Below are 56010 nucleotides of genomic sequence, written 5' to 3'. Positions count from 1 at the left end.
CTTTGCGAACCGGAAATCCTGGTCGAGCTGTCGGTTGTAGCCGCTCTGCCATAAGCTTTCAGACAGATCCCTCTCCCGGTGCTGTTGGCGGTTCACGCTGTCAGCCAGCGCCGGTTTTTCTTCCCGATAACCCGACCAGAAGTGTGCCGCCATGCGTCCTGCCCGTGCCCTGATCGACCTTCAAGCCCTGCGTCACAACTACCGAATCGCCCGTGAACTGACGGGGGCCAAAGCCCTCGCGGTGATCAAGGCCGATGCCTATGGCCATGGCGCGGTGCGTTGCGCCCAGGCGCTGGAAGCCGAGGCGGACGGTTTTGCCGTGGCCTGCATCGAAGAGGCGCTGGAACTGCGGGCGGCGGGCATTCGTGCACCTGTCCTGCTGCTGGAAGGTTTTTTCGAAGCCGATGAACTGGCGCTGATCGTCGAGCATGATTTCTGGTGCGTGGTGCATTCGCTGTGGCAACTCGAAGCCATCGAGAAAGCCGCGTTGAGCAGGCCGATCACCGTGTGGCTGAAGCTCGATTCGGGCATGCACCGTGTGGGGCTGCATCCGGCGGATTATCAGGCGGCCTATCAACGGCTGCTGGCCAGCGGCAAGGTCGCGAAGGTCGTGCTGATGAGCCACTTTGCGCGTGCCGATGAACTGCACGAACAGGCCAGTGCCGATCAGGTGGCGGTATTTGAAGCGGCGCGCAAGGGCTTGTCCGCCGAGGTCAGCCTGCGCAACTCGCCGGCGGTGCTCGGTTGGCCACAGATTCCGAGCGATTGGGTACGTCCCGGCATCATGCTCTATGGCGCCACGCCGTTCGAAGAGGCCAATGAAGTTGCCTCACGCCTGCAACCCGTGATGACCCTGGAATCGAAAGTCATCAGTGTCCGCGAACTGCCGGCTGGCGAGCCAGTCGGTTACGGCGCCAAATTCATCACGCCTAAACCGATGCGCATTGGTGTGGTGGCCATGGGTTACGCCGATGGCTACCCGCGTCTGGCACCGACCGGCACCCCCGTGCTGGTTGCCGGGCAGCGCAGCCAGTTGATCGGCCGGGTGTCGATGGACATGCTCTGCATCGACCTGACCGATGTGCCGCAGGCCGGTCTCGGTTCGACCGTCGAGTTGTGGGGCAAAAACATCCTCGCCAGCGACGTGGCCATGGCTGCTGGTACGATTCCGTACCAGATTTTCTGCAACCTGCGCCGGGTGCCACTGCTCTATTCCGGGGCTTAGTGCGCAAGGCTCCAGACCGGAAGTCGCCTCGCTGAGCAGGATTCAGGTCAAGGTGTTGTAAATACTGAACGCTGTCGCCATGATAACGTCCACTATTCCAACAATTTTGAATCCTGGAGGCGCAAGCTTTGGACGTCGGTGAACGACTGCAATCCATCCGTAGGCTCAAAGGCCTTTCCCAGCGTGAGCTCGCCAAACGGGCGGGTGTCACCAACAGCACCATTTCGATGATCGAAAAGAACAGCGTGAGCCCTTCGATCAGTTCGTTGCGCAAGGTGTTGGGCGGGATTCCCATGTCCATGGTCGAGTTCTTTTCCGAAGAAATCCTGCAGGAAAAGCCGACCCAGATCGTCTACAAGGCCAACGAGCTGATCGATATTTCCGATGGCGCCGTGACCATGAAACTGGTCGGTCGGGCCCACCCGAGCCGGGCTATCGCATTTCTCAATGAAATCTATCCGCCAGGTGCCGACACCGGTGACGAGATGCTCACCCATGAGGGCGAGGAAACCGGCATCCTGGTCGAAGGAAAACTGGAACTGGTGGTCGGTCTCGAAACTTTTGTCCTCGAAGCCGGTGATAGCTACTACTTTGAAAGTACCAAGCCACACCGTTTCCGGAATCCGTTCGATGCGCCTGCGCGACTAATCAGCGCAGCCACGCCGGCGAATTTCTAAGAAAAGAGGCGTCCTGCCAGCATTGCAGAGGCGCCCGGGCCGTTTTTCCGCCGCCGCCTAAGACCCTTGCGACTTTGGGGTTGTTTCAGTGCGACGGGCTTACCGCTATACTTGCGCCCGCCTGCGAACCGTGGCCGTAGGCGTGACTAGCCACCATTGAGGGTGAACGCGTGAACCTAATTATGAAAATGCTGGCTGCACCAGCAACCGTATTGGCCCTATGGGCTGTCAGTGTCAGCGCTCAGGCTGCGACCAACGACGATATCGCCAAACGCCTTGAGCCAGTCGGCCAGGTCTGTGTTCAGGGTAAAGAGTGCAAGGGCATGGAAGTGGCCGCTTCCGCCGGCGGCGGTGGTGGTGCAAAAACCCCGGATGAAGTGATTGCAAAACATTGCAACGCTTGCCACGGTTCAGGCCTGTTGGGCGCACCGAAAGTCGGTGATGCTGCCGCTTGGGGCGAGCGCGCCAAGAAAGAAGGTGGTATTGACGGCCTGCTTGCCAAAGCGATCTCCGGTATCAACGCGATGCCGCCAAAAGGCACCTGCGCCGATTGTGCAGACGCCGAACTCAAAGGCGCCATCCAGAAGATGTCCGGCTTGAAGTAAGCGCCAGATCTTCCGCAAAAAACCGTCTTCGGACGGTTTTTTTGTGCCCTCAATCCCTGTAGGAGCGAGCGTGCTCGCGATGAATTCGAAGGCGCCGTGGGGCGTCAGGCTCGCCGCATTATCGTTGACGACCATCGCGAGCGAGCTCGCTCCTACAAGGTATTTGTGTCGGGCGGTTGGCCGATACAGGTTGTTCATTGCAGCAAAGACCCGGCAATCTCGGTCCAAACTCAAGTCATGGAACGTGAGGGAGGATCCGATGGTTCAGCTGTGCTCTATCGAACAGGCAGTCGATGACGTCCTGGCAAGGTTGCCGGCGCATATCCACATGGGCTTGCCTCTGGGGTTGGGCAAACCCAATCACTTCGTCAACGCGTTGTATCGACGAATCGCACAGTTGCCCGAGCGGCGGCTGACGATCTACACCGCGTTGTGTCTGGGCCGCCCGCCCTTGGGCGACGGCTTGCAAAAGCGCTTCCTCGAGCCCTTTATCGAACGGGTTTTCGGCGATTATCCGGAGCTGGATTTCCTCGCCGACCTGCGTCGCGATCAACTCCCGGGCAACATCCACATCCAGCAGTTTTTCATGCAGCCCGGCAGCCTGCTCAACAGTGCCACGGCACAGCAGGATTACGTCAGCAGCAACTACAGCCATGCGGCGCGGGACATCAATGCCACCGGGTTGAACCTGGTGGCGCAACTGGTGGCCAGCCATGCCGAGCATCCCGACCGCTTGAGCCTGAGCTGCAACCCCGACATCACCCTCGACCTGTTGCCGATGATCGCCAAGCGCCGCACCGCCGGAGAAACCATCCTGATGGTCGGCCAGGTGCACGACGATCTGCCTTACATGCCCGGCGATGCGGAACTGGGCATCGACACCTTTGACTTGCTGATCGATGAGAAAGACCACACCACGCTGTTTTCCACGCCGAACATGCCGGTGGGGTGTCAGGACCATTTCATCGGCCTGCACGCCAGTACCCTGGTGCGTGACGGCGGTACGTTGCAGATCGGCATCGGCTCCATGGGCGATGCGCTGACGGCGGCGCTGCTGGCGCGGCAAGCGGACAACGACGCTTACAAGGCGTTGCTGGCCGACGTAAACCTCAGCCACTGGGCGCAACTGATCGAGCGCGAGGGCGGCGCCGATCCCTTCGCCAAAGGCCTGTATGGCTGTAGCGAAATGTTCGTCAATGGCTTGTTGGTACTGGCTGATGCCGGAATCGTGCGGCGCAAGGTTTACCCGGACGTGGCGACCCAGCAGCAGGCGAATGCCGGCACCCTCGACGAGGCAGCGCAAACCGATGGCATCTCGGTGCACGGCGGTTTCTTCCTCGGTCCGCGCAGCTACTACGAACGCTTGCGCGAATTGCCACAAAACAAGCGGCTCGAATTCAACATGACCCGCATCAGCTACATCAACGAGCTTTACGGGCAGGAAGAACTCAAGCGCTTGCAGCGCCTGGATGCGCGGTTCATCAACACCGCGTTCACCGTGACCTTGCTTGGTGCCGCGGTGGCGGATCAATTGGAAGATGGGCGCGTACTCAGCGGTGTAGGCGGGCAATACAACTTCGTGGTTCAAGGGCATGCGCTGCAAGGCGCGCGCTCGGTGTTGCTGCTGCGCAGCTGGCGTGAGTCTGGCGGCGACGTCAGCTCGAACATCGTTTGGGAGTATGGCCACTGCACGATTCCCCGGCACTTGCGGGACATGGTGGTCACCGAATATGGCATCGCCGATCTTCGTGGCAAAACCGATGCGGCAGTGATCGAGGCTTTGCTCAATATCAGCGACTCGCGTTTTCAGTCGGGATTGATTGAACAGGCGCAGAAGGTCGGCAAACTGCCCAAGGACTTCCGACTCGAGCCGCGCTTTACCGATAACACTCCGCAGCGGTTGCAGGAGATCCAGGCGCGGCATCCGCGGCTTTTTCCGGAGTATCCGCTGGGCTGTGATTTCACCGAGGTCGAGCGAGATGTGTTGCGGGCGCTGAACTGGCTCAAGAGCAAGTTCAAGCTGAGCGAGGTGCTGGAACTGGGCAAGGCAGCGCTGGATGCGCCGGAGGCAGCAGCGTTCCCTGAGCATCTGGAGCGCATGCAGCTGGCCAATCCTGAAGGACTGAAGGAGGATTTGTATCAGCGGTTGCTGCTAACCGGCCTCAAGGCCACCACGCAATAACAGCCAACATACATCAAATGTGGGAGCGGGCTTGCTCGCGAAGGCGGTGTGTCAGTCAAAAATCAGTCGACTGACACACCGCCTTCGCGAGCAAGCCCGCTCCCACAGGGAGAATTGCGGTGTGGCGGCTTACTCGATGAAGGTCACGACACCATCTGCCAGCGACTTCACGCGGGCCAACGACTCTACGCGATAACCCTGTGAATCCAGCTCCGCACGACCGCCCTGAAACGACTTCTCGATCACGATGCCCAGGCCCGCCACGGTAGCGCCGGCCTGTTTGATGATCGAAATCAGCGCCTGGGACGCCTTACCGTTGGCCAAAAAGTCATCGATGATCAGCACGCGGTCGCTGCTGGTCAGGTGGCGCGGGGAGATCGCCACGGTGCTTTCGGTCTGCTTGGTGAACGAGTACACGGTCGCCGACAGCAGGTTTTCGGTCAGGGTCAGGGACTGGTGCTTGCGGGCGAAAATCACCGGCACACCGAGGTTCAGGCCGGTCATGATCGCCGGGGCGATGCCCGAGGCTTCGATGGTGACGATCTTGGTGATGCCCGAGTCCTTGAACAGCGTGGCGAATTCGTCGCCGATCAGCTTCATCAGGGCCGGGTCGATCTGGTGGTTCAGAAAGGCGTCGACCTTCAGGACCTGGTCGGAAAGCACAATGCCTTGTTCGCGAATTTTCTGGTGCAGGGCTTCCATGAAGCTGTCCTCTTTTGGCGCCTGTGCGCCGAAGGTCATATAAAAGTGGTCAATTCTAGCGCTTTAACATCGCGCGTATATCTGCCAATGCATTGTTGCCCCGCACGGCTTTGACTTCGGTCGGTGTGTCGTCGTTGCCTTCCCAGGCCAGATCGTCCGGTGGTAACTCATCGAGGAAGCGGCTCGGCGCGCAATCGATGATCTCGCCGTACTGCTTGCGCTTGGCGGCGAAGGTGAAGGCCAGGGTCTGGCGCGCGCGGGTAATGCCCACGTAGGCCAGGCGACGTTCTTCTTCGATGGTGTCGGCTTCGATGCTGGAACGGTGCGGGAGGATTTCCTCCTCCATGCCCATGATGAACACGTAGGGGAATTCCAGGCCCTTGGACGCATGCAGGGTCATCATCTGCACGCCTTCGGCGCCGTCTTCCTCTTCCTGCTGACGCTCGAGCATGTCACGCAGGACGAGTTTGCCGATGGCGTCCTCGACGGTCATTTCGCCTTCTTCGTCTTTTTCCAGGGTGTTCTTCAGCGCCTCGATCAGGAACCAGACGTTACCCATGCGGTAATCGGCGGCCTTGTCGCTGGAGCTGTTGGTGCGCAGCCAGTTCTCGTAGTCGATGTCCATGACCATGCTGCGCAGGGCCGAGATCGGGTCTTCGCCGGCGCATTGCTCGCGCACCCTGTCCATGAAGCGCTTGAAACGCGACAGGCGATCGGTGAAGCGGCTGTCCAGATGCTCGCCCAGGCCGATTTCGTCGGTGGCGGCGTACATCGAGATCTTGCGCTCGGTGGCGTAGTTACCGAGCTTCTCCAGCGTGGTCGAGCCGATCTCGCGACGCGGCACGTTGATCACCCGCAAGAAGGCGTTGTCGTCGTCCGGGTTCACGATCAGGCGGAAGTAGGCCATCAGGTCTTTCACTTCCTGACGGCCGAAAAAGCTGTTGCCGCCTGAGAGGCGATACGGCACCTGGTGGTGCTGCAATTTCAGCTCGATCAGCTTGGCCTGGTAGTTGCCGCGATACAGGATCGCGAAATCGCTGTACGGACGGTCGGTGCGCAAGTGCAGGCTGAGGATTTCCATGGCCACACGCTCGGCCTCGGCGTCCTCGTTGCGGCAGCGGATCACGCGGATCTCGTCGCCGTGACCCATTTCACTCCACAGCTGCTTTTCGAATTCGTGGGGGTTGTTCGAGATCAGCACGTTGGCGCAGCGCAGGATGCGGCTGGTGGAGCGGTAGTTCTGCTCCAGCATCACCACTTTCAAGGATGGGTAGTCCTCCTTGAGCAGCATCAGGTTTTCCGGGCGGGCACCGCGCCAGGCATAGATCGACTGGTCATCGTCGCCCACCACGGTGAACTGGTTGCGCTTGCCGATGAGCATTTTCACCAGCAAATACTGGCTGGCGTTGGTGTCCTGGTATTCGTCCACCAGCAGGTATCGCACCTTGTTCTGCCACTTTTCCAGGATGTCGGCGTGTTCTTCGAACAGCTTCACCGGCAGCAGGATCAGGTCGTCGAAGTCCACTGCGTTGAACGCCTTGAGCGTGCGCTGGTAGTGGGTGTAGACGATGGCGGCGGTCTGCTCCTTGGGATTGCGCGCGTTTTCCAGGGCCTGGGCCGGCAGGATCAGGTCGTTTTTCCAGGCGCCGATCATGTTCTTGATCTCGTCGACACCGTCGTCGCCCGAGTATTCCTTCTGCATGATGTCGGTCATCAGGGCTTTGACGTCGGTCTCGTCGAAGATCGAGAAGCCCGGTTTGTAGCCCAGCCGCACGTGCTCCTTGCGGATGATGTTCAGGCCCAGGTTGTGGAAGGTGCAGACCGTCAGCCCGCGACCTTCACCGGCACGCAGCAGGGTGCCGACCCGTTCCTTCATCTCGCGGGCAGCCTTGTTGGTAAAGGTCATGGCGACGATGTACTGGGCGCGGATGCCGCAGTTCTGGATCAGGTGCGCGATTTTGCGCGTGATCACACTGGTCTTGCCGGAGCCTGCACCGGCGAGCACCAAAAGAGGGCCGCCGACGTAGCTCACGGCTTCTTGCTGCCGGGGATTGAGTCGGGACATAGGTAATTTCAGGAGTCAGTCACGAAATGGGCCGGCATTTTAACAGGCTCAGCGATTTGTGCTGCTCTGTCCGACTTGTGACGTACCGCGCTATCTGTAATTGCCGGTTTTGTTACTTTCACGCAGGATGCGCAACGAATTTGCGGCTAATGTTCGTAATTCCAGATACAAAGGGCTCGTTTTGATAACTGATGTCATTGTCATTGGTCATCGGGACGGCATAATGCCCGTCGCCTACATCTTTGCAGAGTCTAGGGAGCTAGCTTGTCTACGCCTGTCGAACCCTTGCGTTTGCTGCTACTGGCCGAAGAGCCAGCGTGGGCAGCGTTGTTGCGCGAGTGTCTGGCTCCGGTGGGGAGCTCGGCCGTGCTCATCAGCGCGCCGAGTTGGGAGTCGGTCAGCAGTCTGTTCGATGACAACCGCAGCGCGGTGTTATTGACCATCCCGCAACTTCAACCGGCGCCGGGCCGTTGCAGCCTGCCGACGGTGTTGCTGCTCGACCATGAGCCGCTGACCCCGCCCGACGGTGTAAGTGACTGGCTGGTGCGCGATCATCTCGATCCAGGCATGTTGCGCCGCTGCCTGCGCCATGTGCGCGAACGTGGCGTGCTGGAAAACACCCTGCAACGCCTGGCCGAGCAAGATCCGCTCACCGGCATCGCCAATCGCCAGGGCTTTCAGACCCTGTTGACGGCGCGCCTGGCGGAAAACGACGGTCGCGGCCTGGCCCTCGGTCATCTCGACCTCGACAATTTCCGTTACGCCAACGACGCCCTCGGCCATCAGGCCGGTGACCGCCTGATCCTGCAGGTGGTGGCGCGGCTCAAGAGCCAGCTTGAAGCCGGCGATCAACTCGCGCGCCTGGGCAGTGATGAATTCGCGCTGCTGATCGACACCCGTCGCGCACCCCAGCGTGCCGAGTGGATGGCCGAACGCATCAGCGAAGCGCTGGCCGAACCCTATTGGGTCGACGGCGAAAGCTTGTTGATCGGCTCCAGCCTGGGCATTGCCCATGCCCGGGCCCAGACCGGTGCGGACCCGCTGATGTGGCACGCGCACATTGCCATGCAGCAGGCCAAAAGCACGCAAGGCTGCACTTTCCACATTTTCAACGAACGCATCAATCGCAATGCCCGCAGCATCGCCGACCTCGAAACCGAACTACGCCGGGCACTGCGCCGCGATGAGCTGGAGTTGCACTACCAGCCACGGCTGAACCTTGAAGACGGACAGATCGTCGGTCTCGAAGCGTTGGTGCGCTGGCGGCATGCCGAGCGCGGCCTGCTGCCACCGAGTGAATTCGTGCCGCTGGCCGAGCAAAGCGGTCTGATCGTGCCGCTGGGCTACTGGGTGATTTCCCGGGCCTTGCGCGACATGCAGGCGCTGCTTGAGCTGGGTTTGCCGCCGTTGCACATGGCGATCAACCTGTCATTCCGGCAGTTCCAGGACAGCCAGTTGCTGTCGACCCTCAGTCGCCTGATTGCCGAGCGCGGCGTCGAGGCGCAGTGGCTGGAGTTCGAACTGACCGAAACGGCCGTGATGCGCCGCAGCGACCTGGTCAAGCAGACCATGGACGCCCTCGGGCGCCTCGGTGTGCGCTTCTCTCTCGACGACTTTGGCACCGGCTTCTCGTCGTTCGTGCACCTCAACAGCCTGCCGATCACTTTGCTGAAAATCGACAAGAGCTTTGTCGGCGGCATGGAACAGCGTGAGGAAAACCGCAAGCTGGTCCACGCGATGATCAACCTGGCGCACAACCTCAACCTTGAAGTGGTCGCCGAAGGTGTGGAAACACCGGAGCAGCTGGATCTGCTGCGCGGGTTCGAATGCGATCAGGTGCAGGGGTATTTGATCAGCAGGCCATTGCCGCTGGCCGAGCTGGTGGAATATCTGATGTTTGGCTCCAGCCAGCAGACGCCGCTGGAAGTCGTAAGCTGATCACGAGTAATTGTTTGCCACCGAACCCTGTAGGAGCGAGCTTGCTCGCGATGGTCGTCAACGATAACGCTGGTTGGCAGGTGCCCCGCGGCGTTCTCGGGTTTATCGCGAGCGGGCTCGCTCCTACAAGGGATCTCAGTCAGGCTGAGCGACTTCGAAGCGCTGCTCTGACGTCGTTTCGCGCTTGATCATCCGCTTCATCTTCCACTCAAACCCCAACGTCAGGCTCACCGCCGCACACGCCAGCCCCAGCGCCAGGCCCCACCAGACACCCGTTGGCCCCCAGTCCAGGTGGAACGCCATCCACCACGCGGCCGGAGCGCCAATCAGCCAATAGCAACCCAGGCCCACCAGGAACGTGGTCTTGGCATCCTTGAGCCCGCGAATGCAGCCCATGGCAATGGTTTGCGTGCCGTCGAACAGCTCGAACCAAGCCGCCACCGCCAGCAGGCTCACGGCGAGGTTGATGACATCGCGGAACGCCGGGTCGTTATGGTCGAGAAACAAACCGACCAACTGATTCGGCAACAGCCAGAAGACCATGGCGAAACACAGCATCGCCGCCGCCCCGAACGCAATGCCGACCCGCCCGGCCAGCCGCGCATCCAGCAGTTGCCCGGCGCCGTAGTGCTGACCGATGCGCATGGTGATCGCATAGGAAATCCCCGCCGGCACCATGAACGCCACCGAGACGATTTGCAGGGCGATCTGGTGTGCACCCAGTTGCGTGCTACCCATGGTGCCCATGCACAGCGCGGCGAAGGCAAACAGCCCGACTTCCACCGCGTAGGTGCCGCCAATCGGCAGGCCCAGACGCCACAGCTCCTTCAGGTACTGGCGGTTCAGGCGTGACAGGCCCTGACGCAGCGGATAGGCCTCATAAGCCGGATGCCGCCGAATGTGCCACGCCAGCGCCAGGGCCATCAGGTTGGCGACAATCGCCGTGACCAGCCCGATGCCCATCAGCCCCAGCTTCGGCAGGCCGAACATGCCGGTAATCAGTGCATAGTTGAGCAGGAAGTTGGCCACGGTCCCGCCCAGGCTGATGACCATCACCGGTGTCGCACGGCCAATGGCGCTGGTGAACCCGCGCAGGGCCATGAAGCTCAGGTAGCCGGGCAGGGCGAACGGCAGGAAGATCAAAAACTGCCCGGCCATCTGGACATTGCTTTCGGTCTGGCCGAACAGCAGCAGCACCGGTTTGAGGTTCCACAGCAGCAAACCGGCGACCAGCGCCATCAGCCATGCCAGCCACAACCCGGCCTGGGTCAGCCGGGTCGCCCCGAGAATGTCGCCGGCTCCCTGACGGATCGCGACCAGAGTGCCGACGGCAGCAATCACGCCGATGCAGAAAATCGACACGAACGAATAGGTCGCCGCGCCGAGCCCGCCACCGGCCAGTGCCTCGGGACTCAGGCGCGCCATCATCAGGGTGTCGGTGAGGACCATCAGCATGTGCGCCAACTGCGAGGCAATCAGCGGCCCCGCCAGCCGCAGGATGGCCCAGAGTTCAGTACGTGCTGGATGCTGCATGGTCATCACGCTCGATTCTGGAAGTGGACAGGAAAGCGTCGATTCTCGGCGCTCTGCGGCGTTTGCACAAAGGGATAAAAAGGATGGGTAGCATGACTCAAACTCATGCAGAATAGTTTCTGCCAGGGTATCCAAAAACCGCTGTAGGAGCTTTCCTGATGTCGCGTCGTCTTCCTCCCTTATATGCCCTGCGCGCATTTGAAGCGGCGGCGCGACACACGTCGTTTACCCGGGCCGCGGAAGAGCTGTCGATTACCCAAAGTGCGGTCAGCCGACATATTCGTACGCTCGAAGAACATTTTGCCTGCCGCTTGTTTCATCGCAGTGGTCGCAACCTGCAACTGACCGAGTCGGCCCGCTTGCTGTTGCCGGGTATTCGCGAGGGCTTCACCGCCCTGGAGCGCGCCTGCAATACCTTGCGCGCCGAAGACGACATCCTGCGCATGAAAGCCCCGTCGACCCTGACGATGCGTTGGTTGCTGGCGCGCCTCAGTCGCTTCCGTCATCTGCAACCGGGTAACGAAGTGCAGCTGACCAGTGCGTGGATGGACGTCGATTCCGTGGATTTCAACGACGAGCCGTTCGACTGTGCGGTGCTGTTAAGCAACGGACATTTCCCTCCGGACTGGGAGGCGAGTTACCTGTTCCCCGAGGAGTTGATCCCGGTCGGCGCACCCAACCTGCGGGGCGACCAGCCCTGGGATGTCGAACGCCTGAGCAACACCGAGTTGCTGCACCCGACGCCGGACCGCCGCGACTGGCGCAACTGGCTGGAGCGCATGGGCCTGGCCGAACAGGTATCGCTCAAGGGCGGGCAGGTGTTCGATACCCTGGAACTGGGCATGATCGCCGCTGCGCGAGGTTATGGCGTGTCCATGGGCGATCTGCTGATGGTCGCGGAGGACGTGGCCCAGGGACGCTTGAGCCTGCCGTGGCCGACAGCGGTGGCCAGCGGCTTGTGTTACTACCTCGTGTGGCCGAAAACCCGTCCCGGCGGCGAACGCATGCGCCGGCTCAGCGACTTTCTGCAAAACGAAGTCCGGTCCATGGAGTTGCCGGATGTCGTGCATCTGAGCTGAAACGAGGAAGCCGCAGGAGAGGCTGGCGGCGGTTTAGCGCTCCGGGGTTGACCGCTTTCGTTGAGGTACGGCTGAATTAGTCTTCGCGAGCAAGCCCGCTCCCACAGGATAAACGACGCCGAACCTGTGGGAGCGGGCTTGCTCGCGAATGGAACGACTCGGTTTCGATACTTACTGCGTGGCCGGCCGATACTGCAACGCCTCCGCCAAATGTTCACGGCTGATCGCGTCAACCTGTTCCAGGTCCGCCAGCGTCCGCGCCACCTTGAGCAAACGGTGCGCCGAACGCAGTGACAGGGTCAGTCGTTCACAGGCGGATTCCAGCCAGTGCTCATCGGCTGTGGATAACTCGCAGTGCCGGCGCAGACCCGGCAGATCGAGAAACGCATTGGCACAACCCTGGCGGTTCTGCTGGCGCTCACGAGCCTCGGCGACAAGCACTGCAGCACTGGCGCTGTTCTCGCCTGGCTTCACTTTGGGATTCAACGCCGTGGCTTCCCGGGCGACAGTCAGATGCAGGTCGATGCGATCGAGCAGCGGCCCCGACAGCTTGTTGCGATAACGCTGCACCATGTCCGGCGTGCAGGAGCAGCGCCCGCTTGGCTCGCCAAGATATCCACAGGGGCACGGATTCATTGCCGCCACCAATTGAAAGCGTGCCGGAAAGCGCACGCGATCTTTCGCCCGCGAGATGACGATATGCCCGGATTCCATTGGCTCCCTCAAGACTTCCAATACTCTGCGCTCAAACTCGGGAAGCTCATCAAGAAACAGGACGCCGTGGTGGGCGAGGGTAATTTCACCCGGCTGCGGTTTCGAGCCGCCACCCACTAAGGCGGGGCCAGAGGCGGAGTGATGGGGCTGGCGAAAGGGGCGCTGTGGCCAGTGACGCAACGGCACACAACTGGTGACCGATTGAATCGCCGCCACTTCCAGCGCCTCGCTCTCGGTCAGCGGCGGCAGCAGCCCCGGCAAGCGACTCGCCAGCAAGGTTTTTCCGGTCCCGGGGGGGCCACTGAGTAACAGGTTGTGGGCGCCTGCAGCCGCAATCAGCAGCGCACGCTTGGCCGCCAGTTGCCCTTGCACTTCATTCAGGTCGGGATAGGGTTTGCTGGCGCAGAGCAGTCCATCGGAAGCGTAAGGCTCGATCGGTGTATGCCCGTTGAAGTGCGCGACGGCCTCCAGCAAATGGTCAACAGCAATCACTTTCAGTCCCGACGCCAGGCACGCTTCCTCAGCGTTCGCCCGTGGCACCATCAGCCAGCGCCCGGCCTTGCGCGCCGCCAACGCCGCCGGCAACACCCCTCGAACTGCCCGCACCGCACCGGACAGGGCCAACTCCCCCAAACACTCCACGTCATCCAGTGTCAGCGTCGGCACCTGCACACTGGCCGAGAGAATCCCCAGGGCAATCGCCAGATCGAAGCGACCCGGCACCGGTTTGTAGCTAGCCCATGGACATCTCTACAGGCCCCGAATTACATGACCTGAGCGGAAATAACAAATGTCCATAGAAGACGAAATATTTTTATCGAAGATGTGCCTAGCGCGTCCACGGATGCGTAACTGCACAGACTTGCCCACCCATTTGCATGATTCGTGGATATGACCGGCAGAAGTCGACCCATAGCTGCCGGTCAGCAGTGCTAGAGTTTGCCCAAAAGCAGAACGACTATTAGTGCAGTCTTTTGGTGGTCGTAAGTAATGAATCTGCGAACCGACGGATCGCCCCGTTTCGAGGACCTTGAGGCTCGATTGCAGGAACTATTTCATAATGCGCTGCCTTGTTTGCCGGAGATTGAGCTTGCTCAGCTCGTCGAGGTTTCCAGCGTATCAGCTTCGTTGAAAAGTTCGCGCATCACTACTACGAAGGCTTGAGCCGGACGGGACGGCTTCTGGGTTTGAGACGAGGCGATCACTACTCGTTGCGGTGCAATGCTGGCATCAAAGGGGCGACAGACGATGGGCCGCCCGTCATAGCTCAAATCTCCCGCTGGCCGGGTAACGAGAATCGACACTCCGTGTCCGTGTGCCACTAGTGAGCGCACCATTTCGACCGAGCGTAACTCGATAATCACATTGGGCTCCACGCCGCCCGAGCGAAACAGTGACAGGAAATAGTCGCGGCTATGGGGGAGGTCAAGCAGGATGTAGGGCTCGGCTTCCAAATCCTGGATACACAAGTTAGCTTTTGCTGTCAGACGATGCCCTTCCGGTAGCAACACGTAAGGGAATTGCAGCCCCACTGCATGCAGCTTGACCTTGCGCGCCAGGTTCATGTCATAGATGAGGGCCAAGTCAAGCGTGCCACGCTCCACCCGTTCGACCAACTCCTCCGTATCACCTTCGACAATGGCGACCCGCACTCCAGGAAAGCGTTGGCTGAAGCGCTCGACCATGGTTGGCATATGTCGCGCGCCCAGCGTCGCAAAACAGCCTACCGATAGATCACCCACCACACTGTCGGGTTCTTTTGCAGAAAGCTGCGCGGCGCTTTGCAGTAGCTGCCGAGCCTGCTGATAACGGCGGGTGCCGGCGGTGCTGAGTTCGATCCCTTTGCCCGGAATTCTGACAAACAAGCGTTCATCCCACAAAGCTTCCAGCTCTGCTATCGCGTTGGAAATTGAAGGCTGGGACACATTCATGGATTTCGCCGCGTTTACGGTGCTTCGGCATTGCGCCGCCGCTACAAAGTATTCGATTTGCCGCAGGCTGAAGTGAATCATGATTTTTAATACGCCGTATCAAGACTTCATATTTTTAATTATATATCCCGCCGCTTAACCTCTGTCTATTCCTGGCCTGCCGTCCTTTCCCAAAAACGCGCTGATCTGGCGCAGACGCTTCTCTAATAATATTGAGGATTTGCCCATGGCTCGTTCAAATGTGCCTGTTGCACCGAGGTCGGTCATTGAGACCCGCTCCATCGATTTCATTCCGGAAAGCGAGCGTCATGGCAGCGCATTCGGTCAGTTCACTCTATGGCTGGGTGTGAACCTGAACATCACCGCCATCGTCACGGGTGCCTTGGCAGTGGTGCTGGGGGGCGATGTGTTCTGGTCGCTGATCGGCCTTTTGATCGGCCAGATGCTCGGCAGCATCGTAATGGGACTACAAGCCGCCCAAGGGCCGGCGATCGGCCTACCGCAGATGATCCGCAGCCGTGTGCAGTTCGGCGTTTATGGCGCGGTCATTCCCTTGGTGTTGGTAAGTCTGTTGTACGTGGGTTTTTCGGCGGGGGGCACTCTGCTCGCCGGGCAAGCCGTGGCAAAGGTGTTATCCATCGCTGACTGGCAGGGTATCGTGCTATTCGGTCTGGTGACCTTGCTGTTGGCCACCCTTGGGTATCGCACTATTCACTCCATTGCCAAAGTGGCCAGCGTGGTGGGGGTGATTGCCTTCATCTACATGTTCGGGGCCTTGCTGGCCCAGCACGATATCCATCTGCTGCTGGACAACCGTCACTTCGTTCCCGCCAACTTCGTGTTCTCCATTTCCTTGGCCGCCGCATGGCAGATTTCGTACGGGCCATACGTGGCGGACTATTCCCGATACCTGCCCAGCCACACCTCCAAACTCAAGATTTTCCTCGCTGCATCGCTGGGGACAGTGCTGGGGTCGCAGGCGGCTATGACCTTCGGAGTATTTGCTGCGGCCCTCGCGGGGGCGGCGTTCTCGGGCCGCGAGGTAGAGTTCGTTGTTGGCCTGGGTTCGACTGGCGTGTTGGCTCTGTTCCTGTATGTGGTGGTCGGTTTCGGCAAGATCACCATGATGACCCTCAACGCTTACAGCAGCTATATGTCCAGCGCTACCATTGTCAGCGCGTTCCGCGGCGTCAGCAAAGTGTCGCTGGCCCATCGATTTATCTATGTGCTGGGAATGGTGTCCGTCGCGGTGCTGATCGCGCTGGCCGGTTCTCATAGCTTCATTAGCGCGTTTTCCTCCTTCCTTATCTTCCTGTTGGCGTTCATCACGCCTTGGAGCGCCATCAGCCTGGCCGATGTGTTCTTCGTCAACGGCACGCGCTATGACCTGGCCGCGCTCAACGATCCCGCAGGCCGCTATGGCCGTTGGAACTGGCCCGTGATCGCCACCTACTGCTGTGGCGTTTTGATGGAATTGCCATTCATTTCCACCCGTTTCTACACCGGCCCTATAGCGCATCTGCTGAACGACGCAGATATCTCCTGGGTGATCGGTCTGGTGGGTACGGGAGCGCTCTACTGTTTGGTGAGCCGCCGATTGCGCTTGCCCGCGTCGCTGCCACTGACGCCAGCAGTAGATAGCAAGGCCTAACCCAATGCTGAGCCAATCGCCCCTCGAATCCAATAGGTAACACTTTCATGACATCGGATGAATCTCGCCTCGCTTACGAATCCCTGCCCGACAATCCCTATGCGATGCTGTTGCAATGCGCTAGCCGATGGCCCGACAAGGAAGCACTGGTATTTGACTCCACACCTCAGCGGCTGACCTTCAGCCAATGGTTGCTGGCCTCCCAGACGCTAGCCTGTGCCTTGCGGCGGCGCGGTATTCAGCCCGGTGCCTCAGTAGCACTATGGGCGGAAAACCGCATCGAATGGCCGATTGCGCAGGTGGCCATTGCCGCCATTGGTGCAGTGTTGGTGCCGATTAATACGCATTTTCGCCAGGACGATCTGCTGCATGTGCTGGACCACAGCCAGTCGGTGGCCATCCTGCTTTCCGAGCGTTTTCGCTCCAGCGATTTCTTGGCCATGACACTGGCTTCACGCAGCCGCTTGCCAGCGCTGCGCGAAGTGATCTGCTTCGACGAGCCAGGCTCTCAGGTCGAGGGTTGCTGGAGTTACCCGACACTGATGCTCGACGCGCCTGAGTTGCCTTTCCAGGCTTGGTCCTGGTCGCCTCGTGAGTTGGCCAGCATCCAGTACACCTCCGGCACCACGGGGCGGCCGAAAGGGGCCGAATTGTGCTTTGAAGGAATGCTGATGAATGCACGCGGCACCGTTGCGCGCCTGGGGGCGACAGCCGAGGATCGTTGGACTTCCATCATTCCGTTATTTCACTGTGCGGGCTGCATTATGAATGTGCTGTCCGCGCTGGCAGCGGGGGCCACTTATGTGGGTATCAGTGCCTTCGATGCCGGGCGAATGCTGCGTCTGGTGGAGTCCGAACGTTGTACGCTGCTTACGGGTGTCCCTACCTCTTATCTGGCCATGCTCGACCACCCGGAGCGAGCCAAATATGACCTTGGAACGTTGCGCGCGGGTACTTGCGGCGGCGCCGATTGTGATCCAGCCTTGCTCGAACGTTGTGCCAAAGCTTTCCCGATTCCGGGCCTAGTGCAGGTGTATGGCCAGACCGAAGCCAGCACCCTGATCGCTCTGGATAATTATAAGAGCCCTCAGCGCTTCACTACCGCAGGGATGCCGTTACCAGGCATGCAGGTGCGTATCTGTGACCCGGACAACGGCCAGGAGCTGGCGTCGGGCGAAACCGGGCAAGTCCATGTGCGCGGGCCGATGGTAATGCTTGGCTATCATCGCGATGCGCTGGAAACTGCCCGCTGTATCGACGCCGATGGCTGGATGCAGACGGGCGATCTTGGGCGCCTGGCTGCCGATGGCCGAGTGGAACTGGTAGGAGGGCGGCTGCGCGACATGATCATTCGTGGAGGTGAGAATATCTACCCGGTGGAAGTCGAAAACCTTCTGCGTGCCCACCCCTCCATTACCGAAATCGCCGTGTTCGCCATGCCTGATCCTTTCTATGGTGAAGTGGTGGCCGCTGCGGTCGAGTTTGGCGAAGCGCTCTCGGTTGCGCAGATCAAGCAGGCGTGTGTCGGAAAAATCGCTGGATTCAAGCATCCAGCCAGGGTGTTTGTAGTCAGCCAATGGCCAATGACCTCCAGCGGAAAAATACTCAAACGCGAGCTGAAGGCCCAGGCGATGGCGGCGCAGTTGGAGGAGTTGGCATGAGTGCAACGTTAATTGGCCACAGGCATCACTGTGCATTTGTGCCCGGATTGCAGCAGACAGCTGCCGCCATCGGCAATGCCGGTGTGCAGGTGGTCTCAACACCGGCGTTGATCGCGATGCTCGAGGAAACGGCGGGCAGCGGTGTGCAGGCTTTCAGTGATCCGGGATGGGGCACGGTGGGTACACGAGTTGAAATTGAGCACTCGAGCCCTGCCTGGCCGGGGATCGAGGTACAGTGCGAAGCGATTCTGGAATCGACCAGGGGCCGCACCCTTCGTTTTGCTGTGCGCGCCACCCAGCAGGGACGGCAGGTCATGAGCGGCCATCACGAACGAGCGAAGGTCGACCTCAGCCGCTTCAGTACACCAATAGCTGCCAATGCGGGCGCCCCGTTAGAATTCTTCTTCGACTTCCATAGCCCCTGGTGCTATGTGGCAATGCCGCGCTTGCGGGAAATCGCCGCAGCCCATGGACGGGACATTCAGTGGCGGCCCATGCACCTGGCCAACCTGATCGACCGCATCGGCGGTCGTCGGCCATTGGAAGCATCGCCGGCCTTTGTGCAGTGGTTTCAACAGGACTTGCAGGATTGGGCCCGACTGCGACGCTTGTCGCTGCGCTACCACCCGCAATTTCCGTTGCGTCCTTCCCGGGCCTTGCGTTGCAGCGCTTACGCCATCGAACAGGGTAAAGGGGCGGCATTTATCTTCAATGTGATGCAAGCGTATTGGAGTGAGAACCTGGATATCAGCGAGCTGGGGGTCCTTGGCGATTTGGCGGTTGCTGTAGGGCTGGACAGGCAAGCGATCATCCAGGCAGCATCCGACGAGCGATTCAAGCAGGCCATTGAGGCTAACAACGACGAAGCGGTGCAACGTGGGGTATTCGGAGCGCCTACCATGATCGCGGATTCGAAACTGTTTTGGGGCAATGATCGACTGGAAATGATGGGGGATTATCTGGCCGAGAAACTCGGCCAGAGCGCTTAACCTCCAGCAGCCAAGAGCGCCTGCCCACAGGCCGCTTTTGGCCGTTCTCTGCCGATCATGGCCACGAAGCGTGCTGGTCAAATCCGATGCAATCGGTGCTCAGAACGAATGCAAATGACCGGTCACGTCGAATGCAAACGGGTGGTCAAGTGGAGTGCAATTTCGCACACGGAACCGTAGTTTTAATGCTTGTCGTTAGATCCGCTCAATATTGGGGTAACGTTGGTGTCTGGCAGCATTCGCGCCAGACGTAAATTCTCTTGGGTAAGCTCAAGAATTTTTGAATCAGCTTCAAGTAAAATCGACAGTGCTATGTCTCTTTCAGCCTTTAACGCGATTATTTGTTCCCTCAGCGAGCGATTATTTCTACGCTGAGCAAGCAGCGTTTTCCTGGGCGAAGATGGTGCCTCTTGTAAATTCTCGCTAATCCAGTGCTTAACTTCCGCTATCAATTCAGGATACCGAGACTTTCGAAAAGCTGATGGATCACACCCTGCTTCTTTGGCAATATTATTTTGAGTTACTTGACTGCCAATAGGTATATTTTGAGGGCGATTATTTTTTAGCCTCTCAAAGGCCAGGCGAAAATTACTCTCTGCATTAGTAACCGATCTTTCACTTATTAATGACATGTAGGGTATTCTCTATAGCGCTGAATTGGGCATTTAATGAACGATACAATGGCGACGTGGGTAATGCTTTATTTAGGCGTTCTTTAATCAAGTTTAATAGGTGTCTAATTCTTGATTCCTTGTCACGATCAATCAGGCCATGCACGCAAGCACTTTTTTGTGTTTGGCCACCGCATTGAGAAACGTCGTCCCAGCCTCCATGTGGACATGTCCCTTCCTTGGTACATATTCCAAAAAATGTCTCTCGCCAGTTAAGTTTTCCATTTTTGGCGGCCTGATTAAGGCTTTTGACATCGGTGACATCTACCATTCTTAAAATATCTTGCTTCCTATTGTCACCGTAAGGGCTAACGAAGCGGTCGGTGAAGAGCTTTGACATCTCATTGGCTACGACTTCATACATTGTTCTAATGTATTCGCCACATGCGGACTGATTTAGCCTGATTCGAGAATACCCTCGTCCGTAATAAATTGACATTGTACGGGTGAGATGCTTTAGCTGATATTGCAATGAGGCATCGGACACAATGTCAGAGGCTTGCATATTTACCGCTCCTGTCCTACGTAACTGATGCCAAGCGAATGGCCAAAGGTTTCCGACACGAAACTGGCTTATGTCTAAGCTTGGAGTTATCGCTTGTGCAACATTCAGATCATCATCCGTAATTGTTATTTCATGCTTGTCAAAAAGATTAGGATAAATTTTAACAAGTGAGGCGTAGCTAGGGTAGGATGGTCTTACTGCCATATCCGCATTCGCGTTGTGTGTTCCGCGCCATGGTTCGTAGCTTCTAGTTGTAAGCCAAGGATTATTCTCGAATTCGGAAGCCACCTCTAAGTCTGGATTTGCTACTGCGCAAATAGTCCTGAGCTTAGCGACTATAGCCATTGCATCCACGGCTAACTTGCTAGATGCAGAAGTTATCCAGCGAGCATCATCATCTTCTATTGTTTTTGTTGTCTCTCCGGTCAACATGTAAATTTCACCGAATTCAATGTCAACCTCAGAGCTGAAACAATCGGATCGCAATGACCAGGCCTCATCAACTCTCATTAACGAAAAGTTCATGATATACGCCATGCCCACAAAAGTAGTGAGTGAAAAATATTTAGATAATAAAGAGACGCTTTTGCCGGCCCCATCAAGGTCGCCATCGACAGAAACCCACTTCTTCAACAGTTCGGCAATCCCGAAGTTCTCAGCTGTATCAGAAAATGGACCATGAAACACAGCCCCGGTCGTTCGCCCTTTGAGTGGAGTTCCTATTTGAAATGGCCTACTCCATGTGCTCCTTGGTTTTTCTAAGACCGTGCACACTTCTTCTAATGAACCATAATTTTGAACGTATGCGCTGAGGCAAAAATGATAACACGCTTCTATTTGTTCACGATGGGTATGGAAATCTTCGAGAAATTCGCGTAATCGCTTTACCTGATATTTCCAAATACGTGGGGGAATATAAGGGGTTTGCCGAGTATTATGATCAGGAAGATTGGAAGCAAGACGACGCAAACCTTCCTGGTCTAAAATCATGTATCCAATTTTGTCCCTCTGCTCATATACTGAATGCAGAATATGAAGCATGGCTTCAGCTCGAGAGGAGCTCGTGGTGGCCGATAACTGGTCGGAAATTGCTGGAAATCTAGAAAGTTGGTCAACAGATATTCCGTTTTTTGAGCATAGTAAAAATACCGGTCTTATAACATTAATGCGCTTTATTAAAGAATTCGCTGAAGTTATCGCTCTAGGTCCATATAGCCACCAAGCAGCGATCTGACGTAATAGATCCGCGTTTTTTTTGGAGAGCGTTGGAGAGTTATACCTTTTAGCCGGGCCGTCACAAAAGTTTATAACGGATATGCTGTTCGTCCATGGCCAGATGTTCCATACAGGGTCACCGTACCTGCTGATGATATTGCCTTTAGCATCGATAACGATAGGAAAGTCATCAGGTGGTGGCCAACTCTCAGGACGATAATTTTCTGAGCTTGGATCGACCATGGGCATGTCAATCTGAAGGGCTAAGACGGACGGATTGATACTCATGTGAATTCCTCAGCTAAAGAAATGAAGCCGTCCCAGTATGGGTGGAAGTCTTCTTCATAGATTCTATCTTTCGCTTCCTTTACCCACTTACGATGCTTTTCACTTTGATCTGAAATGTACTCAAGCTTTTCAGTGATTCGTTTAACGACTAATTTAGCGGGGTGTAACTCCGCATCCATCTTTGTGTCTTTGTAAATCACTAATTCGTGTGTTTTATAATGCCTATAGCTCGCTAGAGACCAGACGTGTTCGAAGCTATCGATGTCCCTATGATAGAAGCAAAATAGGCAGCCTGCGGGATTTACGCAGTCTGGTTGGGGCGCCTGTTCAGGGGTACCGCTGATGGCCTTGGGGTCTGCATTCACACATGATCCTGGTCCAGGGGCGGGTGAATCCAAATCTTGAAGGGACAAAAACCTGCTTATCTCAATCGCCGCTTTTTGGTGATTAGGGATCTCGTAAATGTTAAGTAAAACCTCTTGGGTGTGTTGACTCATTTCAGCTATCAGTTGAGGGTCATTAGTGCGGCGAAGGAGCCAGTTGACTCTAGTGTTCCTTAGTAATCGCGGGCCTATGAATTTTACTCCAACGTTTTTACATCTGGTTCTCACTGCATAAAAATTGGGTGCTAAAAGTGGATTTCTTTCACGGGGAGAACTCACCGGGAATAGGAGACCATCTTGATTCGGAAAAACAGCATCAAGCCAGCGTAGATATCGGTCTAAAACTTCTCGATACTCGCTAAATATTTCGAATTCTACTTCGCCCTGCCTTCGATTTTTGTATACTCTTCTGACTTGGTAACCATCGTGATGTGTTTGATAGGAAAACTTGCCCCTCTCAAGCTTGTATGCTTGAGTTAAATTCATGCCTGTTTGAGAAATGAATATAAGTAACTCGGTTTCGATCCTTAGATTAATTAGTGGATAGCGTGTTCGCCAAGTCTTTTCTGCAATATGGAGCTCTCTTGCTTCTGACTTGGATTTTTCCCGTTCAGGACGGGGCTGTATGTTCTGTTTTAATGTCAGAGGGTCTCGAAGGCCTGACCATTCGGTAAGTGTAGATCCAGCGCGAAGCTGTATTTTTACAGGCAACTCACCCCATATTTTATCTGCCGGAAGCTGGCCAGCGATGTCTATCAACATATTGCCGAATTTAAATGTGTGGCTGAGATTTTGTTTGTCGCTTGCTTTTCCTGTGGACTTTCTTCCTTTTCGTCGCAGGCCTGACTGCTTCATGATTCCATATTTAAGTTCTAATGCTTCATCTATCAGTGAGGCGAGTTGTGTAGCTTGACCAAACGCAGAATTAAAACTTATTGTTTTTTCGACTTTAACCTTGTGCTGGAGATGATCTGTCCACTGAATAAAACAGCTTGCAATACTTTCAGTTGTTAGCTCTTTGTTTTTGTCATCGATCCAGGCTACAAAGCGTCGAATAATGTCTACGTTGCCTTTAGCCGTTGCTCGACTACCACCGGCGACTATCCGAGCCTCAACTTCATCATGAAGCTTTTCTATAATCTCTATTCGCTGCGTGATAGGGGTTCCAAGTTTTGAGTCCTCTATCATTATCTTGGCCACGCGTAGTTGGAGGCGTGCTCCACCAACGTACAGTAGCGGCTTAAAGTCCCAGTGAGCTTCGTAACGACCGAAAATTACGGTTGGAAAGGTAAGATTCGGGAGCGGGTGTTTTTTAGACATTGTCTACGCTGCTATGTTTTGTTGCGAGCCCCAAGAAGACTAAAGTGAAGGCGTTTGCAGCAGCTTCTTTACCGGGGGAGCTTTCGACAAACTGGATATATTTTCTAGAAGTGGCTTCGTCTTTATGGAGCATGGCTTCCCGAATTATTGCTAGTGTAAGTGTGGAGCCAATAATCGGGATTAGAAGTTTTGCTAGCTCTGTTGCAAAAGTACATCGGGACTGATGGAAGTGTAAATTTCTCATCCACGTCATTCCAGATAAGAGCGCGCTTTTTCGCAGTCTATGCATTTGCTCATTGATAGCAGAGCTTCTATCTGAACCATCTCTCGCGTAGGAGGCTCCGTTGTTGGTAAGAAACAGTAGGTCCTTGTCTTCACTTTTCGCCTTTGAAACCCGTTTGAGCCTCCGAGTACTGTAGGCATACTCTTTAAGTGCATCAAGATGGGTTTTGGTTATCCAAACTTGGCCGTTAACGCTGAATTTTGTATGAACCGAAGGTGACGCACTGGGGCCAAGCGAGAGTAGGTATAATCCATCTGCCGAAGGGTCAGGTACCGCCCGGGTAATTGTTGCTACTCTTAGGTCGGCAATACTGCCTATTCGCATTCCGGTATAAAAACCCAGCGTCAGAAATAAAAATAGTTCTTTGCTAGCCTCTTTTAAAGCGAAGTTTAGGAGTAGGTCACGGTTGGATGCAGATATTGGGAGTAACCCTCCCTCAAGCTTCGCGCCAACGATTTTGCGATTTGGTATTGCAAGGTCAGTCGTCGAAATTGAAAGAGTGCGCTCGAGGCCATATAAGTTGGTTAGCCTTATACCAATTGTTTTTTCTTCCCAAGTAGGCCAATCATCAGATAATAGTTTTGAGGCTTTTAGCCAGCGATAGAAATGAATTACATCTCTCATTCTTTGAGAAACGGTTGATGACGCTAGACTACCCTTATCCCTAGATTCAATAAGAAAACCTCGATACCTTACCAGGCATCTATCTTTTTTCTTTGTTGGAAACTCCCACCATCCAGTAGCCGTTTCTTCTAGCCAGTTTGCATATGTGTGTAATGCACGCATGTTTGATTGAACTGTTTGGACATCAACTTCGCCGGTTGTGACTCTCTCCATTGCCCAAAGGTTTGCCTCTCGCCAAGGAGCAGAGTTACTCCAAAAAATTTGCGGAAGGCCATCGAAGATTTTTCCTCTGTTGATAGGGTTCCAGCTATGTATTTCTTCCTCTCGGACTAAGCGATGTGGAGTGAAACGAATCGACTCAAGTCTTGCCATGAACACTCTACCTCACTCCAATACTCCTCATCGGGAGCTGGGAATTGACGCACGGTACGGCCAAAGATAAGCCGTTATGTCCATAGTAGTGATGACTAACGGGTGTGATGTCAATACCGTTATCTAACCCGTGCCCGCCATCCTTGGGCAAATCCGCCGGCGCCAGATTCAGCGTGATTCGCCGCGCCGGAAATTGCAGCCCCGAATTGATGATCGCGCTGCGCACCCGATCCTTGCTTTCCTTCACCGCCGCCTCGGGCAGACCGACCATGGTCAGGGATGGCAGGCCGTTGGCCAGATGAACTTCTACGGTGACGGCAGGCGCCTCCACGCCGACTTGGGCGCGGCTGTGGACGATGGAGAGGGACATGGTCGTTCCTTGAGTTGAAGAGCACCGCTTCCTGCGGGTTTGTGAAGGGTAGACGGGGGAGAGGGAATTGGTGGGGTGGTTACGTGGGCAAAATTTCACGAGATATTGCGGTTACGAACCAGGGCATTGGCGAGGTACAAAAAAACCGCCATTTAGACGGTTTCTTTCACGAAAGAAGTTCAGCTTCGTCCACCGGCCAACCAACCACCAGGCTCAAGTTCTTTACCGCGCGCGATGGCGACTTCAATAAAGCGTCGTTGATTGGCCGATAAATTTCCAGCCAAACGACGTGCTTCGGCGTGAAGCTCAACAACTTGTAACAGCTTCGCCTTTCGCTTTTTTGGGCTCATACGCACCTCCTGCGTGCCTTTCCCATTTCTTCTCATTGCTAACGTCTATGGAATATCAAGGCGAAAAGCGTAGGGGGAACGGGGCTGGGGAATAAATCAGGCCGGAGAGCTGCTTTTTGTAGGACCCTGCCGAGACAGATGAAGGACATCGGTGAAAGAGGGTGGATGGTCTTGCCGGATGAAGGCTGCTGCTTATGATCTCGCTGAATGCAGTCGTAGGAGGTGTGAATGAACAGGAATGGGATGCGCCCGATTCATCCTGGCGAAATTCTCTGCGAGGAGTTTTTGAAGCCGCTGGGCGTTACAACCGATGCTCTGGCTCGCTCGTTGAGCGAGCCAGAGGCGGAAATAAGCGATGTTGTGAATCTGCGGAGCGGTGTCAGTGTTGGTCTGGCGCAAAAGCTATCCATCCACCTGAACACCACACCCGATTTCTGGCTGAATCTGCAATCGACCTATGAGTTGCGCTCAGCCCAGATCGAGCGTGGTTGAACGTTAAATATTCAAAGCGACTGCAGGACGCATGAAGCCCGCTTCCACCACGGTTTTGCCGGGCGTCTGGCCAGCTCACGCTCTGTCATCATCTGCGGCACATCCTGCAATCGAATCCACGGCTGGTTATTCCAGTGCAGCAAGCTCAACGACATTTCAGGCCAATTGAGCAGGCTCAGTTGTGGGCGTTCGGTTGTGGTGGGGTGTTGGGCGTCTCGCAGGGCGGGGACGACTTCGTGGGTGAGCCATTCACGCAAGGCTCGGTATTCGGGGCAGTAGTGGTAGACGAGCATGGCGTAAACACCGGATTCGCTGATCAGCAGGGTGTTTTCGATGCGGCCGTAGATGAGGGTTTGGGTGGTTTGGTATTGGTCAGGATCGAGTTTTTGGACTTGGCGGTCGTTGAGGTAGATGCGAAGTAATCGGCCCAGGTCGCGGGCGCTGAACCAGGGTTGGTTTTGTATTAGGAGGGCGTGGAGGTGGAGTTTGTGGCGGGTGAAGATCTGGGGGGTTAGGTAGTTTTCTTCCATCGTGCAGTTCTCGGGGTCGAGTGAAGAGAAACTGCCTCTGATCGTCGCCAAACGAAAAGGGTGGCAGCCATGCGCGGGTTGGCGAACCGGTGACGCCCGAAAAACCGGCAGACCTTAAGGTCTCCCACGCACAGCTGCCATAACTCAAGATGGGGAGAAACTCCCTATTTCGAATGTGGTCGTAGTGCGTCGGGGTTTTTCCAGGTCGCCAAACCCAGTGCTGAACATTCAGCGGGGATGAGCTTAGAGATCGGATACCTGGCGACGCAATCGGACGGCGGTGTGATGTTTGTAGGACGTTGCCGGGATTTTTGCGGGGCTTGGGATCAGAAGATCGCAGCCTTCGGCAGCTCCTACAGGGGGCTGTGTTTCAAAGCGGGTTACTCGGTTGGCGGATTCAGCTTCGCTTCCATCTCCGCGACCTTCGTTTCAAGAGCCTCCAGCCGCGCCCGCGTGCGTGCCAGTACAACCATCTGGCTATCGAACTCTTCCCGGCTCACCAGATCCAGCTTGCTGAAGCCGCTCTGCAGCAACATTTTGAACTGGCTTTCGATTTCGGCTTTCGGCAGAGGCGTGTCACCGCTGAAGAGGCGGGAGGCGGTGCCGGTCAGGGCGTCGAGGAAGTCTTTTGGCGCGAGCATGGGCAATGTCCTGGAAACAATGGCGGGCAGTGTATCACGCAGTGTCTATAGTCATTTGCGCGGGCAAAGGGTGCACGGTTTTCGCGCATCGGGACGGGCGGCGTCGCACCGTTGTTGTGCGTAACGTGCCGGGTGTTGTCGCGAAGTATCCGCCATCCGCCGGTAAAGGCTTGAAAACAGTCGGTTTTGTGGAGATGGCAAGCTTTCTGCTTAGATGCTGGTGACCCATGCACTGATGCAGTCGCTGTGACGAATGCAGTGCGCCAGGCGAATCACGGGGAGTGCTTCGCAAGGAGCGGTTAGCTGGCGTCGGACGGGCAGGTAAGGCCGACGATGCGTTACAAAGCCAGGCACTGCGCTTAGACTTGAGACGGGTTTGTTTTCCTGGGGCAAGTCCACCAATTCGGGAGAGAGTTTTCATGAAGCTAGTCACTGCCATCATCAAGCCGTTCAAGCTGGACGACGTACGCGAGTCGCTGTCCGAGATCGGCGTGCAGGGCATTACCGTCACTGAAGTCAAAGGCTTTGGTCGGCAGAAGGGTCACACCGAGCTGTATCGCGGCGCGGAATACGTGGTCGATTTCCTGCCCAAGGTGAAGATCGATGTCGCCATCGACGACAAGGATCTGGACCGGGTAATCGAGGCCATCACCAAGGCTGCCAACACCGGCAAGATCGGTGACGGCAAGATCTTCGTGGTCAATCTGGAACAGGCGATTCGCATCCGTACCGGCGAAACCGATACCGACGCGATCTAAGCCGCCACAAACCCAACGCCCCAGGAGAAAACAATATGACTCTGCGTAAATTCGCAGGGCTAGGAGCCCTGTTGTCCATCGTAATGCCCAGCCTTGCTTTGGCGGCAGACGAAGTGGCGGCCCCGGTCCTCAACTCTGGCGACACTGCCTGGATGTTGACCTCTACAGCCTTGGTGCTGTTCATGACCATTCCCGGCCTCGCGCTGTTCTACGGCGGCATGGTCCGGTCGAAAAACATTCTTTCCGTGATGATGCAGTGCTTCGCCATTACCGGTCTGATCAGCGTCCTGTGGGTCATTTATGGCTACAGCATCGCGTTCGACACCACCGGCATGGAGCAGGGCGTCGTCAACTTCAACTCGTTCTTCGGTGGCATGGGCAAGGCATTCCTTGCCGGTGTCACGCCATCCAGTCTGACCGGTCCTGCGGCGCTGTTCCCTGAAGCGGTGTTCATCACCTTCCAGATGACCTTCGCCATCATCACGCCGGCGCTGATCGTCGGTGCCTTCGCCGAGCGGATGAAGTTCTCCGCGATGCTTGTGTTCATGGGCATCTGGTTCACCCTGGTTTACGCGCCGATTGCGCACATGGTCTGGTCCGGTAACGGCGGCCTGATGTGGGACTGGGGCGTTCTGGACTTCGCCGGCGGCACCGTGGTGCACATCAACGCCGGTGTGGCCGGTCTGGTTGCCTGCCTGGTGCTGGGCAAGCGCAAAGGCTTCCCGACCACGCCGATGGCACCGCACAACCTCGGTTATACCCTGATGGGCGCGGCCATGCTGTGGGTCGGCTGGTTCGGTTTCAACGCCGGTTCCGCCGCTGCGGCCAACGGTACCGCCGGTATGGCGATGCTGGTGACGCAAATCGCGACTGCCGCTGCTGCGCTGGGCTGGATGTTTGCCGAGTGGGTCACCCATGGCAAACCTAGCGCACTGGGCATCGCTTCGGGCGTGGTTGCTGGCCTGGTGGCAATTACCCCGGCTGCCGGCACTGTTGGCCCGATGGGCGCGCTGGTCATCGGTCTGGCGGCTGGCGTGGTGTGCTTCTTCTGCGCCACCACCCTGAAACGCAAGCTCGGCTATGACGATTCCCTGGACGCCTTCGGTGTACACGGTATTGGCGGTATCCTCGGCGCAATCCTGACCGGTGTGTTCGCAGCTCCCTCCCTGGGTGGCTTCGGCACCGTGACCGACATCGCCGCGCAAGTGTGGATTCAGTGCAAAGGCGTAGGTTTCACGGTGATCTACACCGCGATCGCCACGTACATCATCCTCAAGGTGCTGGATGCGGTGATGGGTCTGCGCATCAATGAAGAAGAAGAGGCGGTCGGCATCGATCTGGCGCTTCACAACGAACGCGGCTACAACTTGTAAGCACGCGCATAAAAAACTTGCCCGGCTTGCCGGGCATTTTTTTGTCTGAAATTTGTCATTGAGGGGTGAGCTGAAAGGTTTTTTCCTACAGGTTTCAGGATGTTTAGGTCGGGTGTTTTTGTACGGTCGAAGGCTTACATGATTGAAGGAATATTAGGGCCTTTGTTTTTTCCCAGAGCGCGCTAGAATGCGCCCCGAACGTGCGGAGAACTGTATGTGGCAACAGACTCTGATTACCTTGCGGGCGAGGCCCCGGGGCTTTCACCTGGTAACGGACGAGTTACTCGCCGGCCTGCCTGAACTCAAGGCGTGTCGGGTCGGTCTGTTGCATTTGTGGCTGCAGCATACCTCGGCGTCGTTGACCATCAACGAGAACGCCGATCCGGCGGTACGTCGCGACTTCGAACGGTTTTTCAATCGTCTGATCCCACAAGGAGCAGACGGCTATGAGCATAACGACGAAGGCCAGGACGACCTCCCGGCGCACTTCAAGGCCAGCGTGCTTGGCTGTCAGCTCTGTTTGCCGATTTCGGCAGGCCGGCTGGCGTTGGGAACCTGGCAAGGCGTTTACCTGGGCGAGCACCGCGACCATGGCGGTGCCCGCAAAGTCCTCGCCACCGTGCACGGTGAAGAGGCATAACCGCTGGTCAGCAGCGGCTGTTGATTTTTTTCCGGCAGCCTTCGACAGAGGGCAAAGCTGGGCTATAACTAATCTGCTTTTCGCAAGTCATGAGGTAGAACATGAGCGACGATGATCTGGAAAACGACGACCTCGAAGTAGGCGACGACGACGAAACCGAAGAAGGTCTGGAAGCAGCGGCGGAAGACGTCGCTGAAGACGACGGCGGTGATGCGCCGGTTCCGGCCGCCAAAGGCAAGGCCAAGGCAGCGGTATCGGTCGATGAGCTGCCGAGTGTCGAAGCCAAGAACAAGGAACGCGACGCCCTGGCCAAGGCCATGGAAGAGTTCCTGGCCCGTGGTGGCAAGGTGCAGGAAGTGGAGGCCAATGTGGTCGCCGATCCTCCCAAGAAGCCGGATAACAAGTACGGCAGTCGGCCTATCTGAGGCCTGCTTCCCGCTTGCTGAAAAAGCCCGCCGTCGCTGCGGGCTTTTTCATGCCTGAAGCAAAGCTTTCGGGTTGAACACAATCTACTGTGGGAGCGGGCTTGCTCGCGAAGGCGTCCTGTCAGCCAACATCAATGTCGACTGGTACACCGCATTCGCGAGCAAGCCCGCTCCCACAGGTTTTGTGTCAGGCCGAAGCCTTGTTCCACCGCGCCAACAACGCTGGTAACTCGGTCAGGCTGCCAATCTGCGCATCCGGCAACCGTTCCGCTTCCCAGACCTTGCCCGCCGGGTTGAACCAGATCGCCCGCATCCCCGCTTGTTGCGCGCCGGCAATGTCATCGCCCGGATGATCGCCAATATGCACCGCCGTATCAGCCGTCGCGCCACCGCGTTGCAGGGCTTCATGGAACAGTCGCGCATCAGGTTTGGCGATGCCGATGTCTTCGGCGCACAACGCAAACTTGAAGTAGTCCGCCAGCCCCAGCCGACGCACATCGGCGTTGCCATTGGTGACCACGCCGAGGGCGTAATGGTTGGCCAGCAACTCCAGAGTCGGTTGCACCTCCGGAAATATTTCCAGCTGATGCCGGGCATGCAGAAACACTTCGAAACTTTGATCGGCCAGGTCCGACGCCTCGGCATGGGGATATCCGGCTTCTTCCAGGGCCTGGAACAACACGCGCCGACGCAAGGCGCTAATGCGGTGCTTGAGGTTCGGCTCGATGCTCAGGATGCGTTCGCGTATGGCCCACAAATGTTCCACCGGCACCGCCCCCAGGTTGGGCGCATGTTCGGTCAGCCATGCACGCAATATGGCTTCGGCGCTGACGATGACGGGTGCGGTGTCCCACAGGGTGTCGTCGAGGTCGAAGGTGATCAACTGAATGCTCATGAATCGTCGCCCTTAATGCGTTTGGCCCTTGGGTGGGCGCTGTCGTAGACCGTGGCCAGGTGCTGGAAGTCCAGGTGGGTGTAGATCTGTGTGGTCTTGATGTCCGAGTGCCCGAGCAGTTCCTGCACCGCGCGCAGGTCCTGGGAGGATTCCAGCAGATGGCTGGCGAAGGAGTGCCGCAGCATGTGCGGATGCAGATTCTGTCCCAGTTCGCGCTCGCCGGCAGCCTTGACCCGCACCTGGATCGCCCGTGGGCCGAGACGTCGCCCCTGTTGGCTGACGAACACCGCATCGTCCGCCGGGTTGGCCATGGCCCGCAGTGGCAGCCACTGCTCCAGCGCTTCGCGGGCTTTTTTTCCTACCGGCAGCAGGCGGGTCTTGCTGCCTTTGCCGAGCACCTGGACCATGCCGTCGGCGAGGTCGAGTTGATCGAGATTGAGTCCTGTCAGCTCCGACAGCCGCAGCCCGGAAGAGTAGAACAACTCCAGAATCGCCTGGTCCCGACGTGCCAGAAAGTCATCCTCCACACCACCTTCCAGCAGTTGCAGGGCGCGGTCGGTGTCGAGGGTTTTCGGCAGGCGGCGTTCACCTTTCGGCGGCGCCAGACCATTGGCCGGATCGTGGTCGCACAGGCCTTCGCGATTGAGGTAGTGATAGAGCCCGCGAACGGCCGACAACAATCGCGCCAGGCTGCGGGATGATTGCCCTTGGGCGTGCAGGCGGGCAATCAGGCTGCGCAGGCGCTGGATGTCCAGCGCCGCCCAACTGCCGATGTTCTGTTTGACGCACCAGCCCAGCACTTTATCGAGGTCGCGGCGGTAGGCCGACAGCGTGTGCGGCGACACCTGCCGCTCACTGCGCAGGTGTTCGCAGTAAGCGTCCAGTTGTCGTTCCATGTTCAGCGTACCGAGCGCAGGGAATTGTTGACCCGTGGCAGCACGCGACCCATGACTTCAGCGATATAGCTCAGGAACAAGGTGCCCACCGAGCTTTTGTAGTGCTGCGGATCACGGCTGGCGATGGCCAGGATGCCGTGGATGCCCTGGTGGCTGATGGCGACGACCGCGGTGGAGCCGATCTGCTTGCGCTGTTCTTCGCCGAACAGGAAGTCCAGTTCATGCTCGCGCAGGCTGCCGCTGACGCTTTTGTCTTCCGAGAGCAAACCGCCGATGGCCACTTGCGCTTCGGCGTGAGTGACCCAGCGGCCCACCGGCATGGCGTTGTCGCCGAGCAGGATGAGGCTGACGAAGGGCACCTGGAATTCCTGACGCAGGCTGTCTTCGACGCACATCACCACGTCTTCCAGGCTGGCGGCGTCCATCAGCGCGAGGATCAGGCGACGGGTCTTTTCGAACAACCGGTCGTTGTCCCGGGCCACGTCCATCAAATGCGACAGGCGATGACGCAGTTCAATGTTGCGGTCGCGCAGAATGGTCATCTGACGCTCCACCAGCGACACGGTATCGCCGCGTCGATGGGGAATACGCAGGGACGGGAGCAGCTCTTCGTGCTCGACGAAGAAGTCCGGATGAGCCTCCAGGTACGCGGCAACAGCCGCCGCCTCCAGGCTTTCGGACGGTGATTCGTCAGCTTGTCGTGCGGGTACCTGAGGCTTGTCTGTCATGGATTTCGCTCACTCAAAGACGCACTTGTCCTTCATATACGCGCACTGCCGGGCCGGTCATCATCACCGGTTGGCCAGGGCCTGCCCATTCGATGGACAAGCGCCCGCCAGGCAGGTCGATCAATAGCGGCGAATCCATCCACCCCTGGCTGATCGCGGCCACTGCGGCGGCACAGGCGCCGGTTCCGCAAGCCTGGGTTTCCCCGGCTCCACGTTCCCAGACGCGCAACTGCGCGCGGCTCCGGTCGATGACCTGGAGAAAACCGACATTGACCCGTGCCGGGAAGCGCGGGTGATGTTCGATTTTCGGCCCCAGCTCATGCACCGGCGCGTTGTTGATATCGCTGACCCGCAGCACGGCATGGGGGTTGCCCATGGACACGGCGGCCAGGTCGACCGGGGTGCCGTCGACGTCGACCTGATAACTCTTGGCCTGCTCCGGTGCCTGGAACGGAATATCCGCCGGCACCAGGCGCGGGGCGCCCATGTTCACGCTGATCTGGCCGTCGTTACGCACGTCCAGTTCGATGATGCCGCTTTTGGTCTCGACCCGAATCAGCCGCTTTGCGGTCAGGCGCTTGTCGAGCACGAAACGGGCGAAGCAGCGCGCACCGTTGCCGCACTGTTCCACTTCGGAGCCGTCGGCGTTGAAGATCCGGTAGCGGAAATCCACGTCCGGATTGCTCGGTGCCTCGACGATCAGCAACTGGTCGAAACCGATGCCGGTGTGCCGGTCGCCCCATTGCTTGGCATGCTTGGGCAGGATGTGCGCGTGCTGGCTGACCAGGTCGAGGACCATGAAGTCATTGCCCAGGCCGTGCATCTTGGTAAAACGCAGCAGCATGGTTTTACTCCGGCAGCAGGCTTTCGCCAGCAAACAACTCGGCTACCGTTTCACGGCGACGCACTTCAAATGCCTGATCACCGTCCACCAACACTTCAGCGGAACGGCCGCGGGTGTTGTAGTTGGAACTCATGACAAACCCGTAGGCACCGGCCGAATGCACGGCCAGCAGGTCGCCTTCTTCCAGGGCCAGCTGACGATCCTTGGCCAGGAAGTCGCCGGTCTCGCAGATCGGGCCGACGATGTCGTAGGCGCGGGCCGCCGATTGACGCGGGCGCACGGCCGTGACGTCCATCCAAGCCTGGTACAGCGCCGGGCGGATCAGGTCGTTCATGGCGGCGTCGACGATGGCGAAGTCTTTGTGCTCGGTGTGCTTGAGGTATTCGACCTGGGTCAGCAATACACCGGCGTTGGCGACGATGAAGCGGCCCGGCTCGAACACCAGCGCCAGGTCGCGACCATCGAGGCGTTCACGCACGGCCTTGATGTAGTCGGCAGCCAGTGGCGGCTCCTCGTCCTTGTAGCGCACGCCCAGGCCACCACCGAGATCGATGTGGCGCAGGTAGATGCCGCAATCGCCAAGGCGGTCGACCAGGCCCAGCAGGCGGTCGAGAGCGTCGATGAACGGCGGCAGGGTGGTCAGTTGCGAGCCGATGTGGCAATCGACGCCGACCACTTCCAGGTTCGGCAGTTGCGCGGCACGCACGTACACGTCTTCGGCGTCGGCGATGGCGATGCCGAACTTGTTCTCTTTCAGACCGGTGGAAATGTACGGGTGGGTGCCGGCATCGACGTCCGGGTTGACGCGCAACGAAATCGGCGCGCGAACGCCCAGTTCGGCAGCGACCACTTGCAGGCGTTCGAGCTCGTCGGTGGATTCGACGTTGAAGCAGTGCACGCCGACTTCCAGGGCGCGACGCATGTCGTCACGGGTCTTGCCGACGCCGGAGAACACGATCTTGTCGGCGCTGCCGCCAGCGGCCAGTACACGCTCCAGTTCACCACGGGAGACGATGTCGAAACCGGCGCCCAGACGCGCCAGGACATTCAGGACGCCCAGGTTGGAGTTGGCCTTGACTGCGAAGCACACCAGGTGCGGCGTGCCAGTCAGCGCATCGGCATAAGCCAGGTACTGGGCTTCGATGTGTGCACGGGAGTAAACGTAGGTCGGTGTACCAAAGCGCTCGGCGATGGCAGACAGGGCAACACCTTCCGCGAACAGTTCACCGTCACGGTAGTTAAAAGCGTCCATGAGGTTCCCTTATTATTGGTAGACGTCGTGCTTGTGTGCTTTGGAGGCAGGCTGCTGCTGCGACGACTTGGCCTGCTCGACAGGGTCCTGGTCTTCATCGGGCAGGTACAGCGGGCCTTTTTGACCGCAGGCCGACACAAGGCAGGCAACCGCGAGGAGCGCAGCAAGGGAAGAGATCAGGCGCTTCATGGCGAAATCCTTGAAAATGCATTAATTGCGCCGGAGTATACCGGCCACCCGGCAGCTTGCCTATGCAACGGACCGCCCGTCCGGCGGGGGTTGGGCCGATGTCCGTAACATAAGTGCAATCCATTGTGGGAGCGGGCTTGCTCGCGAAAGCGCTGCATCAGTCAATGCGGATGTCGACTGACACATCGCATTCGCGAGCAAGCCCGCTCCCACAGGTACAGCACTTGACCTATTGATATCGGCCCGCGGTCGTTATTCTTTGCATTCAGCAGGGCTCGGTCGTATCTTGCGGCGCTTGAGCCTGATCAGACACTTTTTGAGGTTGCCGTAATGAGTTTGTCCGAAGCGCGTTTCCACGACCTGGTCGATGCCACCCAGCAAACCCTGGAGGACATCTTTGACGACAGCGACCTGGATATCGACCTCGAAAGCTCGGCCGGTGTGCTGACCGTCAAGTTCGAGAACGGCAGCCAGTTGATCTTCAGTCGCCAGGAGCCGCTGCGTCAGCTGTGGCTGGCGGCGGTGTCCGGTGGTTTCCACTTCGACTACGACGAAGAAAGCGAGCGCTGGATGTGCGACAAGAGTGAAGAGCAGTTGGGTGAAATGCTCGAGCGTATCGTCCAGCAGCAGGCCGGTGTCGAGCTCGATTTCGAAGGACTGTGAGATCGTGACCCAGCCTGCGTCTGTCCGCCCACCGAAGCCGCTCTACAGCAATGTCAGCCCGGCGGTGCCGTCGCCGTGCAGCGGTGTGTGTCGGCTGGACGAGCAGAAAGTCTGCCTGGGCTGCTTCCGCCATGTCGAAGACATCCGCGAATGGCGCTCGGCGGACGATGATCGCCGCCGTGTCATTTGCGCCCAGGCTGCTCACCGCAAATCCTTGGCATAAAGGCTTTTGTGGCGAGGGAGCTTGCTCCCGTTCGGTTGCGAAGCAACCGCAAGCTTTTAGGGCCGCTTCGCGCCCCAGCGGGAGCAAGCTCCCTCGCCACAATGGACCGCGCGGGAGCTGGATCGCCCAGCTTGTATATTTTTTGAGCTGTGATAGTGTCCGGTAACGCCTCAACCCACCGAGGCTTGTGAAAACCCCGCCTTTTTCTGGCGGGGTTTTGCTTTTTTCGTGCAGAAGAAAGGAGTCTGCCCAAATCATGACCGCACCTTCCATCACCCTTACCCGTCTGGACGTCCAGCGTCTGGAGCGCCTGATCGACAGCCTGGACGACACGCTGCCGGGCGTTATTGCGCTGCAAACCGAACTGGATCGCGCCGATACCGTGGTCGGCCACGATGAAGTGCCGGCGGATGTCGTGACCATGAATTCCCGTGTGCATTGCCGGGAAGAAGGCAGTGGCAAGGACTACCACCTGACCCTGGTGTACCCCAAGGATGCGAATGCCGACGAAGGCAAGGTCTCGATCCTGGCACCGGTGGGCAGCGCGCTGCTCGGCCTGAAGGTTGGCCAGCATATCGATTGGCCGGCTCCGGGCGGCAAGACCCTGAAGCTGACGTTGCTGGAAGTCGAATCGCAGCCGGCCAATGGCGGTGCGTTCCCGGAGTGACATCCCCTCAGACCTGATCGAGCGCCTCGTTCAATGCCTGCTCCAGGTCTGCTTTGTAACGCAGGTACAAATGGGTGGAACTCTGCCCTTCGCCGAGCAGGCCTGACAGGTCGAGGTCGGTGATGTAGCAGCGGTAGCGCTCGGTTTCCCGGCGCTGCCCGACGATTTCCCGGGCGACCACGCTGAACAGCTGGTCGCCATGCTCCAGTTCGGAAAACTCCCGTTGATTGCAATACAACGTCACCTGCACCTGACCCGGTGCAGCTTTGCCGACGATCGCCTGCACGTCGTAAAACGGTTTGTTCACTGGCGTCTGTGGCGCCGGCCGGGCTTCAATGCGACGCGCCCGGCCAGGGCCTGACGGCAACAGTTGGCAATACAGGGTGTCGAGGTTCAAGGGGTGGGCAGCGTCCATCGGCAACAGGGTATCGCGACGGTACTGGATCGATTGCAGGAAGCGCTGCAGCGGCACCAGCAGGCTTTGCTCGTCGTGCCAGGGCAGGCGTTGCTGCCACAGGGCATTGAACTCATCGAGCACGTACAGATCAGCCTGATCTTCGTTGACCCGATAGAACACTTGGATGCAGTCCGGCTGGCCCGTTGGCAGGAACAGCGCAAGGTCGTGCTCTTCCAGTGCGTTTGGATCCAGGTGAAGCGGGCTGTAGCTCGCCATTTCTTCACCCAGGTAGTCGATCAACGCGGGCAGGGTGGCCAGTGCGATGTGCTGGACCTGTCCCGGCACCAGCTCCAGTACGTGGTAGTGCTGCTGGACCTGGATCAGGTAGCGATGATTGAGCCGGCTCAGCAGCAGGTTCTGCGCGGTGTCGAGGATGTCTTCCACCCGTTGGGCGATGAACTGCGCGCGGTTATGGCAGAAACAGCGCACCCTCAGCTTCGGCTGTTGCGGCCCGGCGGGCAGGTTGTTGAGGTAATCGCGAATGCAGTCGAGCAGGGCGTGGGGGCCGTCGTAGCGAGCCACCAGCACTTCGTTCCAGCTATTGAGCGTGACCTGGTCCAGCGTCAGCACCAGGTTTTCCCGAACCCCGGCGTAGCTCAGGGAATCGGTGCGCTCGGTGGTCATCAGGATGTTCAGGTCACGATGGTGCTTGAGCGGATCGATGCCGACATTCACCAGAATCAGCACTTCACTCGGCACGCTGGCGCGCAACAAAGGTTCTTCGGCGACGGTGGGCAAGGGCAGGGCGATAGTCTGTTGCAGGCTGCCGAGCAGGTTGAACAGCTCGAACTCGCTCAAGTCGCTGGTACCAGGGTGCAGGGCCAGGCGGGTACTGCTGTCGATTACGCCATTGCGGTGGCACCAGGTCAGCAGCTCGAGCAAGTGACGGCTGCGTTTGATCGGCGCGAAATGTTCCCACTCCAGCGCCGTCAGGCTGCCGTTGTACAAACCCCACTGGCTTTGCCCCGGTTCTTTCCTGTTCGGCGCGTGCACCAGCGTCAGGGTGTCTTCGGCCAGGTCCGGGGCGATACCGGGGTTGATGAATTCGACTTTGCCGGCCTTGCGCTCGAAAGCGGCATATAGCCGACGTCCGAGGACGCTCAGGTCGCGCTTGTTGATGCGGCTGACCGTTTGCTCCTGTCGGGCAAACTGGGTGAGGAAGCGGTAGCTGTAGTTCAGTTCATTGACCAGCGCCCGCCGCTCGGAGCCGACCTGGCGGACTTTCCACTGGCTGCGGCTATCGAGCAGGGCCAGTTGGCGCTGGTCCCAGCGCCATTCATGGGCCAGGCGCTCGAGCAAAGAGCGTTGCCAGCTCTGGGTGCGGCTGCTGCCGGTCAGTTTGCGATTGACCTTCAGGTACAGCGCGCGCCGCACCAGTTCCAGCCGTTCCGGTTCGTTGCGGGCGATCAGGTATTCCTCGATGCGCCGGTACACCACGACGTACGGGTCCAGTTCGTCGAGGTCGAGCCGGTTGGCGAACACCGCTTGCTTGAAACGCAGGCTCAGGCAATGGACCCTGGGGTGTTCGCTGGCATATACCTCGGTCAGCAGCAGCTTGAGTACCGACTTGTAGGGCGACTCGATGCCCTTGAACAGCTGCCAGAGCCCGGCGCCGATAAATTCGCCGGGCGGGATAAAGGCCAGGTTGCCGAGGTCGAGGGTTTCATCGGCGCGGATAAAGCGCTTGGAAATCAAGGTATGGGTGTAGCGGTCGTAGCTCGATTCTTCGTAGACCGGCACCAGCCACCAGATCGGCGTACGCCCGGCCAGCCAGATCGCGGTGCGGTAAAACTCGTCCAGCAACAGGTAGTGCTGGGTGGTGCCGCAATCCTCCGAACTCAGCTGGGTATCGCGCTCGCCACGGACGAAACGGGTCGGTTCGATCAGGAAAAAGTGCGCTTCGGCGCCCTGGCTAGCGGCCCAGGCTTCCAGCAGCTGGCATTTTTTGCGCAGTTCGGCGAGTTCGTTCTCGGTCAGGTCCGGCCCATGGCAGACCCACACATCCATGTCGCTCTGGTCGGCTTGGGCCAGGGTGCCGAGGCTGCCCATCAGGAACAGTCCGTGAATCGGCCTGGGCGGATTGCTGCCGTGGCGAGGCTTGTAGGAAAACGAGCGGGTCAGGCGCTGGGTTTCTGCGAGGACATGTGCGTCCGGTTCGAAATTCGACAGCCCCGCCGGCGTACTACCGGAAACGTAGCCGGGCAGTAGCGGATGATTAACGTGGAAAAACAGCGGCAGCAAGGTCAGGACCCCTTGCTGGCGGGTCGACAAGCCTTCCATGGCGCGAGCCATGCGCCCTTCGTTAAGTTTCAGAAAACGTGTGCGCAGCTGGCTGAGAACCTTGCGGTCGATTCCCTCGTCCAGATCGGGGCGGATTTCATGGGTGCGCGTCATGTCAGCTCAAACCGGCTCGCAGGGCTCGGACGTGGGGCTCTTCGGATGAGGGGCAGTTTAGCGCCTTGAGGCGAGGACTTTTAAGCTGATTTGTTTTTCTGGCGTCAGATTTTTATCGGTGGAGACAGACATCAGGAGGGATGTGCCCGCGGAAATCCCTGGATCGGGGTCTCCGTGGGCGATGCGGCAGAATTCAGGCTGTTACTTCGGCGTTAAGAATTGTCAGCACGCTTTGCACATTTTGCGCGGCATCACGACCCAGGCTGGTCAGGTAGCCACCATCAGGCTGATCGGTCAGTTCTTTTTCAAAGAGACGTTTGGCGGCGGCAATGTGTTTCGGGGCAGCGGTCTGATGAATTTTCAGACCTTCCTGGGAACTGTCCAGGTTGAAGAGTGCGAGGACTTCCAGTTCGGCAACCAGCTCAGGGGTAAGCGACATAAGGACTCCAGACTTTCTAGGAATTGGACGACAGCGCTCCTAAGGTGAGCTCACTTGCGCGGCATGTCCAGTGCTCGCGACAGGGTTTTTTTTCCTCTGTAGGAGCGAGCTTGCTCGCGATGGTCTTCAACGATGACGCTGGAAACCTGACGCTCCGCGGCGCTCTCGGGTTTTTCGCGAGCAAGCTCGCTCCTACAGGGAGGGCGTGGATTTACTGCTTTTGCGGCGGCAACTCGGGCAATGCGCGCAGCGCGGCTTCGTACCATTCGGTATTGAACGCGCGGTCTTCTTCGAGGATCGCGTCGATTTCTACCGCCAAAACGTGAGCCATCAGGTTGAGAATCTCTTCCCGCTCGTAGCCCACCAGGGTCAGCTTGTTGAAGGTCGCCTTGGCCGCTGGCGGGTTGTCGCTTTCGATCTGGTTTTCGATGGCTTCGATCAAGGTGTTTTCGGCGAACTCTTCTTCGTCGTCTTCGATATCGATTGGCTCGCTCATGGCAGGCTCCTCAGGGAAAGGTGGCCAGTTTACCCGTATTCATTGGCGTGATGCTGCTGGCAAGAAACCCTCGAGCGTTCTATAAACAGGCACTGCCCACCCCGCACGGCCTGGAGGCTTTGTGATGATCAAGCTTTATGGATTCTCCGTCAGTAACTACTACAACATGGTCAAACTGGCGCTGCTGGAAAAAGGACTGCCTTTCGAAGAAGTGCCGTTTTACGGCGGCACCGCCCCTGAAGCACTGGCCATCAGCCCGCGTGGAAAGGTCCCGGTACTGCACGTAGAGCAGGGGTTCATCAATGAAACCAGCATAATCCTCGAGTACCTCGAGCAAAATCACAGCGGCACGCCGCTGCTGCCGAGCGACCCGTTCGAGCGCGCGCAAGTACTGGCACTGGCCAGGGAAATCGAACTGTATATTGAACTGCCAGCGCGAGCCTGCTACGCCGAAGCGTTTTTCGGCATGACCCTGCCGGATGCGATCAAGGAAAAAACCAAGGCCGAACTGTTGCTGGGGATGGCTGCGCTGGGCCGGCACGGCAAATTCAGCCCTTACGTCGCTGGCGACAGCTTGAGCGTGGCGGATCTGTATTTCCTGTTCAGCGTGCCACTGGCGTGTGGCGTGGCGCACAAGTTGTTCGGCATTGATTTGTTGGCTGAGATGCCGAAGGCCAGGGCGTTGCTGGAGCGGTTGGGGGACAACCCGAACGTGCAGCGCGTGGCGGCGGATCGGGAAGCGGCAATGCCGGCGTTCATGGCGATGATTGCGGCCAGGAAGTAGATTTTTGCGGCGTTCTGTCGATCGCCTTCGCGAGCAAGCCCGCTCCCACATTGGATTGGGTTCTCACATCAAACCCTGTGGGAGCGGGCTTGCTCGCGAAGCTTTTGACGATTTAGCGGCTGGCCAGAAGTGCCTGACCGCGAGCCACTGCAGCCTTCACCTGAGCCGGCGCGGTGCCGCCGATGTGATTGCGGGCATTGACCGAGCCTTCGAGGGTCAGCACGGCGAACACGTCCTGATCGATCTGGTCGCTGAACTTGCGCAGTTCTTCCAGGCTCATTTCCGCCAGGTCCTTGCCGCTGTCCACGCCGTACTTGACGGCATGACCGACGATTTCGTGGCAATCACGGAATGGCAGGCCGCGACGCACCAGGTAGTCGGCCAGGTCGGTGGCGGTGGAGAAGCCGCGCAGGGCTGCTTCACGCATCATCGCGTGCTTGGGCTTGATCGCCGGCACCATGTCGGCAAAGGCCCGCAGCGAGTCTCGCAGGGTGTCGGCGGCGTCGAACAGCGGTTCCTTGTCTTCCTGGTTGTCCTTGTTGTAGGCCAGGGGCTGGCCTTTCATCAGGGTCAGCAGGCCCATCAGCGCGCCGAATACGCGACCGGTCTTGCCGCGAACCAGCTCCGGAACGTCCGGGTTTTTCTTTTGCGGCATGATCGAGCTGCCGGTGCAGAAGCGGTCGGGCAGGTCGATGAACTGGAATTGCGCGCTGGTCCACAGCACCAGCTCTTCGGAGAAGCGCGACAGGTGCATCATCGCGATACTGGCGGCCGAGCAGAATTCGATGGCGAAATCGCGATCGGAGACGTTATCCAGCGAATTGCCGCCAACCGCGTCGAAACCCAGCAGTTGGGCGGTGTATTCACGATCGATCGGGTAGGTGGTGCCGGCCAGTGCCGCACTGCCCAGCGGCATGCGGTTGGTACGCTTGCGGCAGTCGACCAGGCGCTCGTAGTCACGGCTGAGCATCTCGAACCAGGCCAGCATGTGGTGCCCGAAGGTCACTGGCTGGGCGGTCTGCAGGTGGGTGAACCCCGGCATGATGCTGGCGGCTTCGCGCTCCGCCTGCTCCAGCAGGCCTTTTTGCAGGCGAGTGATTTCGGCCAGGATCAGGTCGATTTCGTCACGCAACCACAGGCGGATATCGGTGGCGACCTGATCGTTACGGCTGCGGCCGGTGTGCAGTTTTTTACCGGTCACGCCGATGCGGTCGGTCAGCCGCGCCTCGATGTTCATGTGGACGTCTTCAAGGTCGATGCGCCAGTCGAACTGGCCGGCCTCGATTTCACCCTGGATGGTCTTCAGGCCATCGATGATGCTGTCGCGCTCGGCATCGGTCAGCACGCCGACCTTGGCCAGCATGGTGGCGTGGGCGATCGAACCCATGATGTCGTGGCGATACAGGCGCTGGTCGAAAGTGACGGAGGCGGTGAAGCGGGCGACGAAGGCGTCGACGGGTTCACTGAAGCGGCCGCCCCAGGACTGATTGGTCTTGTCAGTGCTCATGAATTCGCTCGTATCGGCTTGAAGAAAGAAGGCGTGGAACGCTGGCGCGGATAATAACAGGGTTGCCAACCCTGTCGCTGACACTGGTCGATACGTTTTTTGTGTGGGAGCGAGCTTGCTCGCGATGGGCGTTAACGATAACGCGTACTTTCTGGATAAACGCGTCGACGCCAGGTTCATCGCGAGCAAGCTCGCTCCTGCATTAGCGCAACGATATTTTTCATTTGAGCAATAACGTCCCGGCAAACGTCTACAGTTGGACAGTAGGATCAGCGCACTTATCGGTGCAGCCGCTGATCATAAGTAGAGGGGGGGTGTTCATATTGCATATCAGCAAACCCTGTGGCGATGTGTCGCCAATGCGGGCCTGGGCCGCCAATCGCCCGGCAGATGAAAATTTAGCCGCCGGACCAGCGGCACTTTTTGACGCTCGGGCTAGTCTTAGCGTGGATCGCGGTGACGGACGTCACTTCACCTGTCTACGCTATCCTTGTGCGAGACTCACGCAGGAATCCAGCGCAATATGAATGTCCTGATCGTTGATGACGAACCCTTGGCCCGCGAGCGCCTGTGCCGAATGGTTGGCGAACTCGAGGGATACAGTGTCCTGGAGCCTAATGCCACGAATGGCGAAGAGGCGTTGGCACTGATCGACAGCCACAAGCCGGATATCGTGCTGCTTGATATCCGCATGCCCGGCCTCGATGGCCTGCAAGTGGCTGCACGGTTATGCGAACGCGAAACTCCGCCCGCCGTGGTGTTCTGCGCCGGGCCCGATGAATTTGCCGTGGAAGCCTTACAGGCCAGCGCCGTAGGCTATCTGGTGAAACCTGTGAGAACTGAACAGTTACATGACGCATTAAAGAGAGCCGAGCGCCCCAATCGTGCCCAGCTCGCCGCCCTGACCCGCCCTGCTGCCGAAAGCGGCAGCGGACCGCGCAGCCATATCAGCGCCCGAACCCGTAAAGGGATCGAGCTGATTCCGCTGGATCAGGTGGTGTACTTCATTGCCGACCACAAATACGTAACCTTGCGTCACGAAAGCGGTGAAGTACTGCTCGATGAGCCACTCAAGGCCCTCGAGGACGAGTTCGGTGACCGTTTCGTGCGTATCCATCGCAACGCACTGGTCGCCCGTGAGCGTATCGAGCGACTGCAACGCACACCCCTGGGGCATTTCCAGCTGTTCCTCAAAGGCCTCAATGGTGATGCGCTGATCGTCAGTCGGCGCCATGTGGCTGGCGTGCGCAAGATGATGCAACAGCTTTAAACAGCTGTTTGCAGGCGAATTTCACACCCGATTGCCGGACATCCGGGGCCAGGGAGGCCGAGTAGTATCTGATACAAGTCAAAGTGGATTTGGCTGAGCTGTTATTATCCGCCGTATCTATTCAGTACGGATTGATCCATGTCCTCTCGCCAAATCCGCATCGCCACCCGCAAAAGCGCACTCGCCCTGTGGCAGGCCGAATACGTCAAAGCCCGCCTTGAAGCGGCTCACCCGGGCCTGCTGGTGACTCTCGTCCCCATGGTCAGCCGTGGTGACAAGCTGCTTGACTCTCCGCTGTCGAAAATCGGTGGCAAAGGCCTGTTCGTCAAGGAACTCGAAACCGCGCTGTTGGACAATGAAGCCGACATCGCCGTGCACTCCATGAAGGACGTGCCGATGGACTTCCCCGAAGGCCTCGGCCTGTACTGCATTTGCGAACGGGAAGACCCGCGCGACGCCTTCGTTTCCAACACCTTCACCAGCCTGGATGAGTTGCCTCCGGGCAGCATCGTCGGCACCTCCAGCCTGCGCCGCCAGGCGCAATTGCTGACCCGTCGCCCTGATCTGGAAATCCGCTTCCTGCGTGGCAACGTCAACACGCGCCTGGCCAAGCTCGATGCCGGTGAATACGACGCCATCATCCTTGCCGCTGCCGGCTTGATCCGGCTGGGCTTTGAAGATCGCATCACTTCGGCCATCAGTGTCGACGACAGCCTTCCGGCCGGTGGCCAGGGCGCGGTGGGTATCGAATGCCGCAGCGCCGACAGTGAGATCCATGCGCTGCTGGCGCCCCTGCATCACCAGGACACCGCCACCCGCGTGACCGCCGAACGAGCCCTCAACAAGCACCTCAATGGCGGTTGCCAGGTACCGATTGCCTGCTACGCCGTGCTGGAGGGTGAACAGCTCTGGTTGCGCGGACTGGTGGGTGATCCAGCCGGTGGCCTGCTGCTCAGCGCACAAGCCCGTGCCCCTCGCGGCGATGCCGAGGCACTGGGTGTGCGTGTCGCTGAAGACCTTCTAAGCCAGGGTGCCGACGCCATTCTCAAAGCGGTCTACGGCGAGGCAGGTCACGAGTGATCGGCTGGCGCTTGCTGCTGACGCGTCCCGCCGATGAGGCGGCGGCGCTGGGCAGCTTTTTGGCCGAACAGGGGATTTTCAGCAGCAGTCTGCCGCTTTTGGACATCGTGCCGATTGCGGCGACTGACACAATGCGCCAGCTGATTCAGACGCTGGAAACGTTCTGCGCAATCATCGTGGTCAGCAAGCCGGCCGCCCGGATCGGCGTCGAACTGCTTGAGCGGTTTCGGCCCGCGCCGCCCGCTGTGAAGTGGTTCAGCGTCGGCGCGGCGACAGCGCAGATCCTCCAGTCTCACGGATTGGATGTGAGCTTCCCGGCAGAAGGCGATGACAGTGAGGCCTTGCTCGAACTTTCCCGCCTGCGCGAGGCGATCGCACAACCCGATGGGCGGGTACTGATCCTGCGCGGGGAGGGTGGGCGCGAATTGCTGGCTGAGCGTTTGCGTGAGCTTGGTGCTAGTGTCGAGTATCTGGAGCTGTACCGCCGGGCAATGCCGATTTACCCGCCGCAAGTGCTACCGCAACGGATCCAGGCGGAACGCCTGAACGGGCTGGTGGTCAGCAGTGGACAAGGTTTTGAGCACCTGCATCAATTGGCCGGCGATGCCTGGCCGCAATTGGCGCGGTTGCCGTTGTTTGTACCAAGCCCCAGGGTTGCCGAGCTGGCGCGTGTCGCCGGGGCCAAAACAGTTGTGGATTGTCGCGGCGCGAGTGCCGCGGCCTTGCTGACGGCGTTACGGGAGCAACCCGTACCCGTTTTCTGATGCAAAGGATGGATACGTGAGCGAAACAGCCTTGCCTAAAGATGACTCGCGACCGGTGCTTGATGCACCTGTTGATGCTCCTGTAGATGAAATGCCGCCACCACCACCAGCTGCCGAGCAGCGTCGAGGCAATGGTCTGGCAATCCTCGCGCTGATGTTGGGTGCGGCCGGTGTAGCGGTGGGCGGTTGGGGTGTCTGGCAGGTGCGTCACCTGCAAGCCAATAGTCAGCAGCAACTGAGCCAGGTACAGGCGTTGAATGACCAGGCGCAAAACCTCAAGCTCAATGAGGAGCGCCTGAGCGCACGCCTGGCGCAATTGCCTCCCGCCGATGAGCTGGAAGCACGCAGTCGCCTGGTGATCCAGCTGCAAGGTGATCAGCAGCGTTTGAACCAGCGTCTGGAAACCGTACTCGGCGCCAGTCGCAAGGACTGGCGTCTGGCCGAGGCCGAGCACTTGCTGCGTCTGGCCAGTCTGCGACTGTCTGCCTTGCAAGACATCAGCAGCGCCCAGGCATTGGTCCAGGGTGCCGACGAGATATTGCGTGAGCAGAACGATCCGGGCGCCTTTGCCGCGCGCGAGCAGGTGGCCAAGACCCTGATAGCCCTGCGCAGTACCGAGCAACCGGACCGCACCGGGCTGTTTCTGCGTCTGGGCGCACTGCGCGATCAAGTGGCCAGCCTCACCGAGCTGGCACCGGAGTACAAGGACCGTGGCGATTCGCTGCTGGGCCTGACTGCCGATGGCGATGGTGCCAGTCGCTGGGCGCAATGGTGGGATCAGATTTCGCGTTACATCCGTATCGATTTCAATGCCGATAAAAACGTTCGCCCATTGCTGGCCGGCCAGAGCCTGATTCAGGTGCGCCTGGCCCTGAGCCTGGCGCTGGAGCAGGCACAGTGGGCCGCACTCAATGGTCAGGCTGCGGTGTACTCCCAGGTACTGGACGAAGCGCGGGACATCCTCAAGGGCAACTTCAACCCGGACAACTCGCAAAGCAAAGTCATGCTTGAGCAGGTAGCCGAGCTGAGCAGGCAACCTGTCACCGTAGTCACCCCGGACATGACCGGCACCCTGAGCGCGGTGCAGGGATACCTGGAGCGGCGCAACGTCAACGCCGAAGATTCGGTCAAGCCGATGGCCAGGCCTGCTGCGAACACCGCGCCGGAGGCCACGCCATGAAGCGCCTCTATGTGATCGTGTTCCTCGTGATTGCTGCTGCCGCTGCGCTGGGGCTGGCGATTGCCGAACATTCCGGTTACGTGCTGATTGCCTACAAGACCTTCCGCTATGAGTCGAGCCTGTGGGCTACTTTGGCACTGGTGGCTGTGCTGTGGCTGGTGATCTGGGGTATCAAGGCGCTGGTCGAACTGGTGATGGCTTCCAGCGGGGTGGTCAACCCTTGGTCCCGGCGTAACCGCAGCCGTCGGGTGCAGGTGGCGATCGAGCACGGTCAACTGGACCTGGCCGAGGGGCGCTGGGCCAGCGCGCAACGTCACTTGCATCGGGCTGCCGAGGCCGAGCGCCAGCCGTTGCTTTACTACCTCGGTGCAGCCCGTGCCGCAAACGAACAAGGCAATTACGAAGAAAGCGACAACTTGCTGGAGCGCGCCCTGGAGCGTCAGCCTCAGGCCGAGTTGGCTATCGCCTTGAACCACGCCCAGTTGCAGACCGACCGCGGTGATACCGACGGCGCCCTCGCCACCTTGCAAGCCATGCGTGAGCGCCATCCTCATAACGCACAGACCCTGCGTCAGTTGCAGCGCCTGCTTCAGCAACGTGGTGACTGGTCGTCAGTCATTCGCCTGCTGCCGGAGCTGCGCAAGGACAAAGTTCTGCCGGCGGCCGAACTCACCGAACTGGAGCGTCGGGCCTGGGGGGCGAACCTGTCTCTGGCGGCGCAACGGGAAGAAGACGGAACGGTGGGCAAGCAAGCGCTCGAACGTGCCTGGCAGCAACTGACCTCGGCGCAACGCCAGGAGCCGCAACTGGTGCTCGCCTATGCCGAGCAACTGCGGCAATTGGGGGCTCAGGTCGAAGCCGAGGAAGTCCTGCGCACCGCGCTCAAGCGTAGCTACGACAGTCATCTGGCTCGTCTCTACGGGCTGGTGCGCGGCAATGATCCGGCCCGCCAGTTGCAGGCCGCTGAAGGCTGGCTCAAGGACCATCCGGCCGATCCGGGCCTGCTGCTGACACTGGGCCGTCTGTGCCTGCAAAACAGTTTGTGGGGCAAGGCCCGGGACTATCTGGAAAGCAGCCTGCGTGTACAACGCAATCCGGAAGCCTGTGCAGAGCTGGCGCGGCTGTTGGCGCAAATGGGTGATGCCGAGCGCAGCAACCAGCTGTTTCAGGAAGGCCTGGGATTGCTGGATGAACGCTTGCTCGCTGCCCCTCTGCCAGTGGCAGTTCGCGCTTGACCGATTCGCTGGCGCCAGGCACCGGCGTCTGTGTGATGAGCTGCGGCGAGGAAGCAATCTTCCTCGTCGCAGTGAGATGATTCGCTGAAATTCGGTTACCCATTCTCGTCGCAGGTAAAGTCCTACAGAGGACTACTTTTTATCCTCTCGTCTACGTCGGGATTTCCCTACACTTCTGCTGAAGTCTCCTTGGGCGCCTGCCTTGAAAGGCCGCCGCGCTTTCCTCTACCGTAACGGACTGTCACTACTTTTACGGATAAGCCATGTCTTTGGCCTGCTCACGCTCCTTGTTTTTCATGGCTTTCATTGCGGGTGCCCTGGCGTTGGGCGTTTCCTACTACCTGGAGTATGCGGTCGGCCTGCGGCCTTGCGGCTTGTGTCTGGTGCAGCGGTTTTGTCTGGCGCTCCTGACCGGTGTCTGCCTGATGGCTTCGGTCCATGGTCCAGGTCGCATCGGAACCGCTCTGTATTGGCTGCTCTGTCTTGGTTTCAGCCTGGCCGGCACTGTCACGGCGTGGCGACAGGTTTTGCTGCAAAGCCTTCCGATGGAACAAGCAGCGGCGTGCTCGACCCATCTGGCGGATCTGTTCGCCGGTTCTGCGCTGCTCTCCGTCCTGCAGCAAGTGTTCAAGGGCGCTGTCGATTGTGTGGAAATTTCCTGGACGCTGTTCGATCTGAGTCTCACGGAGTGGAGTCTGCTGTTCTTCGTCGCGATGATGATTCTGGCTGTTTACCAGTCGTTGCGACTGGTCTGGATCAGCTATCAGCGACCACTCAGCGACGAGTCGTCGCACCGGGCCTTTGCCGGCGATTAAACACTTGTATGAACTTTATCGCCTGCGTACCTTGAAGCCAGTGTCGTGCGGGCATAATCTGGCCCGCACGTGTCATTGGAATTATGTTGCTCGATGACGCTCTGCCTGACCGCCCACCGATGTTACAAGAGGCGTGCGGGCATAGAGCAGCTGACCCACAAGGGAAGAGAGATCACCATGCTCGAAAGTTGTCAGAATGCTCAGGAACGCTGGGGTGGAGTGCACCTGCTGATCGATCGCTGGTTGCAGGAACGACACGAACTGATCGGGGCCTATGACGCTCTTGGCGCAAAGCCTGAGGCGTTGGGTGAGAACCGCAAGCCTTTGCAGGAGTTCTGCGGCGTGCTGGTCGATTATGTATCGGCCGGGCACTTCGAGATCTACGAGCAGCTGACGGGGGAGGCCAAGGCCTTCAACGACACGCGTGGCCTGGAGCTCGCCGAGACGATCTACCCGCGCATCGACGTCATCACCGAGAAGCTGCTCGCGTTCAATGACCTGTGCGATGAAGGTAAATGCGTCGCCGAGAAATTCAAGGAACTGGGTGGCCTGCTGCATGAACGCTTCGAGCTGGAAGACTGCCTGATCGAAGTGCTGCACACAGCCCACAAGGAAGCCGATTCGGTTCAGGCCTGAAGCGCTTTCTGCAAGATCTCGAAACGGCGTGCCAAGGCACGCCGTTTTTCGTTTGTGTCGTCAGCCGGTGGCACCGCGCAATTCGACTTCAAACACCAGTGGTGTGAACGGTGCGATCACGTCACCGGCACCCTCGGCGCCATAGGCCTGGGCCGATGGAATCACCAGTCGCCATTTCGCCCCGACCGGCATGTTTTGCAAGGCGCTGCGCCATCCGGCGATCACGCTGTCGAGACTGAACCATTGAGGCTGACTGTTCTGATCGAACACCGTGCCGTCGGGCAAGCGACCGATGTACAGCACCTGCACCTTGCCGTTGGGTCCTGCCTTGGCGCCAGCGCCCGGCGTCAACTCGGTCAGCAGCACGCCGTCAGCCAGTTCGCGCACGCCAGGCCTGGCTTTCTCGGCGGCGAGAAAACGCTGTTCCTTTTCCAGTGCCAATTCGCTTTGCGGCTCAGCTGACTGCATGGCAATCCGCGCTTCATGCTCGGTCAATATCTGCTGGATCTGCTCGTCTTTCAGCGCCAGCGGCTTGCCCTGATAGGCCTGTTGCAATCCCTCGACGAGTGCCTGAAGTTGCAGATCGGGAGCCTCCTGGCGCAAGCGTTCGCCAAGGCTCGCACCCAGGCTATAAGCGAGATCGTGGGCTTCATTTTCCTGTGTTTTTTCGGCGGCCTGGGCGACCGAAAAAAACACGCACAGCGATAAAAAAAGGTGGCGCGACATGGGCACTCTCCGACCTGAATTGCGGGCGATTATGCCAGTGAGAATGCGCACAACGGTGAACTGCTTTCACGCCGACGCAGAAGTTTTTCAGTCCTTTGCAACGCAACGCTTTCGATAGTGTCAACATGCCCTAGCGGCGGTTGCTGCAGAGGTCTAGTATGAGCCGCACTCACTTCAGCCAGGAGGTAAACCATGTCGGCCACCAAGAAGCCAGTAAGCACTCCATTGCACCTGCTCCAACAACTCTCGGGCAGCCTGCTCGAGCATCTGGAAACCGCTTGTTCCGAAGCCTTGGCTGATGCTGAAAAACTGCTCGCCAAACTGGAAAAGCAGCGCGGAAAAGCGCAAGAAAAACTGCACAAGTCCCGCACCAAATTGCAGGACGCTGCGGCGGCCGGAAAAGCCAAGGCGCAAGCCAAGGCCAAGGGCGCAGTAAGCGATCTTGAGGAACTGCTCGATGCCCTCAAGGATCGTCAATCGGAAACCCGCGGCTACATTCTGCAACTCAAGCGCGATGCTCAGGAAAGCCTGAAACTGGCCCAGGGCGTCGGTCGTGTACAAGAGGCTGTCGGCAAGGTGTTGTCCCTGCGCGCGGCCAAGCCTGCTGCGGCACCTGCGAAGAAAGCCGCTGCCAAACCGGCTGCTGCAAAAGCACCGGCCAAGCCTGCTGCTGCAAAACCGGCCGCTGCCAAACCGGTAGCTAAAACCGCCGCAGCCAAACCTGCTGCAAAACCTGCAGCGAGAAAACCAGCCGCTGCCAGCGCCGCAAAACCGGCTGCTAAATCCACGGCTGCCAAACCTGCCGCTGCACGTCCTGCTGCTGCAAAAACCGCTGCTGCCAAACCAGCCGTGGCTAAAACCGCTGCTGCTAAACCGGCTGCAAAACCAGCTGCAAAACCAGCCGCTAAACCAGCTGCCCGCACCGCTGCTGCGAAACCTGCTGCCAAGCCGGCTGCAAAACCTGTCGCTGCAAAACCGGCCGCTAAACCAGCAGCCAAACCAGCGGCAAAACCTGCTGTAAAAGCGGCTGCCAAACCAGCTGCAGCAAAACCAGTCGTTGCCGCCAAGCCAGCAGCGGCCAAACCAGCTGCTAAACCAGCTGCTAAACCAGCTGCTAAACCAGCTGCGGCTAAACCAGCTGCCAAACCTGCTGCTGCCAAACCTGCTGCAAAACCCGCAGCCAAACCTGCTGTGAAGAAGCCGGTTGCCGCCAAGCCAGCCACCGCTCCGGTTGCAAAGCCAGCCACCGCACCGGCTGCCAAGCCAGCCAACCCGGCTCCGGTAGCAACGTCTGCTTTAGCCGCGGCCACATCGACAGCCACGCCAGCGCCAACGCCGGCCGCCGCATCGATCGCAGCAACCACCCCAACCAGCGCTTCCTAAGTGCCGGTTACCGCGACGCGCAGCTGATGCAGCGCGTCGCGGTGCAGGTGGGCGGCCTCGGTCGCCGCACCTTCCAGCCAGGCCGCCAGATCGGTCCCGGCATTTTGCGGCCAACTCTGCGCCGCTCTCTCCAGCCGCAACAACAGATGCCGTTCGGCTTCCAGTTCGAGTCCCTTCACTTGTTCACGCAAGGTATGCAAGTCGGCGTCTTCCGTGGCCGCGGCTTTCCACTGTGTGCGCAAGATGCGCAACGGCCGCACGACATCGATGTCCCACGAGGTGGCCACACCGCGCAGTTGCTGCAAGCGCTGCTCATCGAAAGCCACGCCTCGTTGTCCCAGCCACGCACCACACAGCAGCAGACACACATTGACCCCCGCCGACTGCAATTGCAGGCATGCCTGCTCTACACCGGGGCGGGCGTAAGTGGTCAGGGAAAAGCTCCACAGGTCAGAGGACATAGTGCTACTCGCGCCAGTTGCGAGCGAAGCTGGTAGACTCCGCCGCCATTATGATTCGACTTCAGAACCTGACTTTACAGCGTGGCCCGCAACGTCTGCTAGAAGACGCCGAGCTGACCCTGCACGCCGGCCAGAAAGCCGGCCTCATCGGTGCCAATGGCGCCGGCAAATCGAGCCTGTTCGCCTTGCTTCGGGGTGAGCTGCACCCGGACTCGGGTGATTGCTTCCTGCCGGCCGACTGGCGTATCGCCCACATGCGCCAGGAGGTCGACACCCTCGAACGCCTGGCGGTCGATTACGTGCTCGATGGCGACCTGCGCCTGCGCCAGGTGCAACGCGACCTGGCGGCAGCCGAAGCGGCCCATGACGGTGCCGCACAGGCCCGCCTGCATTCGGAACTCGACAGCGCCGACGGTTACACCGCCGACGCCCGGGCGCGCAAGCTGCTGGCCGGTCTTGGGTTCACCAACGAGCAGATGGATCGTCAGGTCGGGGACTTCTCCGGTGGCTGGCGAATGCGTCTGAACCTGGCACAGGCCTTGATGTGCCCGTCGGACCTGCTGCTGCTCGACGAACCGACCAACCACCTGGACCTCGACGCCATCATCTGGCTTGAGGAATGGCTCAAGAGCTATCCGGGCACCCTGATGCTGATCTCCCACGACCGGGACTTCCTCGATGCCGTGGTCGACCACGTGGCCCACGTCGATCAGCGCAAGATCACCCTGTACCGCGGTGGCTACAGCGCCTTCGAGCGCGCCCGTGCCGAACGTCTGGCCCAGCAACAGCAAGCCTACGAGAAGCAGCAGGCGCAACGTGCGCACATGGAAAGCTACATCGCCCGCTTCAAGGCCCAGGCCACCAAGGCCCGTCAGGCTCAGAGCCGGATCAAGGCCCTGGAGCGGATGGAAGAGCTGACTGCTGCCCACGTCGATTCGCCGTTCGACTTCGTCTTCCGCGAATCGCAGAAAATTTCCAGCCCGCTGATCGACCTGTCCGACGCCCGCCTGGGTTACGGCGACAAAGCCGTGCTGGAGAAGGTCAAGCTGCAACTGACCCCGGGAGCGCGAATCGGTCTGCTCGGCCCTAACGGTGCCGGTAAATCGACCCTGATCAAGAACCTTGCCGGTGAGCTCTCGCCATTGGCCGGTCGCTTGACCCGTGGCGAGAACACCGTGGTCGGTTACTTCGCCCAGCATCAGCTCGACTCTCTGGATTCCAAAGCCAGCCCGTTGTTGCACTTGCAGCGCCTGGCACCGACCGAGCGCGAACAGACTCTGCGCGACTTCCTCGGCGGTTTCGACTTCCGTGGCGCGCGGATCGACGAGCCGGTGCTGAATTTTTCCGGTGGTGAAAAGGCGCGCCTGGCCCTGGCATTGATTGCCTGGGACCGGCCGAACCTGTTGCTGCTCGACGAACCGACCAACCACCTGGACCTGGAAATGCGCCTCGCGCTGACTATGGCCCTGCAGGAGTTCAGTGGTGCGGTACTGGTGGTCTCTCACGATCGTCATTTGCTCAAAAGCACCACCGACAATTTCTATCTGGTGGCGGATGGCAAGGTCGAAGAGTTCGACGGCGACCTGGAGGACTACACCCGCTGGTTGGTGGAGTATCGCCAGCGCAATGCCCCGGTCAGCAGCACCCCGGTCAATCCGGACAAGACCGACAAGAAAGCCCAGCGTCAGGCCGCAGCGGCGTTGCGTCAGCAACTGGCCCCACACAAGCGTGAGGCTGACAAGCTCGAAGCCGAACTGGGCAAGCTCCACGAAAAACTGGCGAAGGTCGATACCAGCCTCGGCGACAGCGACATCTACGAGCCCGCACGCAAGAACGAATTGCGTGATCTGCTGGCCGAGCAGGCCAGGCTGAAAGTGCGTGAAGCGGAGCTGGAAGAGGCGTGGATGGAGGCCCTGGAATTGCTGGAAAGCATGCAGGCGGAGCTGGAGGCGCTGTCCTGATGGACGCCTTCAAGCTGCCGTTGCCGGCGGTGTGGGTCGAGCCGATCTGGCTTGGCGTGCAAATCCTGTTGATCCTGCTCGCCGGCTACTTCACCCAGCGCTTCGTCGCCAAAGGCCTGACCCGTCTTGGTGAGCGTTACCCGTTTCCGCCGCAATTGATGATGCCGCTGCGGGGTGGCTTGCGCTGGCTGATCATGGGCAGCGCGCTGATTTTCGTGCTGGAGCGACTCGGTGTATCGGCCACGGTGCTCTGGACCGCGTTGTCCGGTTTCGTCGCAGTCGCGGCGGTGGCGTTTTTTGCCATGTGGAGCGTGCTCTCGAACCTGCTGTGCGCGATCCTGATCTTTACCGTCGGCCCGTTCCGCATCGGTGACGTGGTCGAGTTGGTGGACACCACCGACAAGCCCGGCGTCAAAGGTCGGGTGGTGGCGATCAATCTTCTTTACACCACGTTGCTCGAGGCCGAAGAACTTGGCACTGGCAGCGCCATGGTGCAGGTGCCCAACAGTTTGTTCTTCCAGCGTTCGGTGCGGCGCTGGCGCGGGACGGATGTGTTTCCTTCCAGCGGGTTTGAAAAGTAAACCTTCTGCTGCCTGATACACCGCTTTCGCGAGCAAGCCCGCTCCCACAGGTGATCGCGTTCTTATTAGCGACATCGGTCTGATGTGGGAGCGGGCTTGCTCGCGAAGGGGCCCTCAAGCACTGAGCGCTGGTCGGCCGTCGCCATGTCCTGCAAAAAATCGGTAGTCATCCAATCAAAGCCGCATTAGCTTAGACATCTGTCACGAGTCCGAGTCGAGGTGTGCAATGGAGCTTCAAACATGGCTGGCGTTTTTTGCCGCCTGCTGGGTGATCAGCCTGTCCCCCGGTGCCGGCGCCATTGCGTCGATGTCCAGCGGTCTGCAATACGGCTTCTGGCGCGGCTACTGGAACGCCTTGGGCCTGCAACTGGGCCTGGCTTTGCAGATCGCCATCGTCGGTGCCGGTGTCGGCGCCATTCTCACGGCTTCGGCCACGGCCTTTTACGCCATCAAATGGTTTGGCGTGGCGTATCTGGTTTACCTCGCGATCAAGCAATGGCGCGCGCTGCCCAGCGATATGAGCGATGACGCCTCAATGCGCCAGATCGGCAAGCCGATGGCCCTGGTGTTCCGTGGTTTTCTGGTGAACATCAGCAACCCCAAGGCGCTGGTGTTCATGCTGGCGGTGCTGCCGCAGTTCATCGACCCCCATGCTCCGCTCCTGATCCAGTATCTGGTGATTGGCGTGACCATGGTCTGCGTCGACCTGATCGTCATGGCCGGGTACACCGGTCTGGCGTCCAAGGTGCTGCGTCTGTTGCGCACACCGAAACAGCAAAAGCGCATGAACCGCACCTTTGCCGGGCTGTTCATCGGGGCGGCGGCTTTCATGGCGACGTTGCGCAGGGCCGCCGTGTAAACGGCGACTTACAAAAAAGGCGACCCTGGAGGTCGCCTTTTTCGTTTGTGGGGGCAATTCCAGAAACCAATGCAATTACGAAGAAGTATCAACAAAGCTTGAGCGAAACCCGTCAGGCGTTAACAATGTGTAACTTCGTATTTCCAATTGAGATTCATTCATGATTGCCCCCTCCCGTTTCCTGGCCTGGCTGGTGTTGCCGCTGTTGGCGGCGTGCAGCTTTCAGTTGCTGGCCGCACCCGCCGAAGGTGCGCCGCAGGCGCTGCACTTGCTCGATTTCATCGGCGCGGATTACCCGGACACGGTGCAGGCGGGCAGCATCACGGACCAGGCCGGATTTCGCGCGCAGCAAGACTCGGTCAAGACGCTGGGAAGCCTGATTGCAGCCCTGCCGGACACATCGGAAAAAGCCGCGCTGGAGCAAAGCCTGGTC

General features: G+C 58.8%; 54 protein-coding genes and 2 pseudogenes (2 of these 56 cut by a window edge). 31 read left to right on the top strand and 25 right to left on the bottom strand.

Annotation, left to right across the window (positions count from 1 at the left end; all coding sequences use genetic code 11):
* The 5 genes from BSF40_RS05305 to BSF40_RS05285 form a co-directional block, all read left to right on the top strand.
* Positions 1 to 54, top strand: the end of a protein-coding gene (locus tag BSF40_RS05305) for a RidA family protein (RefSeq protein ID WP_095964325.1). It extends 300 nt beyond the left edge of the window; only the last 54 of its 354 coding nucleotides appear in the window; its start codon lies off the left edge, out of view; it ends in the stop codon at positions 52 to 54.
* Positions 55 to 151: 97 nt separating this feature from the next.
* The gene (gene alr, locus BSF40_RS05300) at positions 152 to 1225 is read left to right on the top strand and encodes an alanine racemase (protein ID WP_095964324.1); all 1074 of its coding nucleotides are present in this window, start codon (positions 152 to 154) and stop codon (positions 1223 to 1225) included.
* 128 nt (positions 1226 to 1353) lie between these two features.
* The gene (locus BSF40_RS05295) at positions 1354 to 1902 is read left to right on the top strand and encodes a cupin domain-containing protein (RefSeq protein WP_007975150.1); all 549 of its coding nucleotides are present in this window, start codon (positions 1354 to 1356) and stop codon (positions 1900 to 1902) included.
* A 182-nt stretch (positions 1903 to 2084) separates the two neighbouring features.
* Entirely contained in the window at positions 2085 to 2507 is a 423-nt protein-coding gene (locus BSF40_RS05290) for a cytochrome c5 family protein (protein ID WP_015097352.1), read from the top strand.
* Between the two features lie 259 nt (positions 2508 to 2766).
* Complete coding sequence (locus BSF40_RS05285) at positions 2767 to 4689, top strand: acetyl-CoA hydrolase/transferase C-terminal domain-containing protein (protein ID WP_095964323.1); 1923 nt, start codon at positions 2767 to 2769, stop codon at positions 4687 to 4689.
* A 129-nt stretch (positions 4690 to 4818) separates the two neighbouring features.
* Here the strand turns inward: BSF40_RS05285 and BSF40_RS05280 are convergent, their stop codons facing one another.
* Together BSF40_RS05280 and rep are read right to left on the bottom strand one after the other, a co-directional pair.
* Positions 4819 to 5391 (bottom strand): xanthine phosphoribosyltransferase, encoded by a 573-nt coding sequence (locus BSF40_RS05280; protein ID WP_007975145.1) that lies wholly within the window; start codon positions 5389 to 5391, stop codon positions 4819 to 4821.
* A gap of 55 nt (positions 5392 to 5446) precedes the next feature.
* Positions 5447 to 7456 (bottom strand): DNA helicase Rep, encoded by a 2010-nt coding sequence (rep, locus tag BSF40_RS05275; RefSeq protein WP_007975144.1) that lies wholly within the window; start codon positions 7454 to 7456, stop codon positions 5447 to 5449.
* Between the two features lie 264 nt (positions 7457 to 7720).
* On the opposite strand from rep, the gene BSF40_RS05270 reads away from it, so the two are divergent.
* The gene (locus BSF40_RS05270; RefSeq protein ID WP_095964322.1) at positions 7721 to 9394 is read left to right on the top strand and encodes a bifunctional diguanylate cyclase/phosphodiesterase; all 1674 of its coding nucleotides are present in this window, start codon (positions 7721 to 7723) and stop codon (positions 9392 to 9394) included.
* A 135-nt stretch (positions 9395 to 9529) separates the two neighbouring features.
* Here the strand turns inward: BSF40_RS05270 and BSF40_RS05265 are convergent, their stop codons facing one another.
* Positions 9530 to 10927: a NorM family multidrug efflux MATE transporter gene (locus BSF40_RS05265; protein ID WP_095964442.1), complete on the bottom strand. Its 1398-nt coding sequence runs from the start codon at positions 10925 to 10927 to the stop codon at positions 9530 to 9532.
* Between the two features lie 158 nt (positions 10928 to 11085).
* Between BSF40_RS05265 and BSF40_RS05260 the strand changes: the two genes are divergently transcribed.
* Positions 11086 to 12006 (top strand): LysR substrate-binding domain-containing protein, encoded by a 921-nt coding sequence (locus BSF40_RS05260; protein WP_015097348.1) that lies wholly within the window; start codon positions 11086 to 11088, stop codon positions 12004 to 12006.
* 171 nt (positions 12007 to 12177) lie between these two features.
* Here the strand turns inward: BSF40_RS05260 and BSF40_RS05255 are convergent.
* Both BSF40_RS05255 and BSF40_RS05250 read right to left on the bottom strand, forming a co-directional pair.
* A pseudogene (locus BSF40_RS05255) lies at positions 12178 to 13437 on the bottom strand (YifB family Mg chelatase-like AAA ATPase); the annotation flags it as partial.
* A 377-nt stretch (positions 13438 to 13814) separates the two neighbouring features.
* Complete coding sequence (locus BSF40_RS05250; RefSeq protein ID WP_095964321.1) at positions 13815 to 14732, bottom strand: LysR substrate-binding domain-containing protein; 918 nt, start codon at positions 14730 to 14732, stop codon at positions 13815 to 13817.
* 145 nt (positions 14733 to 14877) lie between these two features.
* Here BSF40_RS05250 and BSF40_RS05245 point away from each other — a divergent pair, with 145 nt between their 5' ends.
* From BSF40_RS05245 to BSF40_RS05235, 3 genes are read left to right on the top strand one after another with little or no spacing between them, the layout of a single operon-like run.
* Entirely contained in the window at positions 14878 to 16302 is a 1425-nt protein-coding gene (locus BSF40_RS05245; RefSeq protein WP_095964320.1) for a cytosine permease, read from the top strand.
* Positions 16303 to 16349: 47 nt separating this feature from the next.
* Entirely contained in the window at positions 16350 to 17963 is a 1614-nt protein-coding gene (locus BSF40_RS05240; protein WP_095964319.1) for a class I adenylate-forming enzyme family protein, read from the top strand.
* Positions 17960 to 18952: a DsbA family protein gene (locus BSF40_RS05235; protein WP_095964318.1), complete on the top strand. Its 993-nt coding sequence runs from the start codon at positions 17960 to 17962 to the stop codon at positions 18950 to 18952. Before BSF40_RS05240 ends, BSF40_RS05235 begins: the two co-directional genes overlap by 4 nt.
* Before the next feature lie 182 nt (positions 18953 to 19134).
* Here the strand turns inward: BSF40_RS05235 and BSF40_RS05230 are convergent, their stop codons facing one another.
* From BSF40_RS05230 to BSF40_RS32670, 6 genes and pseudogenes are all read right to left on the bottom strand, one after another.
* A complete protein-coding gene (locus BSF40_RS05230) occupies positions 19135 to 19584 on the bottom strand; it encodes a hypothetical protein (RefSeq protein ID WP_178081981.1) in 450 nt (149 codons plus the stop codon).
* Positions 19568 to 21631, bottom strand: a complete 2064-nt coding sequence (locus BSF40_RS32965) for a hypothetical protein (protein WP_141249705.1) — start codon at positions 21629 to 21631, stop codon at positions 19568 to 19570. Before BSF40_RS32965 ends, BSF40_RS05230 begins: the two co-directional genes overlap by 17 nt.
* A complete protein-coding gene (locus BSF40_RS31550; RefSeq protein WP_141249704.1) occupies positions 21628 to 23334 on the bottom strand; it encodes a site-specific integrase in 1707 nt (568 codons plus the stop codon). Before BSF40_RS31550 ends, BSF40_RS32965 begins: the two co-directional genes overlap by 4 nt.
* Entirely contained in the window at positions 23327 to 24613 is a 1287-nt protein-coding gene (locus tag BSF40_RS05220) for a site-specific integrase (protein WP_095964441.1), read from the bottom strand. The genes BSF40_RS31550 and BSF40_RS05220 overlap by 8 nt, the downstream gene beginning before the upstream one ends.
* Positions 24614 to 24746: 133 nt before the next feature.
* Positions 24747 to 24983, bottom strand: a pseudogene (locus BSF40_RS05215) (magnesium chelatase domain-containing protein); the annotation flags it as partial.
* 179 nt (positions 24984 to 25162) lie between these two features.
* A complete protein-coding gene (locus BSF40_RS32670) occupies positions 25163 to 25333 on the bottom strand; it encodes a hypothetical protein (RefSeq protein ID WP_172435669.1) in 171 nt (56 codons plus the stop codon).
* Positions 25334 to 25561: 228 nt separating this feature from the next.
* Between BSF40_RS32670 and BSF40_RS05210 the strand changes: the two genes are divergently transcribed.
* Positions 25562 to 25825, top strand: a complete 264-nt coding sequence (locus BSF40_RS05210) for a HigA family addiction module antitoxin (RefSeq protein ID WP_095964316.1) — start codon at positions 25562 to 25564, stop codon at positions 25823 to 25825.
* An 11-nt stretch (positions 25826 to 25836) separates the two neighbouring features.
* Here the strand turns inward: BSF40_RS05210 and BSF40_RS05205 are convergent, their stop codons facing one another.
* Together BSF40_RS05205 and BSF40_RS05200 are read right to left on the bottom strand one after the other, a co-directional pair.
* Positions 25837 to 26355, bottom strand: a complete 519-nt coding sequence (locus BSF40_RS05205; RefSeq protein WP_095964315.1) for a Bro-N domain-containing protein — start codon at positions 26353 to 26355, stop codon at positions 25837 to 25839.
* A gap of 380 nt (positions 26356 to 26735) precedes the next feature.
* The gene (locus tag BSF40_RS05200; protein WP_007980822.1) at positions 26736 to 26996 is read right to left on the bottom strand and encodes an accessory factor UbiK family protein; all 261 of its coding nucleotides are present in this window, start codon (positions 26994 to 26996) and stop codon (positions 26736 to 26738) included.
* A gap of 419 nt (positions 26997 to 27415) precedes the next feature.
* On the opposite strand from BSF40_RS05200, the gene glnK reads away from it, so the two are divergent.
* The 4 genes from glnK (at position 27416) to sutA (ending at position 30192) form a co-directional block, all read left to right on the top strand.
* Positions 27416 to 27754 (top strand): P-II family nitrogen regulator, encoded by a 339-nt coding sequence (gene glnK / locus BSF40_RS05195; protein WP_002555808.1) that lies wholly within the window; start codon positions 27416 to 27418, stop codon positions 27752 to 27754.
* 35 nt (positions 27755 to 27789) lie between these two features.
* Complete coding sequence (locus tag BSF40_RS05190) at positions 27790 to 29127, top strand: ammonium transporter (protein WP_015097345.1); 1338 nt, start codon at positions 27790 to 27792, stop codon at positions 29125 to 29127.
* 214 nt (positions 29128 to 29341) lie between these two features.
* Positions 29342 to 29767: a secondary thiamine-phosphate synthase enzyme YjbQ gene (locus tag BSF40_RS05185; protein ID WP_015097344.1), complete on the top strand. Its 426-nt coding sequence runs from the start codon at positions 29342 to 29344 to the stop codon at positions 29765 to 29767.
* A gap of 101 nt (positions 29768 to 29868) precedes the next feature.
* Positions 29869 to 30192: a transcriptional regulator SutA gene (gene sutA / locus BSF40_RS05180; protein WP_007989490.1), complete on the top strand. Its 324-nt coding sequence runs from the start codon at positions 29869 to 29871 to the stop codon at positions 30190 to 30192.
* 187 nt (positions 30193 to 30379) lie between these two features.
* Here sutA and BSF40_RS05170 read toward each other — a convergent pair whose 3' ends face one another.
* Genes BSF40_RS05170 through BSF40_RS05145 form a run of 6 tightly spaced genes read right to left on the bottom strand, consistent with a single transcriptional unit; the run spans position 30380 to position 34996 of the window.
* Entirely contained in the window at positions 30380 to 31087 is a 708-nt protein-coding gene (locus BSF40_RS05170; protein ID WP_095964314.1) for an HAD family hydrolase, read from the bottom strand.
* Positions 31084 to 31983, bottom strand: coding sequence for a tyrosine recombinase XerC (gene xerC / locus BSF40_RS05165; protein ID WP_015097341.1), 900 nt, complete (start codon positions 31981 to 31983; stop codon positions 31084 to 31086). Before xerC ends, BSF40_RS05170 begins: the two co-directional genes overlap by 4 nt.
* A 2-nt stretch (positions 31984 to 31985) precedes the next feature.
* Positions 31986 to 32711, bottom strand: coding sequence for a DUF484 family protein (locus BSF40_RS05160; protein WP_015097340.1), 726 nt, complete (start codon positions 32709 to 32711; stop codon positions 31986 to 31988).
* Between the two features lie 13 nt (positions 32712 to 32724).
* The gene (dapF, locus tag BSF40_RS05155; RefSeq protein ID WP_095964313.1) at positions 32725 to 33555 is read right to left on the bottom strand and encodes a diaminopimelate epimerase; all 831 of its coding nucleotides are present in this window, start codon (positions 33553 to 33555) and stop codon (positions 32725 to 32727) included.
* 4 nt (positions 33556 to 33559) lie between these two features.
* Positions 33560 to 34807: a diaminopimelate decarboxylase gene (gene lysA, locus BSF40_RS05150; RefSeq protein ID WP_095964312.1), complete on the bottom strand. Its 1248-nt coding sequence runs from the start codon at positions 34805 to 34807 to the stop codon at positions 33560 to 33562.
* A 12-nt stretch (positions 34808 to 34819) separates the two neighbouring features.
* Complete coding sequence (locus BSF40_RS05145) at positions 34820 to 34996, bottom strand: lipoprotein (RefSeq protein WP_007980804.1); 177 nt, start codon at positions 34994 to 34996, stop codon at positions 34820 to 34822.
* A gap of 330 nt (positions 34997 to 35326) precedes the next feature.
* Between BSF40_RS05145 and cyaY the strand changes: the two genes are divergently transcribed.
* The 3 genes from cyaY (at position 35327) to rnk (ending at position 36549) form a co-directional block, all read left to right on the top strand.
* Complete coding sequence (cyaY, locus tag BSF40_RS05140) at positions 35327 to 35659, top strand: iron donor protein CyaY (protein WP_007980802.1); 333 nt, start codon at positions 35327 to 35329, stop codon at positions 35657 to 35659.
* Between the two features lie 4 nt (positions 35660 to 35663).
* On the top strand, positions 35664 to 35882 hold the full coding sequence (locus tag BSF40_RS05135; protein ID WP_095964311.1) for a DUF1289 domain-containing protein: 219 nt from the start codon (positions 35664 to 35666) through the stop codon (positions 35880 to 35882).
* Between the two features lie 256 nt (positions 35883 to 36138).
* Positions 36139 to 36549, top strand: a complete 411-nt coding sequence (gene rnk / locus BSF40_RS05130) for a nucleoside diphosphate kinase regulator (RefSeq protein WP_007980800.1) — start codon at positions 36139 to 36141, stop codon at positions 36547 to 36549.
* A 7-nt stretch (positions 36550 to 36556) separates the two neighbouring features.
* Here rnk and BSF40_RS05125 read toward each other — a convergent pair whose 3' ends face one another.
* The 3 genes from BSF40_RS05125 to BSF40_RS05110 all read right to left on the bottom strand — a co-directional run bounded on the left by BSF40_RS05125 (position 36557) and on the right by BSF40_RS05110 (position 40335).
* A complete protein-coding gene (locus BSF40_RS05125; RefSeq protein ID WP_095964310.1) occupies positions 36557 to 39400 on the bottom strand; it encodes a class I adenylate cyclase in 2844 nt (947 codons plus the stop codon).
* Positions 39401 to 39593: 193 nt separating this feature from the next.
* Positions 39594 to 39839, bottom strand: coding sequence for a TIGR02647 family protein (locus tag BSF40_RS05120; RefSeq protein WP_007980796.1), 246 nt, complete (start codon positions 39837 to 39839; stop codon positions 39594 to 39596).
* A gap of 211 nt (positions 39840 to 40050) precedes the next feature.
* On the bottom strand, positions 40051 to 40335 hold the full coding sequence (locus BSF40_RS05110) for a hypothetical protein (protein WP_007978820.1): 285 nt from the start codon (positions 40333 to 40335) through the stop codon (positions 40051 to 40053).
* A gap of 124 nt (positions 40336 to 40459) precedes the next feature.
* Between BSF40_RS05110 and BSF40_RS05105 the strand changes: the two genes are divergently transcribed.
* Complete coding sequence (locus tag BSF40_RS05105; protein WP_095964309.1) at positions 40460 to 41119, top strand: glutathione S-transferase family protein; 660 nt, start codon at positions 40460 to 40462, stop codon at positions 41117 to 41119.
* 112 nt (positions 41120 to 41231) lie between these two features.
* Here BSF40_RS05105 and argH read toward each other — a convergent pair whose 3' ends face one another.
* Positions 41232 to 42626: an argininosuccinate lyase gene (gene argH / locus BSF40_RS05100; protein ID WP_007978825.1), complete on the bottom strand. Its 1395-nt coding sequence runs from the start codon at positions 42624 to 42626 to the stop codon at positions 41232 to 41234.
* A 523-nt stretch (positions 42627 to 43149) separates the two neighbouring features.
* Here argH and BSF40_RS05095 point away from each other — a divergent pair.
* The 7 genes from BSF40_RS05095 (at position 43150) to BSF40_RS05065 (ending at position 49606) form a co-directional block, all read left to right on the top strand.
* Positions 43150 to 43896, top strand: a complete 747-nt coding sequence (locus tag BSF40_RS05095) for a LytTR family DNA-binding domain-containing protein (protein ID WP_015097334.1) — start codon at positions 43150 to 43152, stop codon at positions 43894 to 43896.
* Positions 43897 to 44034: 138 nt separating this feature from the next.
* Positions 44035 to 44976 carry a hydroxymethylbilane synthase gene (hemC, locus tag BSF40_RS05090; protein WP_095964308.1) on the top strand — a complete coding sequence of 314 codons (942 nt, stop codon included), beginning with the start codon at positions 44035 to 44037 and terminating at the stop codon, positions 44974 to 44976.
* A complete protein-coding gene (locus BSF40_RS05085; protein ID WP_095964307.1) occupies positions 44973 to 45740 on the top strand; it encodes a uroporphyrinogen-III synthase in 768 nt (255 codons plus the stop codon). Before hemC ends, BSF40_RS05085 begins: the two co-directional genes overlap by 4 nt.
* A gap of 16 nt (positions 45741 to 45756) precedes the next feature.
* On the top strand, positions 45757 to 46920 hold the full coding sequence (locus tag BSF40_RS05080) for a uroporphyrinogen-III C-methyltransferase (protein ID WP_015097331.1): 1164 nt from the start codon (positions 45757 to 45759) through the stop codon (positions 46918 to 46920).
* Positions 46917 to 48155: a heme biosynthesis protein HemY gene (locus BSF40_RS05075; protein WP_095964306.1), complete on the top strand. Its 1239-nt coding sequence runs from the start codon at positions 46917 to 46919 to the stop codon at positions 48153 to 48155. The genes BSF40_RS05080 and BSF40_RS05075 overlap by 4 nt, the downstream gene beginning before the upstream one ends.
* 263 nt (positions 48156 to 48418) lie before the next feature.
* On the top strand, positions 48419 to 48970 hold the full coding sequence (locus BSF40_RS05070) for a disulfide bond formation protein B (RefSeq protein WP_095964305.1): 552 nt from the start codon (positions 48419 to 48421) through the stop codon (positions 48968 to 48970).
* A gap of 177 nt (positions 48971 to 49147) precedes the next feature.
* On the top strand, positions 49148 to 49606 hold the full coding sequence (locus BSF40_RS05065; RefSeq protein WP_015097328.1) for an Rsd/AlgQ family anti-sigma factor: 459 nt from the start codon (positions 49148 to 49150) through the stop codon (positions 49604 to 49606).
* A 60-nt stretch (positions 49607 to 49666) separates the two neighbouring features.
* Here the strand turns inward: BSF40_RS05065 and BSF40_RS05060 are convergent, their stop codons facing one another.
* A complete protein-coding gene (locus tag BSF40_RS05060) occupies positions 49667 to 50332 on the bottom strand; it encodes an FKBP-type peptidyl-prolyl cis-trans isomerase (RefSeq protein ID WP_095964304.1) in 666 nt (221 codons plus the stop codon).
* Between the two features lie 192 nt (positions 50333 to 50524).
* Here BSF40_RS05060 and BSF40_RS05050 point away from each other — a divergent pair, with 192 nt between their 5' ends.
* Positions 50525 to 51715, top strand: a complete 1191-nt coding sequence (locus BSF40_RS05050; protein WP_095964302.1) for an AlgP family protein — start codon at positions 50525 to 50527, stop codon at positions 51713 to 51715.
* On the opposite strand, the gene BSF40_RS05045 is transcribed toward BSF40_RS05050, so the two are convergent.
* Entirely contained in the window at positions 51712 to 52176 is a 465-nt protein-coding gene (locus BSF40_RS05045) for a TIGR02444 family protein (RefSeq protein WP_095964301.1), read from the bottom strand. The genes BSF40_RS05050 and BSF40_RS05045 overlap by 4 nt on opposite strands.
* Before the next feature lie 50 nt (positions 52177 to 52226).
* Between BSF40_RS05045 and BSF40_RS05040 the strand changes: the two genes are divergently transcribed.
* The 4 genes from BSF40_RS05040 to BSF40_RS05025 all read left to right on the top strand — a co-directional run.
* The gene (locus tag BSF40_RS05040) at positions 52227 to 54137 is read left to right on the top strand and encodes an ATP-binding cassette domain-containing protein (protein ID WP_095964300.1); all 1911 of its coding nucleotides are present in this window, start codon (positions 52227 to 52229) and stop codon (positions 54135 to 54137) included.
* Complete coding sequence (locus BSF40_RS05035) at positions 54137 to 54718, top strand: mechanosensitive ion channel family protein (protein ID WP_095964299.1); 582 nt, start codon at positions 54137 to 54139, stop codon at positions 54716 to 54718. The genes BSF40_RS05040 and BSF40_RS05035 overlap by 1 nt, the downstream gene beginning before the upstream one ends.
* 226 nt (positions 54719 to 54944) lie before the next feature.
* Positions 54945 to 55577, top strand: a complete 633-nt coding sequence (gene rhtB, locus BSF40_RS05030; RefSeq protein WP_015097322.1) for a homoserine/homoserine lactone efflux protein — start codon at positions 54945 to 54947, stop codon at positions 55575 to 55577.
* A 160-nt stretch (positions 55578 to 55737) separates the two neighbouring features.
* Positions 55738 to 56010 carry the beginning of an FTR1 family protein gene (locus tag BSF40_RS05025; protein WP_095964298.1) on the top strand. 1626 nt of this gene lie beyond the right edge of the window, so the window shows 273 of its 1899 coding nt (coding positions 1–273); it begins with the start codon at positions 55738 to 55740; the stop codon falls past the right edge of the window.

The organism is Pseudomonas sp. ACN5, assembly GCF_002303975.1.
GTDB classification, from domain to species: Bacteria; Pseudomonadota; Gammaproteobacteria; order Pseudomonadales; family Pseudomonadaceae; genus Aquipseudomonas; species Aquipseudomonas laurylsulfatiphila.
Note: the sequence above shows the minus strand (reverse complement) of the source record. Positions and strands in the feature narration are given on the sequence as shown.

Excerpts from the sequence above, each read along its gene's own strand:
- alr (WP_095964324.1), top strand. The coding sequence starts at position 152 with ATGCGTCCTGCCCGTGCCCTGATCGACCTTCAAGCCCTGCGTCACAAC.
- BSF40_RS05290 (WP_015097352.1), top strand. The coding sequence starts at position 2,085 with ATGAAAATGCTGGCTGCACCAGCAACCGTATTGGCCCTATGGGCTGTC.
- BSF40_RS05285 (WP_095964323.1), top strand. The coding sequence starts at position 2,767 with ATGGTTCAGCTGTGCTCTATCGAACAGGCAGTCGATGACGTCCTGGCA.
- BSF40_RS05280 (WP_007975145.1), bottom strand. The coding sequence starts at position 5,391 with ATGGAAGCCCTGCACCAGAAAATTCGCGAACAAGGCATTGTGCTTTCC.
- rep (WP_007975144.1), bottom strand. The coding sequence starts at position 7,456 with ATGTCCCGACTCAATCCCCGGCAGCAAGAAGCCGTGAGCTACGTCGGC.
- BSF40_RS05265 (WP_095964442.1), bottom strand. The coding sequence starts at position 10,927 with ATGCAGCATCCAGCACGTACTGAACTCTGGGCCATCCTGCGGCTGGCG.
- BSF40_RS05260 (WP_015097348.1), top strand. The coding sequence starts at position 11,086 with ATGTCGCGTCGTCTTCCTCCCTTATATGCCCTGCGCGCATTTGAAGCG.
- BSF40_RS05250 (WP_095964321.1), bottom strand. The coding sequence starts at position 14,732 with ATGATTCACTTCAGCCTGCGGCAAATCGAATACTTTGTAGCGGCGGCG.
- BSF40_RS05245 (WP_095964320.1), top strand. The coding sequence starts at position 14,878 with ATGGCTCGTTCAAATGTGCCTGTTGCACCGAGGTCGGTCATTGAGACC.
- BSF40_RS05240 (WP_095964319.1), top strand. The coding sequence starts at position 16,350 with ATGACATCGGATGAATCTCGCCTCGCTTACGAATCCCTGCCCGACAAT.
- BSF40_RS05235 (WP_095964318.1), top strand. The coding sequence starts at position 17,960 with ATGAGTGCAACGTTAATTGGCCACAGGCATCACTGTGCATTTGTGCCC.
- BSF40_RS05230 (WP_178081981.1), bottom strand. The coding sequence starts at position 19,584 with ATGTCATTAATAAGTGAAAGATCGGTTACTAATGCAGAGAGTAATTTT.
- BSF40_RS32965 (WP_141249705.1), bottom strand. The coding sequence starts at position 21,631 with ATGAGTATCAATCCGTCCGTCTTAGCCCTTCAGATTGACATGCCCATG.
- BSF40_RS31550 (WP_141249704.1), bottom strand. The coding sequence starts at position 23,334 with ATGTCTAAAAAACACCCGCTCCCGAATCTTACCTTTCCAACCGTAATT.
- BSF40_RS05220 (WP_095964441.1), bottom strand. The coding sequence starts at position 24,613 with ATGGCAAGACTTGAGTCGATTCGTTTCACTCCACATCGCTTAGTCCGA.
- BSF40_RS32670 (WP_172435669.1), bottom strand. The coding sequence starts at position 25,333 with ATGAGCCCAAAAAAGCGAAAGGCGAAGCTGTTACAAGTTGTTGAGCTT.
- BSF40_RS05210 (WP_095964316.1), top strand. The coding sequence starts at position 25,562 with ATGAACAGGAATGGGATGCGCCCGATTCATCCTGGCGAAATTCTCTGC.
- BSF40_RS05205 (WP_095964315.1), bottom strand. The coding sequence starts at position 26,355 with ATGGAAGAAAACTACCTAACCCCCCAGATCTTCACCCGCCACAAACTC.
- BSF40_RS05200 (WP_007980822.1), bottom strand. The coding sequence starts at position 26,996 with ATGCTCGCGCCAAAAGACTTCCTCGACGCCCTGACCGGCACCGCCTCC.
- glnK (WP_002555808.1), top strand. The coding sequence starts at position 27,416 with ATGAAGCTAGTCACTGCCATCATCAAGCCGTTCAAGCTGGACGACGTA.
- BSF40_RS05190 (WP_015097345.1), top strand. The coding sequence starts at position 27,790 with ATGACTCTGCGTAAATTCGCAGGGCTAGGAGCCCTGTTGTCCATCGTA.
- BSF40_RS05185 (WP_015097344.1), top strand. The coding sequence starts at position 29,342 with ATGTGGCAACAGACTCTGATTACCTTGCGGGCGAGGCCCCGGGGCTTT.
- sutA (WP_007989490.1), top strand. The coding sequence starts at position 29,869 with ATGAGCGACGATGATCTGGAAAACGACGACCTCGAAGTAGGCGACGAC.
- BSF40_RS05170 (WP_095964314.1), bottom strand. The coding sequence starts at position 31,087 with ATGAGCATTCAGTTGATCACCTTCGACCTCGACGACACCCTGTGGGAC.
- xerC (WP_015097341.1), bottom strand. The coding sequence starts at position 31,983 with ATGGAACGACAACTGGACGCTTACTGCGAACACCTGCGCAGTGAGCGG.
- BSF40_RS05160 (WP_015097340.1), bottom strand. The coding sequence starts at position 32,711 with ATGACAGACAAGCCTCAGGTACCCGCACGACAAGCTGACGAATCACCG.
- dapF (WP_095964313.1), bottom strand. The coding sequence starts at position 33,555 with ATGCTGCTGCGTTTTACCAAGATGCACGGCCTGGGCAATGACTTCATG.
- lysA (WP_095964312.1), bottom strand. The coding sequence starts at position 34,807 with ATGGACGCTTTTAACTACCGTGACGGTGAACTGTTCGCGGAAGGTGTT.
- BSF40_RS05145 (WP_007980804.1), bottom strand. The coding sequence starts at position 34,996 with ATGAAGCGCCTGATCTCTTCCCTTGCTGCGCTCCTCGCGGTTGCCTGC.
- cyaY (WP_007980802.1), top strand. The coding sequence starts at position 35,327 with ATGAGTTTGTCCGAAGCGCGTTTCCACGACCTGGTCGATGCCACCCAG.
- rnk (WP_007980800.1), top strand. The coding sequence starts at position 36,139 with ATGACCGCACCTTCCATCACCCTTACCCGTCTGGACGTCCAGCGTCTG.
- BSF40_RS05125 (WP_095964310.1), bottom strand. The coding sequence starts at position 39,400 with ATGACGCGCACCCATGAAATCCGCCCCGATCTGGACGAGGGAATCGAC.
- BSF40_RS05120 (WP_007980796.1), bottom strand. The coding sequence starts at position 39,839 with ATGTCGCTTACCCCTGAGCTGGTTGCCGAACTGGAAGTCCTCGCACTC.
- BSF40_RS05110 (WP_007978820.1), bottom strand. The coding sequence starts at position 40,335 with ATGAGCGAGCCAATCGATATCGAAGACGACGAAGAAGAGTTCGCCGAA.
- BSF40_RS05105 (WP_095964309.1), top strand. The coding sequence starts at position 40,460 with ATGATCAAGCTTTATGGATTCTCCGTCAGTAACTACTACAACATGGTC.
- argH (WP_007978825.1), bottom strand. The coding sequence starts at position 42,626 with ATGAGCACTGACAAGACCAATCAGTCCTGGGGCGGCCGCTTCAGTGAA.
- BSF40_RS05095 (WP_015097334.1), top strand. The coding sequence starts at position 43,150 with ATGAATGTCCTGATCGTTGATGACGAACCCTTGGCCCGCGAGCGCCTG.
- hemC (WP_095964308.1), top strand. The coding sequence starts at position 44,035 with ATGTCCTCTCGCCAAATCCGCATCGCCACCCGCAAAAGCGCACTCGCC.
- BSF40_RS05075 (WP_095964306.1), top strand. The coding sequence starts at position 46,917 with ATGAAGCGCCTCTATGTGATCGTGTTCCTCGTGATTGCTGCTGCCGCT.
- BSF40_RS05070 (WP_095964305.1), top strand. The coding sequence starts at position 48,419 with ATGTCTTTGGCCTGCTCACGCTCCTTGTTTTTCATGGCTTTCATTGCG.
- BSF40_RS05065 (WP_015097328.1), top strand. The coding sequence starts at position 49,148 with ATGCTCGAAAGTTGTCAGAATGCTCAGGAACGCTGGGGTGGAGTGCAC.
- BSF40_RS05060 (WP_095964304.1), bottom strand. The coding sequence starts at position 50,332 with ATGTCGCGCCACCTTTTTTTATCGCTGTGCGTGTTTTTTTCGGTCGCC.
- BSF40_RS05050 (WP_095964302.1), top strand. The coding sequence starts at position 50,525 with ATGTCGGCCACCAAGAAGCCAGTAAGCACTCCATTGCACCTGCTCCAA.
- BSF40_RS05045 (WP_095964301.1), bottom strand. The coding sequence starts at position 52,176 with ATGTCCTCTGACCTGTGGAGCTTTTCCCTGACCACTTACGCCCGCCCC.
- BSF40_RS05040 (WP_095964300.1), top strand. The coding sequence starts at position 52,227 with ATGATTCGACTTCAGAACCTGACTTTACAGCGTGGCCCGCAACGTCTG.
- BSF40_RS05035 (WP_095964299.1), top strand. The coding sequence starts at position 54,137 with ATGGACGCCTTCAAGCTGCCGTTGCCGGCGGTGTGGGTCGAGCCGATC.
- rhtB (WP_015097322.1), top strand. The coding sequence starts at position 54,945 with ATGGAGCTTCAAACATGGCTGGCGTTTTTTGCCGCCTGCTGGGTGATC.